This is a genomic window from Geodermatophilus sp. CPCC 205506, from assembly GCF_051383635.1.
Classification (GTDB): domain Bacteria; phylum Actinomycetota; class Actinomycetes; order Mycobacteriales; family Geodermatophilaceae; genus Geodermatophilus.
In genome coordinates, this window is the sequence record NZ_JALPKP010000006.1 from 1 (window position 1) to 57110 (window position 57110).

The following is a 57110-nucleotide window of genomic DNA, read 5'->3' on the forward strand; positions in this document are numbered from 1 at the left end:
CGCGCTCGGCGTCGGGGGCGTGCTGCGGCGGGCCGGCGCGGCGCTGGCGGCCCGCGGGCTGTCCGACGCGCCGCGGGAGACCGTCCGGCGCCGGACCGCGACCGAGCGCCGGGTGCTGCAGCTCTGCGAGGCGGGCCTCGGCGTCCACGAGGTCGCGCAGCGGCTGTTCCTCACGCCGGGGACGGTGCACGCGGTCCTCGATGCCGCCGGCGGCGGGGACGAGGTCCTCAGGTTCCTCTCAAGTCCGCCGGCGGACGCTGTCGGCCAGCGATGATGGGCAGAGGAGTGCCATGACCCAGCAGCCGGCACCGGTCGCCGTCCGCACCCGGGCGGAGAGCCTGCGCGGCCTTTGCGGCGGCGCGGTGCACCTGCCCGGCGACCCCGCGTACGACATGGCCCGCTCGCCGTGGAACCTGCAGGTCGACGACCACCCGGCGGCCGTGGTCTACCCCGCCTTCCCCGACGAGGTCGCCGACGTGCTGCGCGCGGCGTCCGCCGCCGGGCTGGCCGTCGCCCCGCAGGGCACCGGCCACGGCGCCCCGCCCCTGGAGGGCCGGCTCGCCGACGCCGTCCTGCTGCGCACCTCGGCGATGGCCGAGCTGTCGGTGGACGCGGGGCGCCGGACGGCGCGGGTGGGGGCGGGCGTGCTGTGGGGGGACCTCACCGAGGTGGCCGGCCGGTCCGGGCTGGCCGCGCGCCACCCGTCGTCCCCCGACGTCGGGGTCGTCGGCTACTCGCTCGGCGGCGGGATCGGCTGGTACGCCCGCGAGCTGGGGCTGCAGTGCAACGCGGTGACGGCGGTCGAGCTGGTGCTGGCCGACGGCGACGTCGTCCGCGCCACCGCCGACCGCGAGCCGGACCTGTTCTGGGCCCTCCGCGGGGGCGCGGCGCCGCTCGGCGTGGTCACCGCGCTGGAGTTCGACCTGTTCCCGCTGGCCACCGTCGTCGCCGGCTTCCTGGCCTGGGACTGGACCGCCGTCGAGGAGGTCCTGCCCGCCTGGGTCACCTGGTGCGCGTCCGCGCCCGAGCAGGCGACGACGTCCTTCCGGCTGGTCGAGGTGCCCACCACCGACGACGTCCCGGCCGAGCTGCGCGGCCGCCGGCTCGCGATGGTCGACGGCGCCGTGCTCGGGGACGACGGCACCGCCGCGGAGGTGCTCGCACCGCTGCGCGCGCTGCGACCGGAGATCGACACCGTCGCGCGCGTGCCGGCGTCCTCCCTGGTCCGGCTGCACCTCGACCCGGAGGGGCCGACCCCGGCCTACGCCAGCAGCACGCTGGTCGCCGACCTGCCCGACGCCGCGATCGCCGCCGTCGTCGACGCCGCGGGACCGCGGTCGGGCACCCGGCTGGCCGCCGCCGAGCTGCGCCAGCTCGGCGGCGCGCTGGGCCGCCCGGACCCGGCCGGCGGCGCGCTGTCGATGCTCGACGGCCGCTTCCTCGCCCTCGGACTGGGCCTCGGGCTGCCGGACGGCGGCGACGCGGCGCACTGGGACCGGCAGCGCGCCGACGCCGGCCGCTTCCTCGCCGCCCTCGAGCCGTGGACGACCGGCGGGCACTACCTGCCGATGCTCGACGAGCGGGTGGACACCCGGAAGGCGTTCCCGCCCGGAGTGCACGCGCGGCTGTCGGCGATCCGCCGGTCGGTCGACCCCGGCGGCCTCTTCCTCGCCGCCCACCCCGACGTGCCCGCCGGCGGCTGAGCTCCTCAAGCGCACCGCAGGTCGGCCCTCAAGGCGGCCACAGCTCGCCGTCAAGGGCCTGGGGCCACGGTTCCTCCCGTCAGACACACCGACCTGGAGGACACCGTGACCCTCACCCTCGACGCCCCCGTCGCCACCGACCTGGACGTCACCTACGACGCGCTCCGCGACCGCCTGACCGGCGCGGTGCACACGCCCGGCGAGGCCGGTTACGACGCCCTGGTCACCCCCTGGAACCTCGCGGTCCCGATGCGGCCGGCCGCCGTCGTCGACGCCCGCACCGCCGAGGACGTCGTGGCCGCGGTGCGCTTCGCCGGCGCGCACGGCCTGACCGCCGGCGTGCAGGCCACCGGGCACGGCGCGGAGAGCTCCCTGGCCGGTCACCTGCTGATCGCCACCAAGGGCCTCGACGAGTGCACCGTCCACGCCGAGGGCTGGGCACGGGTCGGTGCCGGCGTGAAGTGGCTGCGGCTCGTGCAGGCCGCCGCGCCCTACGGCCTGGCCGGCGTCAACGGCTCGACCACCGACGTCAGCATCGTCGGCTACACCACCGGCGGCGGCGTCGGCCCGATGGCCCGCACCTTCGGCATCAACGCCGACCGGGTGCGCGCCTTCGAGGTGGTCACCGGCGACGGCGAGTTCCGGCGGGTCACCCCGACCGAGCAGCCGGACCTCTTCTTCGCCCTGCGCGGCGGCAAGGGTGCGGCCGGCATCGTCACCGCCCTCGAGTTCGACCTCGTCCGGATGCCGACCTTCTACGGCGGCGCGATCTACTTCGACGGCGCCGACGCCGCCACCGTCGTCGACCGCTGGCGGGACTGGGCGGACGCACTGCCGGAGCAGGCGACGACGTCCTTCGTGGTGTTCCAGCTGCCGCCGCTGCCCGAGGTCCCGCCGCCGCTGGCCGGGCGCACGACGCTCGGTGTGCGGATGGTCTGGACCGGCGACCCGGCCGAGGGGGAGCGGCTGCTCGACCAGATCCGCGCCGTCGCGCCGGTGATCCTGGACGACGCGATGCTGCGGCCCTACACCGAGATCGACCACGTGCACGCCGACCCGGTCGACCCGATGCCGGTCACCGACCCGGCGATCCTGCTCCACGGCTTCCCGGCCGAGGCGGCCGAGCGGCTGTTCGCCGTCGCCGGCCCGGGCTCCGGCTCGCCGCAGCTGATGGTCGAGGTGCGGCACCTGGGCGGGGCGTACGCCCGCGAGGGCGCGCACCCGACGGCGTTCGACCACCGCGCCGCGCGGTTCAGCGTGCTGGCCGTGGGGATGGCCGCCGACCCCCGCGCCCTGCCGCACGCCGCGGAGCTGTTCGCGACCCTCGCCGACTGGGACACCGGCGGGGTGTGGCCGAACTTCGGCATCCCGCACGACGGGCCCTCGGCGCGGCGCTGCTACTCGGAGGCGACGCTGGCCCGGCTGGCCGAGATCGTGGCGACCTACGACCCGCTGGGCGTGCTGCAGGCCGGCCACTACACGCGGGCGCTGGACTGACCGGTCTGCTCCGCTCGCTCTCCCGTTGATCATGGGGTTGATGTCGGCGACACGGCCGGACCCGCCGGTGGCGTCGACGTCAACCCCATGATCAACGCGGGTGTGTGCGATCAGGCAGCCTGCGTCGCGACCAGTTCCCGCCGCAGCTCGACCGCGTCGATGCCGCGGTCGAGCACGACCTTCATCGCCAGCCCCTGGCCCTCGCGGAGCAGGCCCAGGGCGATGTGGACCTCGGTGATGCTCCTCGACTTCAGCGCGATCGCCTCGCGCAGCGCCAGCTCGAGCACCTTCTTGGCCCGCGGGGTGAACGGGATGTGGCCGGCCGAGGCGTTCCGCCGTCCGCCGGCGTCCAGCGCGCCCGGCCCGAACGCCGCCTCCACCTTGTCCCGGACGGCGTCGAGGTCGATGCCGAGCGTGGTGAGCGCCTCGGCGTCGAGGTCCTCGTTGCTGACCAGCGCGGTGACCGCCTCGACCACGACGGGGTGGGTGAGCCCGTGCCGGGCGAGCACCTGCGCGGCGGGGGTGCCGGACTGCGCGATCAGCGCCAGCAGCAGGTGCTCGGTGCCGATCGATCCGTGCCGCAGCAGCCGCGCCTCGTGCTGCGCGCCGACGACGACCTCGCGGGCGTTGCTCGTGAACCGTTCGAACACGTTCAGTCCTTCCGCCGGAGCGGCCCACGGCCGCGCGCGTACTTCTTGTGCACCGCCTGCCGGGTGACGCCGAGCAACTGGGCGATCTGCTCCCACGTCCAGCCCTGGTCACGGGCGTTGTCGACCTGGAGTGCCTCGAGCCGCTCGACCAGGGTGCGCAGTGCCCGGACGGCCTTGAGGCCGACCGACGGGTCCCGGCTGCTGGCGGCGGAGGCCACCTGTGCTGTGTCCGCCATGCCAGTCAACATAGGTTGACTCGCCCGGCGCTGTCAACTCATTTTGACGCCATCGTCCGCTCAGGCCCCGTCGTGGACCGCGTAGTGGGTGACCGTGACGTCGCGGTCGACCAGGTAGCGGTCGTCCTCGGGGTAGAAGCGGGCCACCTCGACGTCGTCGCCGGCGAACCCGCGGACGGCGTCCAGCGACGTCCAGAAGCTCAGCGTGACCACCTCGGTCCGCCCGTCGCCCAGGTCGCGGGTGAGCATGTGCGCGGCCACGTTCCCGGGCGTGGACCGGTAGTGCGCCATCCCGGTCTGCTCGATGTAGTCGACGTAGGCGTCGCGGTCCTCGGTGCGGACCACGCCCCGCCAGATCCGGGCGATCACCTCGGCTCCTCCCTCCGGCGCGGGTCAGGCGACGGCGGCCTCCTCGCCGCCGGTCAGCCGCACCAGGTCGGTGTAGGTCACGGAGAACATGGTGTGGTGGTCGCCGCCGCCGGCCCAGAGCAGCGGGTGCGCGGCCAGGTCGACGTCGACGACCGTGCGCAGCGGCGCCGGGTGGCCGGTGGGGGCGACCCCGCCGACCTCCTGGCCGGTGGCGGCGGTGACGAACTCCGGCGTCGCGCGGCGGACCCGGGCCGCGCCGACCAGCGCCGCGACCTTCGCGGTGTCCACCCGGTGCGCGCCGCTGGCCAGGACGAGCAGCGGAGCCCCGTCGGCGTCGAAGACCAGGCTGTTGGCGATCGCCCCGACGGCGCAGCCGAGCACCTCCGCGGCGACCGCCGCGGTGGGCACCGGCACGTCGAAGCGGCGCACGTCGGCCGCGATGCCCGCCGCGCGCAACGCGGCGACGACCCGGTCGGCAGGAGCGCTCATCGGGTCCTCCGGTCGGCTCGTCGCTGCCCGCTCACGTCGTGAAGACGATCTTCCCCGCGGTCCGGCCCTGCTCCATCCGCTCGAAGCCCTCCCGCGCCTGCGCCAGCGGCAGCTCGACGTCGATCACCGGGCGGACGCCGGTGACCCGGCACATCTGCACCAGCGACTCGAGCTCCCCGCGGGTGCCCATCGTCGAGCCGATGACCGACAGCTGGGTGAAGAAGACCCGGTTCAGCTCGGCGCCGGGGTTGTAGCCGGTCGTGGCGCCGGAGGTCACCAGCACACCGCCGGGGCGCAGCGACTTCACGCTGTGCGCCCAGGTGGCCTCGCCGACGGTCTCCATGACGCCGTCCACCCGCTCGGGCAGCCGCGCGCCGGTCTCGAACGCCTGCTCCGCGCCGAGGGCGAGCGCGGCCTGCCGTTTCTCCTCGCTGCGCCCGGTCACCCACATCCGGAACCCGGCGGCGCGGCCGAGCGACACCAGCGCGGTGGCGACGCCGCCGCTGGCGCCCTGCACGAGCACCGTCGCCCCCGGCCGCAGCCCCGACTTCACGAACAGCATCCGGTAGGCGGTGAGCCAGGCGGTCGGGAGGCAGGCGGCCTCGGCGAAGGACAGCTCGGCCGGCTTGGGCACCAGGTTGCGCCGGGGGACGGCGACCCGCTCGGCCAGCGTGCCCTGGTGCAGCTCGGAGAAGAGGCTCCGCTTGGGGTCGAGCGTCTCGTCGCCGGTCCAGCCGGGACTGGCGACGACGCCGTGCACGACCACCTCGTTGCCGTCCTCGTCGAGACCGGCGGCGTCGGTGCCGAGGATCATCGGCATCCGCTCCTGCGGCAGGCCCACCCCGCGCAGGCTGAACAGGTCGTGGTGGTTCAGCGAGGCGGCCTTGACCTGCACCGTCGTCCAGCCGTCGGGCGCCTCCGGCTCCGGGCGCTCGCCGATCTCCAGCACGGAGAGCGGGTCCTTCGGGGCGGGCGTCGAGACGAAGGCAGCCAGCATGCCCGGACCGTAACCGAGGTCACCCCGGCCCGGCGACGCGGCCTCCCACCTGCCGCTTTCCGCGGAAACCGCCGCTGGTCGCTTTCCGCGGAAACCGACGGGTGGGGTCAGCGGACCACGACGACGTACTCGCCGCGCGGCACGAACTCGCCGATCACCGGCGCGCCGGGGACTTCACCGGCCAGCAGCAGCCCGCCGGAGGTCTGCGCGTCGGCCAGCAGCAGCGCCTCGTCCTCCGGCACCGCCGACAGGTCGGTGTGCGGGCGCACCCAGTCGAGGTTGCGGCGGGTGCCGCCGGAGACGAAGCCGTCGCCCAGCGCTGCGCGGGCCCCGGCCAGATAGGGGACGGCGGCCGCGTCGACCACCGCCGTCACCCCGCTGGCCCGGGCCATCTTGTAGAGGTGCCCGAGCAGGCCGAAGCCGGTGACGTCGGTGCCGGCGCGGATCCCCGCCGTCACCGCGGCGCGGGCGGCGTCCCGGTTGAGCGCGGTCATCGAGGCGACCGCCTCCTCCGACACCTCGCCGGTGGCCTTCATCCGGCTGTTGAGCACCCCGACACCCAGTGGCTTGGTCAGCGACAGCGGTGTCCCCGCGACGGCGGCGGAGTTGGTGATGAGCCGGTCGAGGTCGACGACGCCGGTCACCGCCATCCCGTACTTGGGCTCGGGGTCGTCGATCGAGTGCCCGCCGCCGACGTGGCAGCCCGCCTCCTGGGCGACGTCGAGACCGCCGCGCAGCACCTCGGCGGCGAGTTCGGCCGGCAGCACGTCGCGCGGCCAGCCGAGCAGGTTCACCGCGACGACGGGGGTGCCGCCCATCGCGTAGACGTCGGAGAGCGCGTTGGCCGCGGCGATCCGGCCGAACGTGTACGCGTCGTCGACGACGGGGGTGAAGAAGTCGGTGGTGAGCACGAGACCCTGACCGCCCGCGATCCGGACGACGGCCGCGTCGTCGCCGTCGTCCAGCCCGACGACGAGCTCGACGGCCGGCTCCCGCGGGCCGGTGGCGGTCAGCCCGGCGACGACGGCCTCGAGCTCGCCCGGCGGGATCTTGCAGGCACAGCCGCCGCCGTGGGCGTACTGGGTGAGCCGGATGCGGGTGGGCGCGGTGGTCACGGACCGACCGTAGCCGCCGGCGGAGGGCGCATCCCTCGACGTCCCGCCCCGTGGGCGTGAGCACGGGCGGAGCCCGAGGGGAGGCGCCGGCTCAGGACCGGCCGCCCGGCAGCGCGACCAGCCGCGGGCGGTCCGACCCCTCGGGAACGGCTGACAGGACCGGGTCGGGAGCCGGGGGACGACGGTGCAGCGCCCGCCCGGCGGGGTGGGCGGACGACGGCGGGACACCCAGACCGGACAGGTCACGGCGCTGCGCGGTCTCGGCCGTGAGCTGGACCTGCTCGATGCGGTCCTCCCGGAACCAGCGGGGCGCCTGCCGCTCCCGGCACCAGGCCACCAGGAACCAGTGGTCGTTGCTCCGGACCAGCAGCTGGGGCTCCACCGTGCGGCGGGAGGCGTTCCCCTTGCCGTCCCGGTAGCGGAGGACCAGCACACGGCGCTGCGCCACGGCCTGCTCGACGAGCGCGCGGAGCTCGGTGGCGTGGCTCGCCTCGGCGCTGACCCACAGGCTGGTGGCCAGCAGCCGGGCGCGGCGGCCCGCGTCGGGCTCCAGGGCGCCCAGGACCTTCTCCAGCGCGCCCCGGCCCGCCTCGGCGTACGGGCCGTCGGGCTGGGCGGCGAGCGCGGCCGCGATGGCCGCGGCCTCCTCGGGGGTGAGGGTGACCGGCGGCAACGTCGCGGCGGGGCGGACCTCGGTGCGCTTCACGCGGCGGATGCTGGCAGGGGGTACCGACAGTTCCCGGCGAGGAGCCGGACGGCGCGCGCACGTACGCTGTCCCGCGGAGGCGTCAGGGCGCCTGGTGGCCCCCGCGGCCTCTAAAGCCGACGTGGCCGAGCAGCTCGGTCAGGCGGGTTCGATTCCCGTCCGCCTCCGCCATCCACCCGCGCGCGGGTCGGCGCATACGCTCCCGGGCGATGAGCGCCGACCCGCGGCGGCAGGTGCCCCGCACCGACACGCTGCTCGCCGACCCCGCACTCGCCGCCGCGGCCGAGCGGCTGGGGCGGCCGCTGGTCAAGGGCGCCGTCCAGGAGGTCCAGCAGCGGATCCGCGCGGGCGCCGTCGCCCCCGACGAGGCGGTCGCCGCCGTGCTCGCCGGACTGCCGTCGACCGCGGGCAGCCTGCGGCCGGTCCTCAACGCCACCGGGGTCCTGGTGCACACCAACCTCGGCCGGTCCCCGCTGTCGCCGGCGGCGGTCGAGGCGATCGCGGCCGCCAGCGGGACCACCGACGTGGAGCTCGACCTGCGCACCGGCCGCCGCGGACCGCGCGGGGAGGCGGCGATCGCCGCGCTGCTCGCGGCCGTGCCGGCGGCCGAGGCGGCGATCGTGGTCAACAACTGCGCCGCCGCGCTGGCGCTGGTCGCCACGGCGCTGCGCGGGGACCTGGTCATCGCCCGCGGTGAGCTGGTCGAGATCGGCGACGGCTTCCGCATCCCCGAGCTGCTGGCCGCCACCGGGGCACGGCTCCGCGAGGTCGGGACGACCAACCGGGTGACCCTCGACGACTACCGCGACGCGGTGGGCGAGGAGACCGGCGCGGTGCTCAAGGTGCACCCGTCCAACTTCGTCGTCCGCGGGTTCACCCGGGCGGTGCCGGTGGCCGAGCTCGCCGCGGCGCTGGCCGGCAGCGGCGTCCCGCTGGTGGCCGACGTCGGGTCCGGGCTGCTGCGACCGCACCCGGCGCTGCCCGACGAGCCGGACCTGCAGGGCACCCTCGCCGACGGCGCCGACCTGGTGCTCGCCAGCGGGGACAAGCTGCTCGGCGGGCCGCAGGCGGGGCTGGTCCTGGGCCGGGCGGACCTCGTGCAGCGGCTGCGCCGGCACCCGCTGTACCGGGCGCTGCGGGTGGACAAGACGACCCTGGCCGCGCTCGAGGCGACGCTGCGCGGCCCCCTGCCGCCGGTGCAGGAGATGCTCGCCGCCGACGTCGCGGGCCTGCGCCGCCGGGCCGAGGCCCTGGCGGCCCGGTTCGCCGCGGCCGGCCTGGACGCCGTCGCGGTGGACGCCGAGGCGCGGGTCGGCGGGGGAGGCGCGCCGGACCACCCGCTGCCGAGTGCGGCGGTCTCGCTGCCCCCCGGGTACGCCGAGGCACTGCGGGCGGGCTCCCCGCCGGTGGTCGGGTACGTCGCCGGCGACCGCACCCTGCTCGACCTGCGCAGCCTGCCGCCCGCGGCCGACGACGCGCTGGCCGGCGCGGTGCTGGCGGTCGGCAGATGACCGGCATGGACGTGACCGGCATGGACGTGATCGCCACCGCCGGGCACGTCGACCACGGCAAGTCGACGCTGGTCCGCGCGCTCACCGGCATGGAGCCCGACCGCTGGGAGGAGGAGCGCCGCCGCGGGCTCACCATCGACCTGGGCTTCGCCTGGACGACGCTGCCGTCGGGACGGCGGCTCGCGGTCGTGGACGTCCCCGGCCACGAGCGGTTCATCGGCAACATGCTGGCCGGCGTCGGCTCGGTGCCCGCCGCGCTGGTCGTCGTCGCGGCGGACGACGGCTGGTCGGCGCAGACCGCCGAGCACGTCGCCGTCCTCGACGCCCTCGGGGTGCGGCACGCGCTGCTGGCCGTGACCAAGGCCGACCTCGCCGACCCGGCGCCGGTGCTCGCCGACGTGCGGGAGCGCCTGGCCCGGACGTCGATGGGCGAGGTGCCCGCGGTGGCGGTCAGCGCGGCCACCGGCGCGGGGGTGCCGGAGGTGGCGGCGGTCCTGGAGACGGTGCTGGCCGGGCTGCCCGCCCCCGACCGGAGCGCGCCCGTGCGGCTCTGGATCGACCGCGCCTTCCCCATCAAGGGCGCCGGCACCGTGGTCACCGGCACGCTCGCCGCCGGCACCGTCGCCCCCGGCGACCGGCTGACGCTGGGCGACCGCGAAGTGGGGGTGCGCGGCGTGCAGTCCCTCGGCCGCCCGGTCGAGCGGGCCGAGGCGACCGCGCGGGTGGCGCTGAACCTGCGCGGGATCGCCGTCGAGGACCTCGACCGCGGCGATGCCCTGCTCACCCCGGGCGCCTTCCGCTCCACCGCCGACGTCGACGTCACCCTCGCTCCGGGGGCCTGGGACGAGGACCGGCTGCCGGCCGAGGCCGTGGTGCACATCGGCTCGGCGGCGGTCGGCGCGCGGCTGCGTCCGCTGGAGGGGACGGCGGTGCGGCTCCGGCTGGCCACCCCGCTGCCGCTGCGGGTGGGCGACCGGCTGCTGCTGCGCGACCCGGGGGCCCGCCGGGTGGTGGGCGCCGACGTGCGCGACGTCGACCCGCCGGAGCTGCGTCGCCGCGGCGCGGCCCGGGCGCGGGCCGCCGAGCTGGCCGCGCAGCCCCTCGGTGAGGCCGGGGCCGCCGCCGACCTGGCCCGGCGGCGCGTCGTCCGGACCGCGGACTTCACCGCGATGGGCTGGCCGGTGCCCGGGGAGGCAACCGCGGTGGGGCCGTGGCTGCTCGCGCCCGGGCTGGTCGACGAGCTGGCCGCGCGGCTGCCCGCGCTCGTCGGCCGGTACCGCCAGCAGCACCCGCTGGAGGCGGGGCCGCCGGTGGCCGTCGTCCGCCGGGAGCTCGGCCTGCCCGACGATGATCTCCTGCGGGCGGTGGTGCGGCCGCCGCTGACGCTCCGCGAGGGACGGGTGGCGGTCGCCGCCGCCGGGCTGCCGCCGCGCGTCCAGCAGGCGGTCGACGCCATCCGCGCCCGGCTGGCCGCCGATCCGTTCGCCGCTCCCGAGGCCCCCGACCTCGCCGCCGCCGGGCTCGGCCCGCGGGAGCTGGCGGCGGCGGTCCGCGACGGCCAGCTGGTGCGGGTCGCCGACGGCGTCTACCTCGCGCCCGGGGTGGAGGAGGTGGCGCGGGCCCGGCTGGCGGCCGTGCCGGCGCCCTTCACCCTCAGCCAGGCGCGGTCGGCCTGGGGCACCACCCGCAGGGTCGCCGTCCCGCTGATGGAGTGGCTCGACGCCCGCGGGGTCACCGAGCGGCTGCCCGACACCACCCGCCGGCTGCGGTAGGGCCGCCGCCGCAGGTCTCCCTGCGCACGCTCGTGCTCTGCGCACCACGGTGGGCAGAGCACGAGCGAGCCGGGACGTACCCGGTCGCCTCGGGGCGGTCGCAGATCACGCCCCGCGCCCCGCCGGGCACCGCCGCCGGCGCGGCACACTGGGAGCAGATGAACACCGTCCTGCCGCTCCTGGAGACGCCGCCGCGCCCCTGGCACCTGCCCGACAGCGCCCGCGAGGGTCTGGCGACCACGCCGTTCGGGCTCTACGTGCACGTCCCGTTCTGCGCCACCCGCTGCGGCTACTGCGACTTCAACACCTACACCGCCGAGGAGCTCGGTCCGGGCGCCAGCCGCAGCGAGTACGCCGGCACCGCGATCGCCGAGCTGCGCCGGGCCGCCGAGACGCTCGGCCCCGACCGGCCTCCGGTGTCCACGGTGTTCGTCGGCGGCGGCACCCCGACCCTGCTGCCCGCCGACGACCTCGCCGCCGTGCTCGCCGCGGTCCGCGAGCTGTTCCCGGTCGCGGACGACGTCGAGGTCACCACCGAGGCCAATCCGGAGACGGTGTCGCCGGCGAGCCTGGCCCGGTTGCGGGAGGCCGGCTTCACCCGGATCAGCCTCGGCATGCAGTCGGCCGCCGAGCACGTGCTCGCCGTCCTCGACCGCCGGCACACCCCCGGCCGCGCCGTCGAGGCCGCGCGGGAGGCCCGCGCGGCCGGCTTCGAGCACGTCAACCTCGACCTCATCTACGGCACGCCGGGCGAGACCGACGCCGACTGGGCCACCTCCCTCGACGCCGTCCTGGCCGCGCCGGTCGACCACGTCAGCGCCTACGCGCTCATCGTCGAGGAGGGCACCCGGCTGGCCCGCCGGATCAGCCGGGGCGAGCTGCCGATGCCCGACGACGACGTCCTCGCCGACCGCTACGAGCAGGCCGACGTCACCCTCCGCCGCGCCGGGTTCGACTGGTACGAGGTGTCCAACTGGGCCACCGACGACGCCGCCCGCTGCCGGCACAACGAGCTGTACTGGGCCAACGCCAACTGGTGGGGCGTCGGCCCCGGCGCGCACAGCCACGTGGGCGGGCTCCGGTGGTGGAACGTCAAGCACCCCGCCGCGTACGCCGGCCGGCTGCTGCGCGGGGAGAGCCCGGCGCAGGACTCCGAGCTGCTCGACGACGACGACCGGGCGCTGGAGACGGTGATGCTGGGCCTCCGGCTCCGGAGTGGGCTGCCGCTCACCGCCCTCTCGCCGGTCGGGCGGCTCCGTGCCACGGACGCCGTCGCCCGCGGGCTGCTCGACGACGCCGCCCACGCCGGCGGCCGGGCCGTCCTCACCGACCGCGGGCGGCTGCTGGCCGACGCGCTGGTCAGGGAGCTGAGCGACTAGGCCGGGAGACGACGAACCCGTTCCGTTTGTCCCGCCCGGGGGCTATGGTGCCCGTTCCGGCAGCGGCGCCGGAGCAGGTCGAGGGGGTGGTCAGCATGGGCGTGCACGTGTCCCGGCAGGCTGTCGGATCCCCGCCCGGCCACCACGCCGCCGTCGCGCCGGCCCCGCTGTCGGGGGGCATGCTCCTCGCCCTCGCGATGAACCGCCGGGCCCGCGGGCTGCGCGGCCTCGACGTCCTCCGCCGCAGCCAGGACCGGGCTCCGCCTCAGGTCTCCTGACTCCCGCCCGGAGTCGCAACCGCCCGATCTGACGCGCACCGCCCGGTGCCCGCGTTCTCTCTGCGTTGCCTCGAGGAGCACTGCCATGACCAGCACCGTCGACACCCCCGTCCCGGCCACCGGCGACTCGCAGTGGGAGCACTTCCGGGCCCGGCTGGCGGCCCAGCGCACCGAGTGCGTGAGGGAGCGCGAACTCGCACTCGCCGACACCGTGCAGTCGCTGCCCGACGACGTCGCCGTCACGCGTGCGGCCTCGCTGCAGCGCACGATCGAGGACATCGACGCGGCGCTGGAGCGCATGGCGGCGGGCACCTACGGGCGTTGCGTCCACTGCGGCACCGACATCCCCGAGGAGCGGCTGGAGCTGCGTCCCTTCGCCACCGGCTGCGTGGCCTGCTCGCAGCGCCGCTGACCGTCCCGACCCCGGGCTGACAGATGTCAGGCCGGGGTCGCGACGTCCCGCACTACTCGCCGGACGCCGCGCTGAGCAGGCTGGTCGCGTGCCCGGAGAGACCGCCCTCGACATCCGCGACCTCACCGTCCGCTACGGCGACGCGGTCGCGGTCGCCGGCCTGGACCTGCAGCTGCGCGCGGGGGAGACCGTCGCGCTGCTGGGGCCCAACGGCGCCGGCAAGTCCACCATCGTCAACGCCGTCCTCGGCCTGGTGTCCTCGACCGGGACCGTCCGGGTGCTCGGCCGCCCACCCGCGGCGGCCATCCGGGCCGGCTGCGTCGGCGCGATGCTGCAGCACGGCGGGCTCCCGGGGGAGACCCGCGTCGGCGAGGTGCTCGACCTGGTCCGGCGCAGCTACCCGCGCGCCTGGCCGCTGGCCGACCTGGTCGTCACCGCCGGCATCGACGGCCTGCTCGACCGGCCGACCGACGCCCTCTCCGGCGGGCAGCGCCAGCGGGTCCTGCTCGCCCTGGCCCTGGCCGGGCAGCCGCCGCTGCTGCTGCTCGACGAGCCGACCTCCGCCATGGACGTCGAGGGCCGCCGCGCCTTCTGGACGACGATGCGCGGGCTGGCCGACCGCGGCACGACCGTCGTCTTCGCCACCCACCACCTCGAGGAGGCCGACGCCGTCGCCGACCGCGTGGTCGTGGTCGCCGGCGGGCGGGTGGTCGCCGACGGGACCGCCGCGGAGGTCAAGGCCGGCACCTCCGGCCGCACGGTCGCGTTCACCGCCACCCCGGGCACCCCGATCGACGGGCTGCCCGGCGTCACCGCCGTCGCCCGGCAGGGCGACCGGATCACCCTCAGCACCGACGACGTCGAGGCGACCCTGCGCACGCTGCTCGCCGGCGGGCGGCTGCCCGACCTGCAGGTGCGCGGGGCGAGCCTCGAGGAGGCCGTCCTGTCCCTCACCGCCGTCCGACCCATCCCGATCGGAGCCGACCGATGAACACCCTGCTCCGCTTCCAGCTGCGGCGCGTGGGCCGCAACCGGCAGTTCCTCTTCTTCACCGTGCTGCTGCCGGCGCTGTTCACCGTGTTCTTCACCGAGATCCTCGGCGGGCAGGCCGGCAGCACGGCGGAGTACCAGGTCTACGCGACCACCTACATGGTCTCGATGATGGCCTACGGCGCCCTCGGTGCCGCCCTGGGCGCGACCATCCGGGTCTCCTTCGACCGGGCCTCGGGCTGGCTGCGCCAGCTGCGGATCACGCCCGTGCCGACATCGTCGGTGGTCACCGTCGACGTGGCCGTCGGGATGCTGCTGACCCTGCCCAGCCTGGTCGTCGTCGCGCTGGTCGGCGGGCTGGTCAACGGCGTCGAGCTGGCGCCGCTGACCTGGGTCGGCCTGGTCGCCGTGCTGTGGCTGGGGTCCGGGGCGTTCGTCGCGCTCGGCCTGCTGGTCGGTCACACCCTGGACGAGAAGGCCGCGGGCGGCGCCGTCGGCATCCTCGGCGTGGTCCTGGCCGCGCTGGGCGGGCTGTGGGTGCCGGTGCAGGTCTTCCCCGCGTTCCTCGGCGCGCTGGCGCACACCCTGCCCTCCTACTGGTACGCCCAGCTGGGCCGCGACGTCGTCGCCCTGGGCGGGCCGGCGCCCCTGACGGTGCTGGCGGTGGCCGGGTTCACCGCCGCCTTCGCGGTCCTGGCGACGGCGGTGGCGCGGCGCCGTCCGCTGCACGCCGTCGCCGGCTGAGCCGGGCTAGCGTCGCCGCCGTGGACCCGCGCACCCGCTGGCAGCGCCTGGTGTGGACGCTGCCCTGGCTGCTGTTCCAGGTGTTCCCGCTCGCCGAGCTGGTGAGCACGCCGCGGCCGGCGGCGGTCCGGGTGGTCGCCGTCCTGGGACTGGTCGCCTTCACCGTCGTCTACCTGGCCGTGTTCAACCGGATGTCCGTGCGCGGCTGCGGGGTGCCGTGGCGGCAGCTGGCCGTCGTCGCGGTCCTGGGTGTCGGGCTGGCGGTCTGGCTGGGGCCGGCGTGGGCCGGGCTGATGATCTACGTGGCGGCGGCGGCAGCCGTCGGGCTGCCCGAGCGCTGGGTGTGGCCGGCGGTCGGCGGTGCCGCCGCGGTCTGCGCGTCCGTCCTGGCCGCCCACGACATGCTCGGCGAACTGTTCATCCTGCCGCTGATGTGCGTGCTGACCGGGTTCGCGCTGCGCGGCATCCGCTTCCTCGTCTCGGTCAACGCCGAGCTGACCGAGGCGCGGGAGGAGCTGGCCCGGGCCGCCGTCGCCGAGGAGCGGCTGCGCTTCGCCCGCGACCTGCACGACCTGCTCGGCCACAGCCTGTCGCTCATCGCGCTCAAGAGCGAACTGGCCGGGCGGCTGGCCGAACGCGACCCGGCGCGGGCCCGGGCGGAGATGGCCGACGTCGAGAGCACCGCCCGCCGCGCGCTGGCCGAGGTGCGCGAGGCGGTCAGCGGCTACCGCCAGATCGGCGTCGCGCTGGCGCTGGCCGAGGCCCGCGCCGCGCTGTCGGCCGCGGACATCACCCTGCGGGCGCCGTCGCGCGTGCCCGAGCTCCCGGGGCCGGTGGACGCGGTGCTCGGCTGGGTGGTGCGGGAGGCGACGACCAACGTGCTCCGGCACAGCGGCGCGCGCACCGTCGTCGTGACGCTCGCGGTCGCCGACGAGGACGCCGCGCTCACCGTCACCGACGACGGTCGCGGCCCGGCCGGTGGTGCGCCCGGGGCCGGGCTGTCCGGACTCGAGGAGCGGCTGGCCGCGCGCGGGGGCCGGCTGGACACGGGCGAGGCGCCCGGCGGCGGCTTCCGGCTCGCCGCGCGGGTCCCCGCCCACGCCCGGGTGAGCGCGCCGTGATCCGGGTGCTCATCGCCGAGGACCAGACGATGGTCCGCGGCGCGCTGCGCGCGCTGCTGGAGCTGGAGGAGGACCTCGAGGTGGTCGCCGAGGTCGGCCGGGGGGACCTGGTCGTCGGCGCGGCCCGCGAGCACCGGCCGGACGTCGCGCTGCTCGACATCGAGATGCCCGGCTGCGACGGGCTGGAGGCCGCGCGGGCGCTGGCCGACGCGGTGCCGGGCTGCCGGGCCGTCGTCCTCACCACCTTCGGCCGGCCGGGCTTCCTGCGCCGGGCCATGGAGGTCGGCGCATCGGGGTTCCTGGTGAAGGACGCCCCCGTCGCCGAGTTGGCGCGGGCCATCCGGGCGGTGGTGGCGGGGGAGCGGGTCATCGACCGGGACCTCGCGGCGGCGGCGCTGGCGCTGGGGGCCACCCCGCTGTCGGCGCGGGAGGCCGACGTGCTGCGCGAGGCCGCCGACGGGGCGACGGTCGCCGACATCTCCCGGCGGCTGTTCCTCTCCGAGGGGACGGTCCGCAACTACCTGTCCTCGGCGATCGGCAAGACCGGCGCCCGCACCCGCGTCGAGGCGGCGCGGGTGGCGGAGGAGAAGGGCTGGCTCTGACGGATTCCTGTTGGGGCGGCCCCGTCCCGGGTCCCGCCGCGAGCCTGCGAGGGGCGGGGAGGACGGGGTCCTTCTTCAGTCTCGCTGGCCGGGCACCGGCGGCTGGATCTGCATGGCGGCGGTCGTCGGGCCGGAGGGCTCGGGTGACATGAGCGTGTCCAGGTCCAGCACCCGGACGTGGATGACGTTGCGCTGCTGCAGCGCGGCCCGCAGCGCGCGGTGCAGGCCGTCCTCGAGGTAGAGCTCGCCCTGCCACTGGACGGCGTGCGGGAAGAGGTCCCCGTAGAAGGTCGAGTCGTCGGCGAGCAGGGTGTCCAGCGCCAGCTCACGCTTGGTGGCGACCAGCGTGTCCAGCCGGATCTGCCGGGGCGGGATCATCGCCCAGTCCCGGGTCGAGAGGCCGTGATCGGGGTAGGGCCTGCCGTCACGGACCGCTTTGAAGATCAGGGCACCGACCTCTTCCCTGCGAGCCCCCGCGCGGGCACCGGAACCGACGTCCGAGCCTATCCACCGCCGTCCCGGCCCCGCCGCCGCCGGGTCCCCCGTCCGCGCGAGCCGCGCGACGCCGGGAGCCGATCGACGTATGCTGGTCTGGCACTCTGAACGTGCGAGTGCCAGTCGTACGAGTGTCCGGCGCCGAGGAGCGCCCGGGGCGTCTCCGCGAGGGTGCCGCACGACGCGTCGACCGGTACGGGGAGGTGTCACCGTGGCGCACGACGAGCGCCGCCTGCAGGTCCTGCGGGCCATCGTCCAGGACTACGTCTCGACCAACGACCCGGTGGGCAGCAAGGCCCTCGCCGAGCGGCACGACCTGGGGGTCTCCCCGGCGACCATCCGCAACGACATGGCCGTCCTCGAGGAGCAGGGCTACATCACCCAGCCGCACACCAGCGCCGGCCGGGTGCCCACGGACAAGGGCTACCGGCTCTTCGTCGACCGGCTCTCGGCGGTGAAGCCGCTGTCGACGGCCGAGCGCCGGGCGATCGAGCGGTTCCTCGACGGCGCCCTCGACCTGCACGACGTGCTCAACCGGACGGTGCGGCTGCTGGCGCAGCTCACCCACCAGGTCGCCGTCGTCCAGTACCCGACGCTGTCCCGCAGCGCGGTGCGCCACCTCGAGGTGGTGCCGGTGACCAGCTCCCGGCTGCTGCTGGTGCTGATCACCGACACCGGCCGGGTCGAGCAGCGGCTGATCGAGTGCGCGGTCGACGTCGAACCCGACGACGTCGCCGACCTGCGGGCGCTGCTGAACGCCGCGTTCAGCGGGGCCCGGCTGGCCGAGGCCGGCGGCAAGGTGCCCGAGCTGCTGGAGACCGCACCGCTGCACGTGCGGCCGCTGGTCGCCTCGGTGAGCGCGGCGCTGATCGAGACCCTCGTCGAGCCGGGGGAGGACCGCCTGGTCATCGGCGGGACGGCGAACCTCGCCCGCGAGGCCCGCAACCCCGGCAGCCTGCGCCCGTTGTTGGAGGCGCTGGAAGAACAGGTCGTGGTCCTGCGGTTGATCAGTGAGGTGGACACCGGCGGCGCGGTGCTCGTGCGCATCGGCGAGGAGAACGCGCACGAGGCGCTCACCGGTGCGTCGGTCGTCTCCGTGGGCTACGGCTCCGGCGAGCGCGCACTGGGTGGCCTGGGCATCGTCGGTCCCACCCGCATGGACTACCCAACGAACATGGCCGCGGTGCGAGCCGTGGCCCGCTACGTCGGCCTGATCCTGGCCGAGAGCTGAGGCTGAGACTTCTCGATGGCAACCGACTACTACGGCGTCCTGGGGCTGTCCCGCGGGGCCAGCGACAGCGACATCAAGAAGGCCTACCGGCGGCTGGCCCGGGACCTCCACCCCGACGTCAACCCCGACCCGGGCGCCAAGGAGCGATTCCAGGAGATCAGCCGGGCCTACCAGGCGCTGACCGATCCGGAGAAGCGCCGGATCGTCGACCTCGGCGGCGACCCGTTCGACAACGGCGCCGGCGCGGCGGGCAGCCCGTTCGGCGGCGCGGGCTTCGGCGGCCTCGGCGACATCATGGACGCCTTCTTCGGCGGCGGGGGCACCACGCGCGGGCCGCGCAGCCGGGTCCGTGCCGGTGGGGACGCGCTCATCCAGCTGGAGCTGGACCTCGACGAGACGGTCTTCGGCACCACCGAGGACATCACCGTCGACACCGCCGTCCTCTGCGACCTCTGCACCGGTGCCGGCACCGCCCCCGGCACCCACGCCACCACCTGCACCACCTGCGCCGGCCGCGGCGAGGTGCAGAGCGTGCAGCGGTCCTTCCTGGGCCAGGTCGTCTCCTCCCGCACCTGCCCGACCTGCGCCGGCACCGGCCAGGTCATCCCCGAGCCGTGCACCAGGTGCGGTGGCGACGGGCGGGTGCGGGCCCGGCGGACCATCCAGGTCAAGGTGCCCGCCGGCGTCGAGGACGGCATGCGGATCCGGCTGACCGGGCACGGCGAGGTCGGTCCCGGCGGCGGCCCGGCCGGCGACCTGTACGTGGAGATCGTCGAGCGGGCGCACCCGGTGTTCACCCGCAACGGGGAGGACCTGCACTGCCGGGTCACCCTGCCGATGACCGCCGCGGCACTGGGCACCACGCTCACGCTGGAGACCCTGGACGGCGACGAGGAGATCGACATCCGCCCGGGCACCCAGTCCGGCAGCGTGCTCACGCTGCGGGCCAAGGGCGCCCCGCGGCTGCGGGCCACCGGGCGGGGCAACCTGCACGTCCACGTCGAGGTCGAGACGCCCACCCGGCTGGACGCCGAGCAGGAGAAGCTGCTCCGCGAGCTGGCCGTGCTGCGCGGTGAGGACCGCCCGGCGTCGTCCTCGGAGGGGCAGGGCGGGCTGTTCTCCAAGCTGCGGGACGCGCTGAAGTGAGCGTGGCGGCCGACGACCGGGTACCCGAGCTCGACGGGGCGCCGCTGTTCCTGCTCGACGAGCTGCCCGACGCCGCGGAGCTCCTGGTGCCCGGCCCCGAGGGCCGGCACGCGGTCGACGTCCTGCGGATGACCCCGGGGGAGCGGGTGCGCGTGGGCGACGGCCGCGGCACCGTCGCCGACGGCGAGGTGGTCGCCGCCGGTCCCGAGGGGCTGCGGGTGCGGGTCTCGGTGCGGCACGAGGTGCCCCCGCCCGCGCTGGAGCTGGTCCTCGTGCAGGCTCTCCCCAAGGGCGAGCGCGGGCCGCTGGCCGTGGAGCTGGCGACCGAGCTCGGCGTGGACCGGATCGTGCCCTGGGCCGCCGCGCGCTGCGTCACCCGCTGGCGGGAGGACCGCGCGGCCAAGGGCGTGGCCAAGTGGCGGGCCGCGGCCCGCGCGGCGAGCAAGCAGTCCCGCCGTCCGCGGGTCCCCGAGGTCACCGACGTCATGACCACCCGCCAGGTGTGCGGGGCGCTGGCCGACGTCGACCTGGCGCTGGTGCTGCACGAGCAGGCGCGGCACCCGCTGGCGCGGGTGGACCTGCCGTCGTCCGGTGCCATCGCGGTCGTCGTCGGCCCCGAGGGCGGGCTGACCGACGGCGAGGTCGTGGCGCTCAGCGCGGCCGGCGCCCGGCCGGTCCGGCTGGGCCCGGAGGTGCTGCGGACGTCGACCGCGGGTGCGGCCACTCTCGCCGCCCTCTCCGTCCGCACCCGCTGGGCCTGAGCAGCCGCCGGACCCGCGTCGTCGTCGCCGACCTCGCGCTGCACGGCGAGGTCGGCGGCCGCGGGGTGAGGACGGCGATCAGCGCAGGGCGCGGCGGGCCCGGTCGCTGACCAGGTCGACCAGCCAGGTCAGGACGACGATCGCGGCGAGGACCGTGGTCACCGCCGCCCAGTCGAACGCGGCCATCTCCGACGCCAGCAGCGCACCCAGCCCGCCGGCGCCCAGCAGCCCGACAAGGACCGTGTCGCGGATCGTCACCTCCCACCGGTACAGGGCGTAGGCCAGCACCGGCCCGGCCGCCCGCGGCAACACCCCGTACAGCCAGCCCCCGGCCGGGCGGGCGCCGAGCGCCGTCACCGCCGCCCGTGGCCGCGGGTCGAGCTCCTCGGTCGCCTCCGCGGCCAGCCGGCCGAGCACGCCGAGGGTGTAGACGCCCAGCGCCAGCGCGCCGGGGAGCACGCCGGGGAGCAGCAGGAACAGCAGCACGAGCGCCCACACCGGCGGCGGCACCGCGCGCAGGAGCAGCAGCGCGATCCGCGCCAGGGTGCCGGCGACCCGCCGTCCGGGCCGCAGCCGGCCGGCCGGCCGCGCGGCCACCCCGGCGACCAGCACGGCACCCGCCGTGGCCACGGCGATCGCGACCACCGACATCTGCACGGTCTCCACCGCGAGGGCGCCGATCGAGCGCAGCAGTTCGCCGTCGGTCGCCGGCGGCCAGGCCGCGCCCAGCACGTAGGCCAGCTGCTCCCGGGTCCGGTCGGAGGCCAGGGTCGCCGGGGTGAGCGCCAGGTACCACCACGACCACGCGACCAGCGCGACCGTGCCCAGGACCGCGGCGGTGAGCACCGGGTCGCGGCGCGGGCCCGCGGCCGGGGCGGCCAGCCGCCGGCGCACCGCCCGCCCGGCGACCTCGGCGAGCGCGCACAGCAGCGCGAGCGCGTAGACCGCACTCCACACCTGGTCCCACCGCAGCGAGGCGAACGACAGCGACAGCTGGTACCCCAGTCCGCCGGCGCCGATCAGCCCCAGGACGACGGCGGAGCGGACCGCGCACTCCAGCCGGTAGAAGGAGTAGGAGAGCAGCCCGCCCGCCGCCGGGGGCAGCAGCCCGTAGAGCGCAGCGGGGACCCGCCCCGACCCGGCGGCGAGCAGCGCGGAGTAGCTGCCGGGCGGCACCTCGTCGACCAGGTCGGCGAAGACCTTGGCGGTGACCGCGCCGTAGGGCACCCCGATGGCGAGCACCCCGACCCAGGGGTCCAGTCCCAGCATGTTGACCAGGAGCAGGCCCCACACCGCCTCGTGCAGTCCGCGGGGGACGGCGAGAGACGCCCGCGCGGAGTGCCAGCCGAGCCGGCGCCGTCCCCACGTGGTGCGCGAGACGAGCACCGCACCGGCGGCGCCGAGCACCAGCGCGAGCGCCGTCCCCAGCGCGGCGTAGGCGACGGTGACCAGCGCCGACCCGGCGAGGACGCCGAGGAACTCGCCGTCCAGCGCGGGGGAGAGCGCGCCCGCGGCGAACCGGCCGAACTGCGCCGTCCCGCCGGCGTTGACCACCTCGCCCGCGAACAGGCCGGACCCGGCCAGCGACCACCCCAGCAGCGCCACCGCGCCCAGCCCCCACGCCCACCGCCGCCGGTCGCGGCGCAGCGGCGGCGCGGCCGGCGCCACCGGCCGGGTCAGCACGGCGGTCATGCCGGCGCCCCGTAGAACCCGGCCAGGTCGGCGGGCGACAGCGCCGCGACCGGGCGGTCCAGCACCACCCGCCCGCCGGCCAGGCCGACCACCCGATCGCAGTGCCGCCATACCAGGCCGGGGTCGTGCAGCGCGGCGACCAGCGCACCGCCGCGCTCCCGGGCGAGCTCAGCGAGCAGCGCGAGCGCGCGGTCGGCGAGGACCGGGTCCAGCGCGGACGCCGGCTCGTCGGCGAGCACCAGGTCGGGTCGCTGCACGAGCAGCCGGGCGATGGCCACCCGCTGGCGCTGACCACCGGAGAGCCGCTCGGTGCGGTCGAACACCCGGTCGGCGAGGTCCACGCGGTCCAGCGCGGCGAGCGCCTCGGGCACCCCCTGCGGCCGCAGCAGCGACCACGCCGCCCAGCCCGCCGACCACTCCGCCAGCCGGCCGGCGTTGACGTTGTGCACCACGCGCAGCTGGCCGACCAGCTCCAGGTGCTGGTGCACCGTGCCCACGCGGGAGCGCAGCCGGCGCAGCGCGCGCCCGGACAGGGCGGCCGGGTCGGCACCCAGCACCCGCACCGTTCCCGCGGTCGGCGTCACCGAGCCGTTGGCCAGGCCGATCAGCGTCGACTTGCCCGCGCCCGAGGCGCCGACGAGGGCGACGCGCTCGCCGGGGCCGACGGTGAGGTCGACCCCGGCCAGCGCCGTCGTCCTGTCGAACCGGACCGCGACGCCGTCCAGCCGCAGGACGGCGGTCAGCTGACCAGCCCCAGGTCGCGGCCGATCTCCTCGATCTGGTCGTAGTTGGACGCCTCGGTGGGCACGAACGCCCCCGCCCCGAACAGCTCGAGCACCTCGGCGTCGGCCGGGTCGTCGGCCGCCAGGCCGGTGAAGTGGTCGAGCAGCCGGTCGCCGAGGTCGTCGACGCCGAGCCGCTCGGCGGAGCGCGGGCCGAGCAGCCAGTGGTAGTCGTGGTAGGGCGCTGTCTCGGTGTAGAGGACGACGGCCGGGTCGACCGCGCCCTCCTCCGACCGCGAGGTCCAGACCTGCCTGTTCAGCACGCCGGCCTGGTAGCTGCCCGACGCCACCAGGGCCAGCGTGGCGTCGTGCGAGCCGGAGAAGCCGGGCCCGCCCGGGAACCCCTGCGGGTCGACGCCGGCCTCGCGCAGGAAGTAGGCGGGCATCAGCCGGCCGGAGGTGGAGGTCTCGCTGCCGTAGGTGAAGCGCAGCGGCGCCAGCGCGGTGAGGTCGTCCGACGGCGCCAGACCGGTGCCGGCGTTGACCACGAACACCGAGGTGAACCGCTCGTCGATGTCGCGCTGGGCGATCGGCTCGGCGCCGGGGGTCTGCAGCCGTGCCTGGACGCCGGTGAGCCCGCCGAACCAGACGAGGTCGAGGTCGCCGGTGCGGAACAGCGAGACGGCGGCGCCGTAGTCGGTGACCGGGCGGTACTCGACGTCGAGGCCCAGCGCGGCCGCCATCGAGTCGGCGACGGTGCCGTACAGGCGCTGGAGGACCTCGGGGTCCTGGTCGGGGATGGCGCCGATGCTCAGCGGGGCCAACGAGCCGGTCGGGCCGGAGGCGGCCTGCGAGAGCGGGGAGGAGCGGCCGCAGCCGGTGACCGCCGCGGCGAGGGCGGCGCCCGCACCGGCGAGCAGGGTGCGGCGGGACAGCGGGGGGAGGAGGGACTGGGACTCGAGGACACCCGACCGGGCGACGCGACGGGTGCTCACTACGTCCTCGAGCGGGGGCGGGGAACGGGCACGTGACACCTCCGGGGGAGACGGGGACGGTCGTCCTCATCCTGACCCACGCCGCAGGTCACGGCCGGGCCGAGGCCACAGCATCTCGGTCCGCCCGTTCGGTAACGGTCTGGGAAACGGCTCTGCGGCCCTGCCCGGGACGGCCGCACATGTGCTCAACTGACGCCTGCGACCGGCCGGGGAGCCCTGGTCCGGCCGCAGGGCGACCGCCGTGGGGCGGACGGCGGCCCGCTGCTCCAGCCGCGTCCGCCAGGTGGCCCGTCGTCTCCGGCGCCGCCGCCGCGACGACAGGAGAGACATGCGCGTTCAGCTCAGCACCGTGGCCGCGGCCACCGCCGCGGTCGTCGTCCTCGCCTCCTGCGCCTCGGACGACGCGGACGGCGGCGGCTCGGCCGCCTCGGGGAACCTGACCGGTGAGGGCACCGGCGACTCCTGCACCATCGACGGCGAGGTGCCGATCGGGGCGGTGCTGAGCCTCACCGGCGCCGCCGCCAGCTACGGCGAGTCCCAGCAGCGCGGGCTGGAGCTGGCCGCCGCGCAGCTGGCCGAGAAGGGCGGCGTCACCTACGACCTCGTGATCGAGGACGACCAGACCGACCCACGGCAGGGCATCACGCTCTTCGACCAGTTCGTCTCGCAGGACGTCAGCCTGATCATCGGTCCCACCCTGTCCAACGCGGCCCTGCAGGCCGACCCCATCGCGCAGGAGGCCGGCGTGCCGGTGCTCGGCATCTCCAACACCGCCGCCGGCGTCACCGACATCGGGGACTACATCTTCCGGAACTCGCTGACCGAGCAGGCGGTCATCCCGCAGACCATCGCCGAGGCGACCGAGCGGTTCGGCCTCTCCCAGGTGGTCGTCCTGTACAGCAACGACGACGCGTTCACCGAGTCCGGCTACGACGCCTTCGCGGCCGCGCTGGAGGAGGAGGGCGTCGAGGTGAGCGAGACCCTGACCTTCTCCAAGGCCGACACCGACTTCCGCGCGCTGCTGACCCAGGCGCAGCAGAGCACCCCGGACGCGCTGGTCGTCTCGGCGCTGATCGAGGCGGCGATCCCGTTGGTGACCCAGGCCCGCGAGCTCGGCATCGACGTCCCGATCATCGGTGGCAACGGGTTCAACAACCCCCAGCTGATGGCCGACGCCGGTGCCGCTGCCGAGGGCGTCGTCGTGGGCGCCGCGTGGAACTCGTCCTCCGACAACCCGGAGAACACCGCCTTCCTCCAGGACTTCGAGGCGGAGTTCGGTACCCAGCCCGACCAGTTCGCCGCCCAGGCCTACGCCGGGTTGATGCTCGTCGACACCGCGGTCCGCGCCACCTGCGCCGCCGACCGGGAGAGCCTCAAGGAGGCGCTCGGCCAGCTGGAGAACGTCCCGACCGTCCTCGGGGACTTCTCCATCGACGAGAACCGTGACGCCGTCCACCCGGCCGTCGTGCAGGTCGTCCAGAACGGCCAGTTCGCCGTCCTGGAGTGATCCGGTCGCCCGGCGACGAGTGGGGGACCCCTGTGCAACAGCTGGTCAACGGCATCTTCATCGGCTCGATCTACGCGCTGTTCGCCATCGGGTTCACCCTGGTCTTCGGCATCCTGGACCGGCTGAACCTGGCGCACCCCGCGGTGTTCGCCGCCTCGGCGTTCGTGGGGATCGAGCTCGTCGAGCGGGCCGGGCTGTCCCTGTGGGCGGCCCTGCCGATCGTGTTCGTCTTCGGCGCGGTCCTCGGTCTGGTCATCGAGCGGCTGGCGTTCCGGCCGCTCAAGGGCCGGGCCGACGCCCACTTCGCCGGGCTGATCTCCTCCATCGCCCTGGCCGGGATGCTCATCGCCCTCCTGCAGTGGCGGTACGGGCCCGACACCCGGCGCTTCCCGGCGGGGTCGTTCCCCGACACCCGACTCGAGGTGGCCGGGGCCCAGGTCACGCTGGTGCAGGTCGTGATCCTGGGCGTCTCCCTGGCCCTGATGGTCGGCCTGACCTTCCTGGTCACCCGGTCCCGGCTCGGACGCGGCATGCGAGCCGTCGCGGAGAACCCGACGGCGGCCCGCGTGCTGGGTGTGAACGTCGACCGGATCACCGCCGTCACCTTCGCGATCTCCTCCGCCCTCGGCGCGGTCGCCGGCGTCCTGTTCGCCATCAACGTGAACACCGCCCAGCTCGGCATGGGCTCGGCGATCGAGCTCAAGGGCCTGGCGGTGATCATCGTCGGCGGGATGGGGTCCCTGCCCGGGGCGATGATCGGCGGGCTGGTGCTCGGGCTGGCCGAGGTCTTCGCCGTGCAGTACATCGGGTCGTCCTGGCGCGACGTGATCGCCTTCGGGCTGTTGTTCGTCATCCTGCTCGTGCGCCCGCAGGGCCTGCTCGGTGCCCGGAAGGTCCGGGAGGTCTGATGCTGCTCGAGTACGCCACGACGCTGACGTTCATCGCCCTGGGCGCGATCTTCGCCTACTCGTTCTACGCCGTCCTCATCGCCGGTCAGCTGAGCCTGGGCCAGGCCGGGTTCGCCTCCCTGGCCGCGTTCACCGCGGCCGGCCTCGCTCCGGACAGGGAGCGGGTGGGCGAGTTGCCGGCCCTGCTGGTCGCCGTCCTGATCGGCATGGCCGTCGGCGCAATCGCTGCGGTCGTCCTGGGCCTGCCGACGATGCACCTGCGGGGGGTCTTCCTCGCCATCGCCACCCTCGGGTTCGCCGAGGCGGTGCGCGTCGTGCTCCTCAACCAGGAGTGGACCGGGGGTGCCCAGGGGCTGGCCGTGCCCCGGATCCTCACCGTGGGGACGGCGTGGGCGGCGCTCGCCCTCGTCGCCTACTGGTTCTGGCGGATGGGGCGCTCCCGCTACGGCCGGGCCCTCGAGGCGATCCGGGAGGACGAGCTGGCCGCCCGGTCCATGGGCATCGACGTGGGACGCCACCGGCTCACCGCGTTCGTCACCGCCGGTGCGGTCGCCGGCCTGTACGGCGTCCTGTTCGCGTATTACGTGCGGCTCATCGCGCCGGGTGACTTCGACTTCACCGCCGCCGTCGACGGCCTGGTCACCGCGGTGGTCGGCGGCTCGACGATGTTCCTCGGCCCGCTGCTGGGCAGCGGCTTCCAGACCGTGGTCCCGGAGGTCCAGCGCGCCGTCGGCGTGGAGGCCGGCTGGATCCGGCCGTTCCTGGCCGGGCTCCTGCTGCTCGTGGTGATCCTCTTCCTGCCGGGTGGCCTGGCCAGCCTCATCCCCCGGCGCACCCGCATGCCGGCGTCGCGGGGCCAGGGAGCCGACGGCGGGCCGCACCTCACCGCGCGACGCCACCCGGCCGCGGGCGACACGGTGGTCAGCGTCACCGGCCTGGGCAAGGAGTACGGCGGGGTCCATGCCGTCAGGGACGTCGACCTCGAGGTGCGCGGCGGCGAGGTCCTCGGCCTGATCGGTCCCAACGGGGCCGGGAAGACGACCCTGGTGAACATGATCAGCGGGGTGGTACCGCCGAGTTCGGGCCGCGGCGCGGTGCTGGGCGCACCACTGGGGCGCACGCCCGTGCACAAGCTGGCGGGGGCCGGGGTGAGTCGCACCTTCCAGCACTCCAAGCTGTTCAACCGCCTCTCGGCGCTGGAGAACGTCCTGGTGGGGGCCCACCTCGTCAGCCGCCCGACCTTCCTGCGCCGGTTGCTGTGGCTGCCCTCGGCCCGCCGCGACGAGCGGGCCGCGCTCCAGCACGCGGCCCGGTGCCTGCAGCGGGTCGGGCTGGCCGACCTGGCGGGGTCCCGGGCGTCGGCCCTGTCCTACGGTGACCAGCGCCGGCTGGAGATCGCCCGGGCCCTCGCCTCGGACCCGTCGCTGCTGATCCTCGACGAGCCGGCCGCCGGCATGAACCACGTCGAGGCGGCGAGGCTGTCGGCGCTGATCCGGTCGCTGGCCGAGGAGGGACTGACCATCCTCTTCATCGAGCACAACGTCGGCATGGTCCTGGAGACCTGCACCCGGGTGGTGGTGCTCGACTTCGGCGAGGTCATCGCCAGCGGCTCACCGCAGCAGATCGCCGCGGACCCGGCCGTCATCGAGGCCTACCTCGGGACCGAGCACGACGAGCCGGTCACCGGGTCGATCGCCGAGGGGACCCTGCCCGACCCGACCGGGGGCGGCACCGACGGGACGGCGGCCGGGGCGGTCACCAACGTGCGACCGGGCGCGGCCGGCACGCTCGACCCGCCGGACACCACCCCGAGGAACGCGCCGTGAGCGATCCCATCCTCTCGGTGGACGACCTCCGGGTGAGCTACGGACGGGTCGAGGCCGTCCGCGGCGTGTCCTTCCGGGCCGACCCGGGATCCCTCGTGACGCTGGTCGGGGCGAACGGTGCCGGCAAGTCCTCGGTGATCAACGCCGTCTCCGGGATGCTGCGCCCGGCGGGCGGCCGGATCACCTTCGAGGGTCGGGACATCACCCGCACCCCCGCGCACAAGCTGGTGGGCCGCGGCGTCGTCCAGGTGCCCGAGGGGCGGCAGATCCTGGCCACCCTCACCATCGAGGAGAACCTCCAGATGGGTGCGTGGCACACCGGCGGCGCGTCCCAGCGCGCCATCGACGCCGTCTACGACCGGTTCCCGGTGCTGGCCGAGCGCCGGGCGCTGCCGGCCGGGGCGCTCTCCGGCGGTGAGCAGCAGATGCTCGCCATCGCCCGCGCACTCGTGGCCGCCCCGACCGTCATGCTGATGGACGAGCCGTCGATGGGCCTCGCTCCGCGGATCGTCGACGAGGTGTTCCGCGTCATCGGGGAGATCCGCGCGTCGGGCACCACGGTCGTGCTGGTCGAACAGAACGCCCGCCGGGCCCTGCGGGTGGCCGACCACGGTTACGTGTTGCAGAGCGGTGAGATCGTCCACTCCGGCCCGGCCGCGGAGCTGCTCGCCGACGAGCGGATCGTGGAGGCCTATCTCGGGGTCGACGGCACCTCGGGGCGGCGGAGCGGTCCGGCCGATCAGGGTCGGCGGGCCGATTAGGGTCGGTGCCGTGTCCGACTGCCTGTTCTGCCGCATGGTCGCCGGTGAGATCCCCGCCGACGTCGTCCACGAGACCGACCGCGTGTTCGCGTTCCGGGACATCAACCCCCAGGCCCCGACGCACGTCCTGGTGATCCCGAAGGAGCACCACCCGACCGTGGCCGCGCTGGCCGCCGCCGACCCAGGGCTCCTCGGCGCGGTGGTCGGGGCGGCGCAGGCGGTCGCCGTCCAGGAGGGCCTGGTCGGCGAGGACGGCGTCGAGCCCGGTTACCGGGTGGTGACCAACACCGGCCCGCAGGCCGGGCAGACGGTGCACCACGTGCACCTGCACCTCCTGGGCGGCCGGCACCTGAACTGGCCCCCCGGCTGACGTGCCCGGAGGGGGCAGAAATGGCCATTTCTGCCCCTCCGGGCCCGGCCCGGGCGGGTGACCTGCGCCTCGGACGGCGGTTCGCGGGGTGCGGCGCGGGTAGACTCGACGGGGTCCGCCAAATCCCCAGCAGGAAGGCAGGGTCGAGGGTTCTTGCCCGACTCCTCCCCGAACGTCCCTGTGCCGGGCGCCCCCACGTCGCGTGAGGCCTCCGCACAGGCCGCCGCGGCGGACGGCCACCTCGGCTCGCCCGCCCCGTCCACCGCCGGCATGGGGCGTCCCGTCCCCGCCCCGGTCCGGACCACCATCACCGTCCCCGACGACGTCTCCATGGTCGCCCTCCTCGGCTCGGGCGACGAGCTGCTCCGCCTGGTGGAGAACGAGGTCGACACCGACGTCCACGTGCGCGGCAACGAGATCGCCGTGACCGGGCAGCCGGCCGACAACGCCTTCGCCGTCGCGGTGTTCGACGAGCTCATCGCGCTGCTCGGCACCGGCCAGGCGCTGCGGCCGGACTCGGTGCGCCGGGTCATCGGCATGCTCCGCGCCGGCGGCTCCGAGCGGCCGGCCGAGGTGCTCAGCCTCGACATCCTCAGCCGTCGCGGGCGCACGATCCGGCCCAAGACGCTGAACCAGAAGCGGTACGTCGACGCGATCGACGAGCACACGATCGTCTTCGGCATCGGGCCGGCCGGCACCGGCAAGACCTACCTGGCGATGGCGAAGGCCGTGCAGGCGCTGCAGACCAAGCAGGTCAACCGGATCATCCTCACCCGCCCCGCGGTGGAGGCCGGCGAGCGGCTGGGCTACCTGCCCGGCACACTGTCGGAGAAGATCGACCCCTACCTGCGGCCGCTGTACGACGCGCTGCACGACATGGTCGACCCGGAGTCCATCCCGCGGTTGATGCAGTCCGGGACAATTGAAGTCGCGCCATTGGCGTATATGCGTGGTCGCACGCTCAATGATGCATTCGTCATTCTCGACGAGGCGCAGAACACCACTGCCGAGCAGATGAAGATGTTCCTCACCCGGCTCGGCTTCGGCTCCAAGATCGTCGTCACCGGTGACATCACCCAGGTGGACCTCCCCGGCGGCGCGCAGAGCGGGCTGAGGATCGTCCGCGAGATCCTCGACGGCATCGAGGACGTCCACTTCGCCAACCTGACCAGCGCCGATGTCGTCCGGCACCGGCTGGTCGGCGACATCGTCGACGCCTACGAACGCTGGGACGCCACCCAGCAGCAGAGCCGGCCGGCCGCGCCGCCGCCGGTGCGCGGGCAGCGGCCGCGGCGCCAGGGGGGCTGAACGGCATGCCGGTCGAGGTGGCCAACGAGTCCGAGATCGCCGTCGACGAGTCCTCGCTCGCCGCGATCTGCACCTACGTGCTCGCCGAGCTGGGCGTCAACCCGATGGCCGAGCTGTCGGTGCTGTGCGTCGACCCGGACTACATGAGCACGCTGCACGAGCGCTGGATGGGGGAGAAGGGGCCGACCGACGTCCTCGCCTTCCCCATGGACGAGCTGGACACCGGCCGTCCCGACGAGCCGGACCCGGGGCCGGCCCTGCTCGGCGACGTCGTCCTCTGCCCGTCGGTCGCCATCCGCCAGGCCCGCGCCGCCGGCCACACGATGGACGACGAGCTGATCCTGCTGGCCACGCACGGCGTGCTGCACATCCTGGGCTACGACCACATGGAGCCCGAGGAGGAGAAGGAGATGTTCGGCCTGCAGTCCAAGCTGCTGGACGGCTGGCGCTCCGCACCGCGGGCACCGATGACCGGTGAGGCCGTCGAGCGGGGGCCGGGGCAGCGATGACCTCCGGCGAGATCACCCTCCTGGTGATCGCCGTCTGCCTCATCCCCCTCGCCGGCGTCTTCGGCGCGATGGACGCCGCCCTCCAGCGCGTCTCCATGGCCCGGGTGGAGGAGATGCGGCGCGACGGCGTCAAGCGGTCCGCCGTCCTCGTCGACGTCGTGGCCGAGCGGGCGCGGCACGTGTCGCTGCTCCTCCTGCTGCGGATCGCCTGCGAGATGGTCGCCGCGGTCATGGGCGCCGTCGTCGTGTACCGGCTGTGGGGCGGTGGCTGGCAGACCGTGCTCGCCACGGCCGGCGTCATGACCGTCGTCAGCTATGTGCTCGTCGGCGTCGGCCCGCGCACGCTCGGCCGCCAGCACGCCTACGGGTTCGCGCTGGCCACGGCCGGCCTGGTGCGGCTGCTCGGCCGGGTGCTCGGGCCGGTGGCGACGCTGCTGATCCTGGTCGGCAACGCGCTGACCCCCGGCCGTGGCTACCGCGACGGGCCGTTCTCCTCCGAGGTGGAGCTGCGCGAGCTGGTCGACATGGCCGAGGAGCGCGGCGTCGTCGAGTCCGGCGAGCGCAACATGATCCACTCGGTGTTCGAGCTGGGCGACACGATCGCCCGCGAGGTGATGGTGCCGCGCACCGACGTCGTGTGGATCGAGCGCACCAAGACCGTGCGGCAGGCCCTCGCGCTGGCGATGCGCAGCGGGTTCAGCCGGCTGCCGGTCATCGGGGAGAACGTCGACGACGTCGTCGGCGTCGTCTACCTCAAGGACCTCATCCGCCGGACCCAGGGCGTGCACGACCCGAAGAACGGGCTGCGGGTCGAGGAGCTCATGCGGCCGCCGACGTTCGTGCCGGAGTCCAAGCCGGTCGACGAGCTGCTGCGCGACATGCAGGCGCAGCGCATCCACATCGCGATCGTCGTCGACGAGTACGGCGGCTTCGCGGGGCTGGTGACCATCGAGGACATCCTCGAGGAGATCGTCGGCGAGATCGCCGACGAGCACGACGCGTTCCAGCGGCCCCCGGTCGAGCGGCTGGCCGACGGCTCGGTGCGGATCACCGCCCGGTTGCCGGTGGAGGACCTCGCCGAGCTGTTCGACGTCGAGCTGCCGGAGGACGACGACGTGGAGACCGTCGGCGGCCTGCTGGCCCGCGAGCTCGGCCTGGTCCCGATCGAGGGCTCGGTCGCCGAGGTCGCCGGTCTGCGGCTGGTCGCGGAGAGCACCGGCGGGCGGCGCAACCGGATCGACACCATCCTGGTCTGCCGGGTGCCGGAGCCGGTGGCCGAGGACGACGAGGAGCCGGGGGCCACCCGAGCGGACGTGCCCGCGGCCGTGGAAAGCTGACCGGCCGTGTCTGAACTCCAGCCCGAGGACGCCAAGCTCGTCACCCTCGCCCGCTCCGCCCGCGGCCGCACCGGCGCACCGGAGGGCGCCGCCGTGCGCGACACCGACGGGCGCACCTACGTCGCCGCGTCGGTCGCCCTGCCGTCGCTGACGCTGTCGGCGCTGCAGGCCGCGGTCGCCGCCGCCGTCTCCAGCGGCGTCGAGGGGCTGGAGGCCGCCGCGATCGTCTCCGCCGCCGACGCGGTCGAGGAGGCCGGGCTGGCCGCGGTCCGCGACCTCACGCCGTCCGCCCCGGTGTTCCTCGCCGGCCCGGACGGCGCGGTGCGCACCAGCGCCTGAGTCAACGGCCGCGGGCCCGGGCTCTCGCCTGCTCGCTGATCTCCTCGGCGTGGGCGAGGAAGTGCTCGCGGGTGGCCAGCGCGTTCCGCACGTAGTCGCCCACGGCCGCCGCGTCGACGGCGGCCCCGCGCGGGAAGTCCCAGGTGGTGAGCGTGGACGACCCGGGCCGCAGCACGCCCAGCGGGTCGTCGAGGAGCACCCCCCACAGGAAGCGCAGGTTGACGGCGTCCTTGGTGACGCTCAGGGCGACCACCCACTGCCGCCAGCGGGCGTCCAGCGCGTAGACCGGCATCCGGTACTTGATGGCGAGCTCCAGCTCGGGAGCCGCGGCCCGGACGGCGGCGTCGAGCTCGCGGAGCGTCTCCGCCGCGGCGGCGTCCACGCCCGCCAGGTACTGATCGAGGGGCTCCACGGCGGAGGAGGCTAGTGCCGGTCCCCGGCGGTCGGCCGTCCGAGGGCCTCGGCGAACGCCTCCGGGTCGCGCACCCAGACGGTGAAGGCCCGCTCGCCGTCGCCGTCGGCGGCCAGGTGCCGGACGGCGACCCGCGTGCGTCCCGGCCACCAGCCACCGCGCGACCTCGCCCGGGGCCACCCGTCCGGCGGGTTCCCCCGGCGCACCTCGCGGACCAGGCTGCGGGCGACCACGTGCAGCGTCGACGTCCGCCGCAGCCCGGCGATGTCGAAGGAGAGCCCGGCGTCGGACACGGTCGTGCGCGCGGTCGACAGCACCAGCACGGCCACGCCGAGCAGCACCGCCAGCGGCAGCTCGTCCACCAGTCCGGCGGTGCCGCGCTGCCAGGCGAACAGGCCCAGCCAGGCCGCGACGCAGAGCAGCGCGGTGAGCACGAGCCACGGGCGCGCGGGGTTGAACTGCCAGTAGCGCAGCGGTGCCGGCGTCACCGTCGCCGAGCGCCGCGGGCCGCGGCGGGGGAAGAAGCCGTAGGCCCCGACCTGCGTGGTGTGCCGCTCCTGCTCCCGCAGTGCCCGTACCGCCAGGGGCTCGTCCTGCTCCCGCCGTCTCCGCCCAGCCACGTCCCGATCCTCCCAGGCGGCCTCCTCCGGACTCCCCGCGCCGGGAGTCCGGGACCCGCCCCGGACTCCCGGCGCGGAATGTCCGGGAGCTCACCCGGTGGCGCACCGGGGGTGTCGGACGGCGGTGGGAGACTGGTGCGGTGACCTCGCCGGACCAGCCGTACCGCAGCGGCTTCGCCTGTCTGGTGGGCCGCCCCAACGCCGGCAAGACCACGCTCACCAACGCGCTGGTCGGCGAGAAGGTCGGCATCGTCAGCAACCGCCCGCAGACCACGCGGCACGCCATCCGCGGCGTCGTCCACCGGCCCGGCGGTCAGCTGGTGCTCGTCGACACCCCCGGCCTGCACAAGCCCAAGAGCCTGCTCGGCCGCCGGCTCAACGACGTCGTCCGCGACACGCTGTCCGAGGTCGACGTCGTCGTCTTCTGCGTGCCCGCCGACCAGCCCGTCGGCACCGGCGACCGGTTCATCGCCCGGCAGCTGCGCGAGGTGCGGGTGCCGGTCGTCGTGGTCGTGACCAAGACCGACGCCGCGTCGAAGAAGCAGGTCGCCGAGCAACTCGTGGCCGCCAGCCAGCTGGTGGAGGCGGCCGAGGTCGTCCCGGTCAGCGCCGTGGCCGGCGACCAGGTCGAGCTGCTGGAGGACCTCCTGGTCGGCCTGCTGCCCGAGGGGCCGCCGCTGTACCCGGAGGAGCAGACCACCGACGAGGACGTCGAGCGGCAGATCGCCGAGCTGGTGCGCGAGGCCGCCCTGGAGAAGGTGCGCCAGGAGGTGCCGCACTCCCTCGCCGTCACCATCGAGGAGATGACCCGCCGCCCCGACCCCAAGCGGGCCGGCGGCGAGCTGGTCGCGGTGCACGCGCTGCTGCACTGCGAGCGCCCGAGCCAGAAGCCGATGCTGCTGGGCCGCGGCGGGGAGATCATCAAGGCCATCGGCACCGAGGCGCGCCAGGGGATGGAGACGCTGCTCGGCGCCCGGGTGCACCTCGACCTGCACGTCACGGTGCTGGGCGAGTGGCAGGACGACCCCAAGAAGCTGAACCGGCTGGGCTACTGATGAGCACCACACCGAAGTCGCTCTACCGCGACGAGGGGGTCGTGCTGCGGACCCAGAAGCTGGGCGAGGCCGACCGGATCGTCACGGTGCTGACCCGGCGGCACGGCAAGGTGCGCGCCGTCGCGAAGGGCGTCCGCCGCACCAAGAGCAAGTTCGGCGCCCGGCTGGAACCCTTCAGCCACGTCGACCTGCAGTTCTACACGGGCCGCAACCTCGACATCGTCAACCAGGCGGAGTCCATCCGCGCCTACGGCCAGCCGATCGCCGGCGACTACCCGGCCTACACCGCCGGCACCGCCGTGCTCGAGACCGCCGACCGGCTCACCGCCGAGGAGAAGGAGCCCTCGCTGCGGCTGTTCCTCCTCGTCATCGGGGCGCTGCGCTCACTGGCCGAGCGGACCCACCCGGCCGGCCTGGTGCTCGACGCCTTCCTGCTGCGGGCCATGTCGGTGGCCGGCTGGGAACCGGCGCTGGCCGGGTGCGCCCGCTGCGGCGAGGAGGGCCCGCACCGGCACTTCTCCGTGCCGGCCGGCGGCACGGTGTGCCCGCCCTGCCGCCCGGCCGGGTCGGCGATGCCCAATCCGGTCACCATCGAGCTGCTCGACGCGCTGCTGACCGGCGACTGGGCGACCGCCGAGGCCAGCCAGGGGGTCAACCGCCGGGAGGGCAGCGGCCTGGTCGCCGCGTTGCTGCAGTGGCACCTCGAGCGCGGGCTGCGCTCGCTGCCGCTGGTCGACCGTTCCGATCCGTCGGCCCCGCGCCGGGAAGCGGGCCTGCTGAGTGAGGCGTGAGGTGAAGGCGCCCGACCCGCACCCCTCCGGTGCGCGGCCGCCGGCGATCCCGGCCGACAAGGTCCCCGGCCACGTGGCGATCGTGATGGACGGTAACGGGCGGTGGGCCAAGCAGCGCGGACTGCCCCGCACCGCCGGGCACGAGGCGGGGGAGTCCTCGCTGTTCGACTGCGTCGAGGGCGCCATCGAGCTGGGCATCTCGGCGATCAGCGCCTACGCCTTCTCCACGGAGAACTGGCGGCGCAGCCCGGAGGAGGTCCGCTTCCTCATGGGCTTCAACCGCGACGTCATCCGCCGGCGCCGGGACGAGATGCACGAGCTGGGCGTGCGGGTGCGCTGGGCCGGCCGCCGTCCGCGGCTGTGGCGCAGCGTCATCAAGGAGCTCGAGGTCGCCGAGGAGCTCACCCGCGACAACGACGTCCTGACGCTCACCATGTGCGTCAACTACGGGGGGCGGGCCGAGATCGCCGACGCCGCCGCCGCGATCGCCCGCGAGGTGGCCGCCGGCCGGCTCAAGCCGGACAAGGTCACCGAGGAGACCGTCGCCCGGTTCCTCGACGAGCCGGACATGCCCGACGTCGACCTGTTCGTCCGCAGCTCCGGGGAGAACCGCACCAGCAACTTCCTGCTGTGGCAGTCGGCGTACGCCGAGTTCGTCTTCCTCGACACGCTCTGGCCGGACTTCGACCGGCGGCACCTGTGGGCCGCGTGTGAGGAGTATGCGTCGCGGCAGCGCCGCTTCGGCACAGCCTGACCACAGCCCCGGGAGCATCGCAGCGAGGAACGAGCGAGGCGCGGACCGGGGCGCGGAGTCAGGCCGGGGGGCACAGCCTGACGACAGCCCCGGGAGCATCGCAGCGAGGCGCGGACCGGGGCGCGGAGTCAGGCCGGGGGGCACAGCCTGACGCGCGGCCGGCCGGCGGTCGTCGGGTCCGTTGACACGGGCGGTCCCTCGCTCGACAGTGGCGGCTCCCGGACTAGGACGGACCATCCCCGTGAGCGACTGCACCATCGCGTCTCCGCACGCCCAGGACCCGCGACCCGCTCCACCCGCGGACCTCCCTGAGCAGTCGCCCGCGACCGACCCGTGGACCGACGGCGCATCGACGGCGGGGTGGCTGGTCTGGTGAGCGTCTCGAGCGGAGCCACCGTGCCGCCGTTCGACCAGGTCGGGGTCGCGATCGCCCCGGGGACGGACCTCGTCGTCCGGGTGCCGGGCATCGTGCTCGTGGTCGCCGTCGAGGCGACGGCGACACCGGCACCCGCCGTCCGCCTGGGCGGCTGGGCTGCCGCGCCGGTGGCTTCTCCACCTGCGGTTCCGGTCGGTGACCGGCGGGTCGGCGAGCTGGTCGACCTGTGCCGGCGCGTCTCGGCCGCCGGCAGCCGCGCGCCAGGACGGCGGCTGCACGAGGAGCTGCGCGGCTGGCTGGCGTCCCACAGCGAGCCGCCCTCCTTCGCGGTGGCCGGGGCCACCGAGGACGGTCTCGCCATCGGGCTGGCCGGCCGGGGCGTGGCCGAGGTGCCCGACCTCGGCCTTCGGCTGACCCCGCAGGACGGCGAACGGCTGCCCGACGGCACCGCGTTCCTCGACCGCCTGGTGGACTGGCCTCCCGCTCCGCTGCGGCTCACCGCCGGGGCACCGCTGGAGATGGCCCCCCACCCGCTGGCCGACCTGATGGCGGGCACGGTCCCCGGGGCCGCGGCGGTGCTTACCCCGGCACCCTCGCCCGCGCCGGACGCGCCGTCGCACCCGGCCTCCGTCCGGCTCCCGTCCCCGGCGGCGGTGCCCGCCGGTCCGGACCCCGCGGCTGCCGGGACGGCGATGCCGCCGGTGGCGGGCACGGGCGTCCCGCCGGTGCCGCCGGCGTCCCTCGCCGCGTCCGCGCCGCACGAGCAGGGCCCCGCCGCACAGGCCCGCGGGCCGCACGCCGCGTCCGGACCGGACGTCGTCGTCCCGCCGCCGGTGGCGCTGCCGCCGCCGCTGCGCGCGGTCTCCCTGTCGGCTCCCTCCGAGGCCGAGCCGCCGCGGCCGCCGCTGCCCATCGTCTCGACCGAGCAGCCACCGGCCGCCCTGGTACGGGAACCCGAGGACACCCGGCCCCGGGCGAAGGGCTTCCTCTGCGAGAACGGGCACCTCAACGACCCGCGCCTGCCCTTCTGTGCCCTGTGCGGCGTCCGGGTGGTGCAGCAGAGCGGGGTTCTCGTCGAGGGCGTCCGCCCGCCGCTGGGCCTGCTCCTGTTCGACAACGGCGCCACGGTCAGCCTGGATGCCGACTACCTGCTCGGCCGCGAGCCGGAGATCGACGACCGGGTGCGCTCCGGCCAGTTGCGGCCGCTGCTGGTGGTCGACCAGACCGGCGGGGTGAGCCGGCGGCACGCCGAGATCCGGCTCGAGGGCTGGGACGTCGTCCTGGTCGACACCGGCTCGGCCAACGGCACGCTGGTCGCGCCGCGCGGGGCCCCCGCGTGGTCGTCGCTGGTCCCGGGGCAGCCGATCCACCTGCTGCCCGGCATGGCCGTGCGGATGGGCAGCCGACAGTTCGTCTTCGAGTTCCCGCACGGCGGTCACTGACCCGCCGAGGGGCCATCGTGGCCTCGACGGCCCCCGGGGGGTGCGACGACGCGGCCGTGGACGCCCTTCCGGGTCCGGCCACGCCCCGGCAGACTGGGCCGCTGCCGCCGCCGTCCGGTCGCCGCGGCTGCCACGGGGTAGACACGTTCCGGGAGGACTTCGGATGGATGCCGTCGGCCTGGTGGGCGCGGCGCCCGCAACCATCGCGGACTACCAGGTGATCCGGGTGCTCGGCGAGGGCAACAACGGCCGGTTCTACCTGGCCCGCCCGCCGGCGCGGCTCGGGCTGCCCGACGAGTACGTCGCGGTCAAGGTGTTCACCGGTACCCACAGCGAGCAGGCCTACGAGCGCGGCGTCCGTGAGCTGCGGGCCTTCGCGCAGGTCAGCTCGCCGTACCTGGTGCGGGTCTACGACGCCGTCCTGCAGGACAGCTTCCTGTACGCGATGGAGTACTGCCCGCTGGGCTCGCTGGCCGCGCCGGCCCGCCCGCTGCGGCGCGGAGAGGTGCTGCGGGCCGTCGCGCACGCCGCGTCGGCGCTGCACGCCCTGCACGAGGCGGGGCTGACCCACGGCGACGTCAAGCCCGGCAACATCCTGCTCACCGAGGACGGCGGCAAGCTCTCCGACCTCGGCCTGGCCCGGTTCCTCACCCCGGGCGTGACGCTGACCGGCATGGCCAGCGCCGCGTCGGTGGAGTTCCTCGACCCCGCGCTGCTGCGGGGGGAGCGGCCGTCCCGCGCCACCGAGGTGTTCGCCCTCGGTGCGACCCTGCACCGCGCGCTGACCGGGAACGGCCTCTACGGCGAGCTGCCCGACAGCGAGCCGCTGCAGGCCATCCGCACGGTGATGAGCGCCGAGCCGCGGATCCAGCCGGGCATGACGGCGGAGGAGGAGGCGCTCGTGCGCCAGTGCCTCGCGCCGGTCGGCACCCGCCCGGCGACGGCGCTGCAGGTGGCCGAGCGGATCGACGCGCTGGCCCGCGCCGCCCTGGCCGCTCCTGCCTGACCGGCGGGCTCGTGAGGGGCGCCCGCCGCCGTGCGGGCTGACGAGGCATAGGAAGCAATACCCACGTCCTCGCCCCCGTGACGTGGGTATTGGTTCCTATGCCTGAGGAGAACCCGGTCAGCCGAAGTCGCTGTTGGCGTTCTCCAGCCACCAGGTGACCAGCGTGCGCAGCCCCTCGGGACCGCCGTTCGCGATCACCACGATGCCCTCGGCGCCGTACTCGTCCTGGGTCCAGATCAGGAACGAGTTGTTGTCCGCGTCGACGTAGCAGGCGACCTGGCCCGCGTCCTGCTGGTTGATCGTGTACGGCTGGTAGCCCTGGGTGTCCGGGCAGTTCTGGTCCTGCCCGAGCCGGGTCACCCCGTTGCGCTCCATGTCGGCCAGGAAGACCTCGTCGAGCTTCGCGGCGTCCTCGTACAGGTAGAAGGCCGAGTCGGTCGGGCCGGGCTGCGCGGTGGCCGGGCCGCAGCCGAGACCCGCCAGCTCGCCGTCCCCCGCGGTGTCGGGCCGGCAGGCGGCCGGGTCGAAGCCGCCGGGCAGGATCGCCAGCAGCTCGTCCTGCGGATCGGTCGCCGGCGTCGTCGACGCCGAGGTCGAGGTCGAGGAGGCCGCGGAGGACGACGTGGAGGTGTCGCTGCTCGCCGGGGTGGTCGGCTCGTCGCCACCGCGGGTCAGCGCGATGATCCCGACGACCACGGCGACGACGGCCACGGCGACCGCGCCCAGGATCAGCGGCAGCCGGTTGGGCGTGCGGCCGCCCGGGGCGGGCGAGCCGGGGACCGGGTAGCCGCCGGGACCGGCGGGCGGCGGGTAGCCGGGCGCTGGGAAGCCGGTGCGTGGACCGGGGTCGGACGGCGGCCCGTACCCGCCGGGGTCCGACGGCGGCCCGTAGCCACCGGGATGGGACGGCGGCCCGTAGCCGCCGGGGTCGGACGGCGGGCCGTAGCCACCGGGGTGGGAGAAGCCGATCGTCTGCGGGGTGAACGGCATCGGGGTGATCGAGGTCGGGGGAGCGGAGGGCACGTGCTGCGGCGTCACCCCGGACTCCTTGAGGGCGGCGCGGGCGGCGGCGGCGAGCTCGCCACAGCTGCCGTACCGCTGGTCGCGGTCCTTCGCCAGGCCCTTCCGCACCACGGCGTCCAGCGCCGGAGGGAGGCCGGGGCGGACGGCGGACGGCGCCTCGGGCTCGTTGTTGAGGTGCGCGAACATGAGCGTGGCCAGGCCGTCGCCGGTGAACGGCCGGCGGCCGGTGAGGCACTCGAACAGCACGCAGGCCAGCGCGTAGACGTCGACCCGCTGGTCGATCGGCTGCTCCAGGAAGCGCTCGGGCGCCATGTAGTCGAACGAGCCGAGCGCCGCGCCGGTCCGGGTCAGGGAGGGGCCGGAGGAGTCGTTCGTGGAGCGGGCGATGCCGAAGTCGACGAGGTGGACGAACTCGTCCTCGCCCTGCCCGCTGAGCAGGATGTTCGACGGCTTGACGTCGCGGTGCACGAGGCCGTCGGCGTGCGCGGCGTCCAGCGCCCGGGCGGTCTGGCTGATCACCGACACGGCGCGGGCGGGGTCCATCGGCCCCTCCTCGGCCAGCACGGCGGCGACGTCGCGGCCCGGCACCAGGCGCATGTCGAGGAACAGCCGGCCGTCGATCTCGCCGAAGCGGTGGATGGGGACGATGTGCGGCTCGTTCAGCCGGGCGGCCAGGTGCGCCTCGCGGCGGAACCGCTCGCGGTAGCCCGCGTCGGCGGCGAGGTGCTCGGAGAGGACCTTGAGCGCCACCACGCGGTCGTGCTCGGTGTCGAACGCGCGGTAGACCTCGCCCATGCCGCCGCGACCCAGCAGGGCCTCGATCCGATAGGCGCCGAACTGTTGCAGATCCACCGTCTCCGAGCCCCTCCGTGTGCCGCCGCGGAGGCGCTCGTCGCTGCCGGTGCCCGCGCGGACGTCGGCGGAGTCTAGGGACGTATCGGTCCGGCGACCAGCGGCCCGGCCGCAGCCGGGTGCCGGCCTGCCGGACGGCGTCCGGGGCGTGCCGGCCGCCGCGCTTCGTGACGCAGCTGTGACCGCGCGCGGCGGCCGAACCGGTAGGCGTCCGGCCCGCCCGTCACTACCTTGCACGTGCTCCGGACCCGGCCAGGGTCCTTCCGGGCGCCTCGCGCCTCCGCAGACGATCGGACGAGACGCACCATGAGCCAGCCTCCAGGTTCCTACGGCCGGCCGGGGCCGCCCGCTCCCTACGGGCAGCCGGGCACGTACGGCCAGCCGGGCCCGTACGGGCAACCCGGCCCCGGAGGCCCCTCCGGCCCCTTCGGCCCGGGCCCCTTCGGCCCGGGCCCCGGCGGGTCCGGGCAGCCGCCGGAGAAGCGGGGCGCGCTGCCGTGGCTGGTGGCCGCGCTCGTGGTCGTGCTCGCGGGGATCGGCGTGCTGCTGTTCGTCCGGCTCGGCGGCGGCGACGAGGGGGCCGGCACCGCCGGCGGCTCCACGTCGGCGTCCACGTCGTCGCCCGCGATCGAGACGGGGATGGACACCGAGGGTGCCGCGCCCCCGTCGATCCCCGGCGGGGCGAGCGTGCCGCCGGCCGGGAACCCCGGCGGCGGCACCGGCGGGGCCGTCGAGCCCCGGTCGCAGGCCGGTGCCGACGAGGGGCGGTACCCCGGCTCGGGCGACGTCGCCGTGACGTTCATGAACGGCATCCTGGAGTTCGACGTCGGCACCGTCTTCGCACTCTCCTGCGCCACGCTCCAGGACGAGGCGGTCTCGGCCTCGGCCGGCACCGGGCAGACGCCGGAGGAGTACCTGACCGCGTTCTTCTACGACCGCGTCCTCGCCGGCGAGACGATCTCCGGCGGGCAGAGCACCGGCATCGTCCACGACCCCGGCAGCGGTCTGGACGTCGTCAGCTTCGACGTCACGACGACCGGCGGGACCCCCGCCGAGGTGCTCGTCGGCGTCGACCAGGCACTGACCGTCTGCGGTTTCGCGTGAGCGCGAGGACGGGGAGGCCCCCGTGTTCGCGGTGACCCGCCTGCGCGTGCCGGAGCAGGACGCCGGCACCCTGGCCACCGACGTCGCGGCGCTGCTGGCCGCCCTCGCCGCGCGGCCGGGCTTCCGCGACGGCGAGCTGGGCCGGTCCGCGGACGACCCGGCGCTGTGGGCGCTGGTCACCCGCTGGGACGGCGTCGGCGCCTACCGCCGCGCGCTCTCGGCCGCCGAGGTGAAGATCGCCGGAGCGCCGGTCTGGGTGCACGCGCTCGACGAGCCGGGCGCCTACCTCACCGACTGAACGGGACGACGCGGGTGTCACGCCGGCCGGACGGCCGGCCGGCCATACGCTGCCCGCGTGGTCGGACAGACACGCAGGGCGAGGAGCGCGCGCAAGCGGAAGCGCCGGATGGCGCGCGTCGAGCACGACCTCAGCCCCGCGCAGTGGACGGCGCTCCAGGCGGCCTGGGGTGGCTGCGCGTACTGCGGTGCGACCGGCACGCCGCTGCAGCGCGACTGCGTCCTGCCGATCTCCCGCGGCGGTCGCTACACCCTCGACAACATCGCGCCGGCGTGCAGTTCCTGCAACGCCAGCAAGTGCAACGACGAGGTGACCGGCTGGCTGCGGCGCAAGCGGCTCGACGAACGCGCCTTCCTGGTCCGCCACGCGGAGGTCGGGGCGGCGCTGGCCCTGCTGTTCGCCCCCGGGCCGGAGGACGAACCCGGCGGCTGACCGAAGGGCTCCGCGGGGGCGCAACTACCGTGGACGGGTCAACCGCCGACCGCCAGCCGGATGGAGCCCCCCGCCGTGAGCGAGAGCACCGCCAAGCACGACCCCGCCCGCCTCGACAAGGTGGTCAACCTCTGCAAGCGACGGGGCTTCGTGTTCCCGTCGGGGGAGATCTACGGCGGCACCCGCTCCGCCTGGGACTACGGCCCCCTGGGCGTCGAGCTCAAGGAGAACATCAAGCGGCAGTGGTGGCGGACCGTCGTCCAGAGCCGGGACGACATCGTCGGCCTGGACTCCTCGGTCATCCTGCCCCGCCAGACCTGGGTCGCCTCCGGTCACGTCGGCGTCTTCACCGACCCGCTGACGGAGTGCCAGAGCTGCCACAAGCGGTTCCGCGCCGACCACCTCGAGGAGGACTTCGAGGCCCGCAAGGGCCGGCTGCCCGAGAACGGCCTGGCCGACATCAGCTGCCCGAACTGCGGCACGAAGGGCGCGTGGACCGAGCCGCGCGACTTCAACATGATGCTCAAGACGTACCTGGGCCCGGTCGAGGACGAGTCCGGGCTGCACTACCTGCGCCCGGAGACCGCGCAGGGCATCTTCGTGAACTTCGCCCAGGTCATGGGCGCGGCGCGGAAGAAGCCGCCGTTCGGCATCGGCCAGATCGGCAAGTCGTTCCGCAACGAGATCACCCCCGGCAACTTCATCTTCCGGACCCGCGAGTTCGAGCAGATGGAGATGGAGTTCTTCGTCGAGCCCGGCACCGACGAGGAGTGGCACCAGTACTGGATCGACGAGCGCACCCGCTGGTACACCGACCTCGGCATCTCCCGGGACAACCTGCGGCACTTCGAGCACCCGAAGGAGAAGCTGTCGCACTACTCGACGCGCACCGTCGACATCGAGTACCGCTTCGGCTTCCAGGGCTCGGAGTGGGGTGAGCTCGAGGGCATCGCCAACCGCACCGACTTCGACCTCAAGACGCACTCGGAGCACTCCGGCGCCGACCTCACCTACTTCGACCAGGGCAGCAACACCCGCTGGACGCCGTACGTCATCGAGCCGGCCGCCGGGCTGACCCGCTCGCTGATGGCGTTCCTGGTCGAGGCCTACACCGAGGACGAGGCGCCCAACGCCAAGGGCGGCGTCGACACCCGCACGGTGCTGCGGCTGGACCCGCGGCTGGCGCCGGTGAAGGCCGCCGTCCTGCCACTGTCGCGCAACGCCGACCTCTCGCCCAAGGCGCGGGACCTGGCGGCCACGCTGCGGCAGAGCTGGAACGTCGACTTCGACGACGCCGGCGCCATCGGCCGCCGCTACCGGCGGCAGGACGAGATCGGGACGCCGTTCTGCCTCACCGTCGACTTCGACACGCTCACCGATGACGCGGTCACCGTGCGGGAGCGCGACTCGATGAGCCAGGAGCGGATCGGCCTGGACCAGGTCGAGACCTACTTGAAGACCCGCCTCCCCGTCTGCTGAGCAGTCCGTCGTCATCCGCGGAGACTGACGGCGCTCCTCCCGGACTCCCGGCGCGGGAAGTCCGGTTCGCGGGGTGATCCACGTCGCCGCCTACCCTGGGCAGAGTGAGCAGCAGCGTGCTGGAGCGGGGTCCGTCCACCGGGACGGGCCCCGCTCCGCTGCGGCTCGGAGAGCTGACCGTCGACCCCGCCGTCGTCCTCGCCCCGATGGCCGGCATCACCAACCCCGCGTTTCGCACGCTGTGCCGGGAGTTCGGGGCCGGGCTCTACGTCTGCGAGATGATCACCACGCGGGCGCTGGTGGAGCGCAGCGAGAAGACGCTGCAGATGGTGCGGGCCACCCCCGACGAGAAGGACGCGTTCTCCGTCCAGCTCTACGGCGTCGACCCGGCCACCGTCGGGCGGGCCGTGGAGATGCTGGTCGACGAGGGCGTCGCCGGCACCCGGCCGGCGCACGTCGACCTGAACTTCGGGTGCCCGGTGCCCAAGGTGACCCGCAAGGGCGGGGGATCGGCGCTGCCGTGGCGGCGGGTCCTCTTCCGCGACATCGTGCGGGCCGCCGTCGCCGCCGCCCGCGACGTGCCGATCACCGTCAAGACGCGGATCGGCATCGACGCCGACCACGTCACCTACCTCGACGCCGGGCGGATCGCCCAGGACGAGGGCGCCGCGGCCATCACCCTGCACGGGCGCACCGCCGACCAGCTGTACAGCGGCACCGCGGACTGGGCGCCGATCGCCCGGCTGGTGGAGGCCGTGGACATCCCGGTGCTGGGCAACGGCGACGTCTGGGAGGCCGACGACGCCCTGCGCATGGTCGCCGAGACCGGGTGCGCCGGCGTCGTCATCGGCCGCGGCTGCCTGGGCCGGCCGTGGCTGTTCGGCGACCTCGCCGCCGCCTTCGCCGGGGAGCCGCGGCGCGCGCTGCCGACCCTCCGCGAGGTCGCCGCGGTGATGCACCGGCACGCCGCGCTGCTGTCGGAGGAGCAGGGCGAGCGGCACGGCTGCACCGACTTTCGCAAGCACGTCGCCTGGTACCTCAAGGGCTTCTCGGTCGGCTCCGACGTCCGCCGCGCGCTGGCGATGGTCAGCTCGCTCGACGAGCTCGCCGGCCTGCTGGCCGGCATCCCCGAGCAGTCGTACCCGACGGCGGTGCTCGGCGGCCCGCGCGGCCGCACCTCGCCGCCGCGGCCGGTTGCGCTGCCCGAGGGCTGGCTGGCCGACCGCGACGACCCCCGGCCGCCGGCCGGGGCCGAGCTGAGTGTGAGCGGCGGGTGAGCGCCATGACGCAAGGGCCCTACCTCTACGACGACGACCCGGCGCCGCTGCACACCGGCACCCCGCGGGCAGCCCGCGGGCTCATCCTCGCGATCCTCGGCGGCACGGTCGCGGTCGCCGTGGGGATGGCCGTGGGGCTGCCGCTGGTGAAGGGCACCCCCGAGGAGCAGGCCCGCCAGGTCACCGGCGTGTTCCTCCAGGCGCTGGCGCAGGACGACGTCGACACCGCCCACCAGCTGCTCTGCGAGGAGGAGCGGGGACGCATCGAGGCCCAGCAGGTGCCCGGCGAGTACGCCGCCGGCGGGGACGGCGAGGTCGCCGGTACCGCCGCCGCCGAGGCCGGCGGCGAGCCGGTGCAGCGGGTGGAGGTCGCCTGGTCCGACGGCAGCACCTCGGTCCTGACCGTGGTCAGCGAGGACGGCCCGCGGGTCTGCGGCACCACGGCGGGCTGAGCGGGCGGGCCATCAGAGCCCCCCGCGTTCGCCGGACCCGGTGTCCGGTGCCGTCAACCGGGCCGGCGGGCTGGCGCGTCCCCGCCCGGCTGAGCCAGGATCGCGCTCAACAGGACGTATGAGACGTCTGCTCCCGGCGCGTGGACGACGGCCGGCTGACGAGCGCGGAGGTGCACGGTGGGCGGAACCGGTGGACAGACGTGGGTCTACGACTTCAGCCAGGGCAACAAGGAGCAGAAGGACCTGCTCGGCGGCAAGGGCGCCAACCTGGCGGAGATGACCAACCTCGGGCTGCCGGTGCCGCCCGGCTTCACGATCACGACCGACGCCTGCCGCCACTACCTCGAGCACGGCAGCACCCCGCCGGAGCTGGCCGACCAGGTGACCGAGCACCTGACCGCGCTGGAGAAGGCGATGGGCAAGACGCTCGGCGACCCGTCGGACCCCCTGCTGGTGTCGGTGCGGTCGGGAGCCGCGGCGTCCATGCCCGGGATGATGGAGACCGTCCTCAACGTCGGCCTCAACGACGAGTCGGTGCAGGGGCTGGCCGCGCAGTCGGGCAGCGAGCGCTTCGCGTGGGACTCCTACCGGCGGCTCATCCAGATGTTCGGCAAGACCGTGCTCGGCATCGACGGGGAGCTGTTCGAGCACGCCCTCGACGAGGTCAAGCGCGAACAGGGCACCGACCTCGACCTGGACCTCGACGCCGAGCACCTGGAGGACGTCGTCGGCCGGTTCAAGGCGATCGTCCAGGAGGCGTGCGGCCGCGGCTTCCCGATGGACCCGCGCGAGCAGCTGGACATGGCGATCAACGCCGTCTTCGACTCCTGGAACGCCGACCGCGCGATCATCTACCGCCGCCGCGAGCGGATCCCCGGCGACGCCGGCACCGCGGTGAACGTCGTCGCGATGGTGTTCGGCAACCTGGGTGCCGACTCCGGCACCGGGGTGGCGTTCACGCGGGACCCCGGCAGCGGCGCGCAGGGCGTGTACGGCGACTACCTGCAGAACGCGCAGGGGGAGGACGTCGTCGCCGGCATCCGCAACACCGTGCCGCTCACCGACCTGGAGCGGATCGACGAGGGCGCCTACCGCGAGCTGCTCGACACGATGGCGACGCTTGAGTCGCACTACCGCGACCTGTGCGACATCGAGTTCACCGTCGAGCGCAACAAGCTCTGGATGCTGCAGACCCGCGTCGGGAAGCGGACGGCGGCGGCGGCGTTCGTGATCGCCACCCAGCTGGTCGACGAGGGACTCATCGACATGGACGAGGCGGTCCGGCGGGTGACCGGCGACCAGCTGGCCCAGCTGATGTTCCCGCGGTTCGTCTCCGGCGGGAACGCCACCCAGCTGACCCAGGGCATGAACGCCTCCCCGGGCGCCGCCGTCGGCCGGGCGGTCTTCGCGTCCGAGACCGCCGTCGAGTGGGCGCAGCGCGGCGAGAAGGTGGTGCTGGTCCGGCGGGAGACCAACCCCGACGACCTGGCCGGCATGATCGCCGCCGAGGGTGTGCTGACCAGCCGCGGCGGCAAGACCTCGCACGCCGCCGTCGTCGCCCGCGGCATGGGCAAGACGTGCGTGTGCGGCGCCGAGGAGCTGCAGGTCGACACCAAGGCCCGGCAGTTCACCGCGCCGGGCGGGACGGTGGTCGGCGAGGGCGACGTCATCTCCATCGACGGCTCCACCGGACGGGTCTGGCTGGGCGAGGTGCCGGTCGAGCCGTCGTCGGTCGTCCGCTACTTCGAGGGCGAGATCGACCCCGGCTCCGACGAGGCCGACGACCTGGTGCGCAGCGTGCACCGGATCCTCGCGCACGCCGACTCCCGGCGGCGGATGGACGTGCGCACCAACGCCGACACCCCGGAGGACTCCGCCCGGGCGCGCCGCTTCGGCGCCCACGGCACCGGCCTGTGCCGGACCGAGCACATGTTCCTCGGCGACCGGCGGCAGCTGGTGGAGAAGCTGATCCTGGCGGAGGGGGACGACGAGCGGCAGGCCGCCCTCGACGCGCTGGAGCCGCTGCAGAAGCAGGACTTCCTGGAGATCTTCGAGGAGATGGACGGGCTGCCGGTGACCGTCCGGCTGCTCGACCCGCCGCTGCACGAGTTCCTCCCCGACCTCACCGAGCTCTCGGTGCGGGTCGCGGTGGCCGAGGCGGAGGGTCACCACGACGAGGGGCAGCTGCGGCTGCTGGCCGCCGTCCGCCGGCTGCACGAGCAGAACCCGATGCTGGGGCTGCGCGGCGTCCGGCTGGGGCTGGTCGTGCCCGGGCTGTTCGCCATGCAGGTGAAGGCGATCGCCGAGGCGGCCTGCGAGCGGAAGAAGGCCGGCGGCGATCCGCGGCCGGAGGTGATGATCCCGCTGGTCGGCGCCGTGCAGGAGCTGGAGGCGATCCGCGAGGAGGCCGACCGGGTGCTCGCCGACGTCTGCGACCGGCACGGGGTCGACCTGCACGCGCTGGTCGGCACGATGATCGAGGTGCCGCGGGCCGCGCTGACCGCGGAGGAGATCGCCCAGTCGGCGGACTTCTTCTCCTTCGGCACCAACGACCTCACCCAGATGACGTGGGGCTTCTCCCGGGACGACGTCGAGGCGGCGTTCTTCCACGCCTACCTGGACAAGGGGATCTTCGGCGTCTCGCCGTTCGAGTCGCTGGACCGCGAGGGGGTCGGCCGGCTGGTCGAGATCGGCGTCGAGGGCGGGCGGCGCGTCCGTCCCGACCTCAAGCTGGGCGTCTGCGGCGAGCACGGCGGCGACCCGGACTCGGTGCACTTCTTCCACGAGGTCGGGCTGGACTACGTCTCCTGCTCGCCGTTCCGGGTGCCGGTGGCCCGGCTGGAGGCCGGCCGCGCCGCGCTGGGAGCCGATCGCGCCGGGTCCTGAGCACGGCCGCCCCGGCCGCGTGATCATCGGCGGGTGGCGGTGCCCGTCCGCGTGTCGGGCAGCCACTCGCCGATGATCGGCGGGGGCCAGCGGGCACCGGGAGGACGTGGTCCGGCACACCGTCCCCAGGGCCCCCGTTCCGACAGGGCGGCGTGGTACCCATGACGCGTGGGGGTGCGCGCAGGGAGCCTGGTCGGCCGGGTCGTCGGAGCTCTCGTGCTCGCGTTCTTCCTGCTGGTGGTCTCGACCGCGACGGCGATCTGGTGGACGGCGCGGCATGACTCCCGACCGGCGTCGGACGCGATCGTGGTGCTCGGGTCGGCGCAGTACAACGGCGTCCCCTCGTCGATCTTCGAGGCCCGGTTGGAGCACGCGCTGCGGCTGTACGAGAACGGCGTCGCGCCGGTGATCGTGACCGTCGGTGGCAAGGCCGCCGGCGACCAGTTCACCGAGGCCGAGGCGGGGCGGGACTACCTGCAGGAGTCCGGCGTCCCGGCCGAGTCGCTGCTGGCCGTCGAGCAGGGCGTGGACACGCTGGAGAGCATGCGCGCCGTGGCCACGGCGTTCGACGAGCGCGGCTGGGCCTCCGCGGTGCTGGTGACCGACCCGTGGCACGCCATGCGCGCGGAGCGGATGGCCGAGGACGCCGGCATCGCCGCCGACAGCTCGCCGACCCGGCAGGGCCCGGCGGTGCAGACCCGCACCACGCAGTTCCGGTACATCCTCCGCGAGACGGCGGCCTACCTGCTCTACCGGGTGACCGGGGAGAGCGTCGCCGGCGCACCCGGGATCGGCTGAGCGAGGAGGACCTGTGCTGGAACTGGGCAAGGCCGGCTCGTCCGGCACCGGGAAGGGCGTGCTGCCCGTGCTGCGCGACGGCGCCGTCGTCGCCACGCTGCGGGCCTCGAACTGGAAGGAGGCGGCCACGGCCGTCGTCGGCGACCGCGAGTGGGTGCTCACCAAGCGCAAGCGCGAGCTCGTCGGCCGCTGGTCGGTCGACCCGGAGGACGCCGCCCGGCTGCGGGCCTGGCAGGCGTCGTTCTGGAAGGGCACCTGGGAGGCCGACCTGGCGGGGACGCCGGTGCGGTCGGAGGTGGTGTCGCGCTGGAAGGGCGGGCACCGCTACCTCGTCGACGGCCGGGTGATCGCCGAGACCGGGACGACGGGCGGGTGGTCGCCCCGTCAGACCCTGACCGCCGACGAGTCGCTGCCGCTCGACCAGCAGGTGTTCCTGCTGTGGCTGGGGCTGGTGATGACCCGCCGCGACCAGGCGGCGGCGACGGTCGCGATCGCCGGCGGGGTCGCCGCGGCAGGAGGCAGCTGATGGCCGGGCGGGGACGCATCCGGGCCGCGGACATCGCGCTGGTCCGCGAGCGGAGCAAGATCGACGAGATCGTGGGCGAGCACCTGCAGCTCAAGCGCGCGGGTGGCGGGAGCCTGAAGGGACTCTGCCCTTTCCACGACGAGAAATCGCCTTCCTTCCACGTCACACCGGCACGAAATCTCTACCACTGCCTCGCCGGCGAGACAGGGGTGCTCACCGAGGACGGCACAGTCCCGATCCGGGAGCTCGCCGGGAAGACCGTCCGCGTTCTCAACGGAGATGGGGGCTGGGTCGAAGCGCCGTTCAGGTCGTACGGCGTGCACCGGCTCATGAAGCTCACGCTGACCCGCAACGGACGGACCAAGGTCGTCCACGCCACCGACGAGCACCGCTGGTTCGTGCCCTCCGGCCGACTCCGGCAGGACCGCCGAGAGAAACTCACCAAGGACCTGCGGCCCGGCGACCAACTGTCGCCGTCCTTCCCGATGAGCCGGGTCCTCAACCCGGCGACGCGCCCTTCGCCCTTCGGGATCGCCCGCGGACTGGTCTACGGCGACGGCACACGAAACGGTGCCGGGTCCATTGCGAACCTCTTCGGTGACAAGGACGCAGAGCTCGCGCAGTACTTCGCCGGTTGCAGGAGCTGGGTAGGAGAGGGTGTCACCAAGTACTACGGGCTTCCTGCTCACTTCAAGGACGAGCGTCCGGCACTCGATGAGGACGCCGCGTATCTCCTCGGTTGGCTCGCCGGCTACTTCGCAGCCGACGGCTGCGTGGCTGAAGACGGGGACGCGATCCTCAACTCGGCGCGGGTCGACGACCTGGAGTACGTCCGCACCCTGTGCACCCGGCTCGGCATCGGCACCTACGGGGTGGCCAAACAGACCCGGCTGGGCATCGACGGCGTCATGAGCGACATCCACAACGTGCGCTTCATGACCAAGGGGCTGCCCGACTCGTTCTTCCTGTTGACCCACCATCGCGAGCGCCTCCTCGCCAACCGAAAGGCGTACGAGCGAAAGCGGTGGGTCGTCCGATCGGTCGAGTGGTCCGATCGCGTCGAGGAGGTCTACTGCGCGGAGGTGCCCGGCACGCACGCCTTCACCCTCGAGGACAACATCCTCACCGGGAACTGTTTCGGTTGCGGAGTCGGTGGCGACGTCATTTCCTTCATCCAGCAGATCGACCACTTGTCCTTCTCTGAAGCGGTCGAACTGCTGGCCGGGCGGGCCAATCTCGAACTGCACTACGAGGACGACGGCGGCCGTCCGACGGGTGGCCCCGACCGGACGCAGGTCGGCCAGCGCGCCCGGCTGGTCGCGGCCAACACCGCGGCCGCGGCCTTCTACGCCGAGCAGCTCGGTTCGCCGGAGGCGGCACCGGCCCGGCAGTTCCTCGCCGACCGTGGTTTCGACCGGCAGGTGGCGCTCGACTTCGGCTGCGGCTTCGCGCCCGGCGGCTGGGACGCGCTGACCCGCCACCTGCGCGCCAAGGGCTTCACCCAGCCGGAGCTGGTCACGGCCGGGCTGGCCAAGGAGTCCTCCCGCGGCTCGCTCATCGACCGGTTCCACCGCCGGCTGGTGTGGCCGATCCGCGACATCACCGGCGACGTCATCGGCTTCGGCGCCCGCAAGCTGATGGACGACGACCAGGGCCCGAAGTACCTCAACACCCCCGAGACGCCGCTCTACAAGAAGAGCACCGTGCTGTACGGCGTCGACCGCGCCAAGCGGGACATCGCCCGCCGGCACCAGGCCGTGGTGGTCGAGGGCTACACCGACGTCATGGCCTGCCACCTGGCCGGGGTGACGACGGCGGTCGCGTCCTGCGGCACCGCATTCGGCGCCGAGCACATCGGCGTGCTGCGCCGGCTGCTCATGGACCAGGACGAGTTCCGCGGCGAGGTCATCTACACCTTCGACGGCGACGCCGCGGGACAGGCCGCGGCGATGAAGACCTTCGCCGAGGACCAGCGCTTCGTCGGCCAGACCTTCGTCGCCGTCGAGCAGGACGGCCGCGACCCCTGCGAGCTGCGCCAGGCGCACGGCGACGCCGCGGTCCGCGACCTCGTGGCCCGGCGGACGCCGCTGATCGCCTTCGTGCTGAAGACGACGCTCGCCGGCTACGACCTGGACACCGTCGAGGGCCGGGTCGCCGCGCTGGAGAAGACCGTTCCGCTGGTCGCCCAGATCAAGGACCACGCGCTGCGGCCGGCCTACGCCCGCCAGCTGGCCGGGATGATCGGGAACATCGACGAGGCCGAGGTGCTCGAGCGGATGCGCCGGCTGACGGGGGAGGGGGCCGCGCCGCAACGGTCCCGCGCCCGCACGCCCCGGCGGTCGCCGGACGACATCGCGGTGGCGGTGGAGCGGGAGGCGGTGAAGACGGCGTTGCAGGTGCCCGAGCTGGCCGGTCCGTCGTTCGACGCGATCCCGGTCGAGGCCTACACCGACCCGGACTACGCGGCGGTGGCGGCGGCGGTCGCCGGCACCGGGGGAGCGGCGGCGGCCCGGGTCACCGGTCCGGCGTGGCTGGACGAGATCGCCGCGCACTGCCCGAGCGACACCGCCCGCGCCCAGCTCACCGCGCTCGCCGTGGAACCGCTGCGTTCGGCGCACGAGGCGGACGCGGCGTACGTCAGCGCGGTGCTGGCGCGGCTGGAGGAGATGCACACCGTCCGCCGGGTGGCCGCGCTCAAGGGCCGGCTGCAGCGGATGAACCCGGTCGAGGCCGCTGACGAGTACATGAAGGCGTTCGGGCAGCTCATGGCGCTCGAGCAGCAGGCCATCTCGCTGCGGCAGCGGGCGATGGGCGGGCTGGCCCAGTGAACCTCCTCGACGCGGTGCGACGGCGGTTCGCCCGGCCGCCCGAGCTGGTGCGCGCGGTCGTCGTCGCGTCGGCCGACCCCGACGAGCGGGTCCTCGCCTGGGGGACGCTCGTCCGCGACCAGGGCTGGCTGGCCGCGACCTCGCGCGGCCTGCGCCGGGTGCGGGCCGACCTGCCGCTGACCGAGGCGGGCGACGTCGGCGTCCTGCCGTGGCACGAGGTCGCCTCGGCCCGGTGGACGGCGACCGGCGACGGCGGCGGCCGCTTCGAGGTGACCCCGCTGACCGAGGTGGAGCCCGGCGTGCAGGCCCGGCTGCCCGTGGAGCGGCACGCGCTCAGCGACGCGGGCGACCTGCCGGCCGTCGTCCGCCGGCGGGTGGACCAGACGGTGGTCGCCAGCCGGCGGACGCCGCTGCCCGGCCGCGGCGAGGTCGTGCTCGTCGCCCGGCGGGTGCCCGGTCAGGCGGAGCGGGAGTGGACCGTCGTGTTCGACGACGACGCCGACCGCAGCGACCCGGTCGCGCGGGACGCCGCCCGGCAGAAGCTCGCCGAGGCGGTCGCCGCCGACCAGGTGATCTGACCCCGGGGAGGGTCAGGGCATCGGCGGGGTCCCCGCGGGGCCGGTCGTCGATGGTCCGGTCGCCGAGGCGCCGGTCGTGGGGGACGGGCTCGGCGTGGGTCGGGTGTCGGAGGTGTCGCGGCCCATGCGCGCCTTGACCGAGTTCACCACCGCGTCCGCCCGGGCCTGGGCCATGCCGGCCACACCCTGCAGCTGCGGGTTGTCCTTGGCGTTCTCCCACGACCTGCGGATCTGCTCGTAACGCTCACGCCCGGCCTTCGCACCGAGCACGTACCCGGCACCGAAGCCGGCGAGGAAGGACAGCTTCGCCACGGGAGACCTCCTGGACTCGAAGATTGAGTGATCACGGTAGCCGTGACCGGGTGTGACGCGCGACGCGAGGGACCCTGCGCAGGGCCCTCGGGCGTGTGAGGTACCCTCGACGAGGCGTGCGGGTCCGTCCCGCCGGTCCCCCGTAGCTCAATTGGCAGAGCATGCGACTGTTAATCGCAGGGTTATTGGTTCGAGTCCAATCGGGGGAGCAATACCACAGGTCAGCGGCCGGTCCTGGCGTTAGCGCGGCTGACTCACCCCGTTTTCCCCACTTCTCGTCATCTGGTCAGCCCCCGGTCGTGGTGGTGGGTGAGGGCCCGTAGCCGTGGGCGAGGGTGCCGCGACCTCGAGCCCCCGCGTGTGGGCGTCGCCCGGCCCGCCGGCACGAAGGTCTGATGCCTCGGGATCTTGATCGGCGACTGAGCGGATCAGGGGAACCTCATGGATGTTCTGTACGAGCGGGTCGCCTGACTCGACATCGGCAAGGCGACGCTGACCGTCTGCGAGCGCACACCCGGCCCCCGGAGTGGCCGGCGCGCGGAGACGCGGACGTTCTCGACCCTGGAGTGGGGGCTGCTGCGTTCGTCGCTGGTTCCGCCGCCGGATATCGGCCGGTCGCGGATGCTGACCCGCTACCGGGTGCAGCTGATGGCCGACCGAACGCGCGAGGTCACGCGGCCGGAGCTGATGCTCGGAGATGCCTCGATCAAGCTGCCGTCGGTCGCGGTCAACCTGACCAGCGTCTCGGCCGGGGCGATGCTCACCGCGCTGATCCAGGGCGAACGACCTGCCCGCCCCAACTCATGTCTCGACGCTTGCCAGCCGGAGGTCGCCGACGGTCAGCTCTGCGATCAGCGGCCGGGCGGCGTCCGGATCCACATCCGTTGCGACGGCGCAGAGTTCGGGGGTGACGCGCGCCCGCAGCAGGTGCGCCACGAATCGGCCCTCGGCGCCGGGCCGGCGCACTCGCAGGTCGCCGACGACGCCGGCGATCCCGCCTGCGCCCGCCGTCGCGGTACCGATCACGAGCAGTTCGGCCGCCCGTCGCGCCGTCTCGGCGGCCAGCCAGTCGTCGCGCTTCTCCATCGTGTCGGCCAGCAGGGTGCCGAGAAGGTCGACGTGGTCCGACGCCTCGGTCGGGCTGCCCACGCAGCGCAGCGCCAGGCCGTAGTCGCCGAGCGCCGTGGCCGCGCGAGCGACCACGTCGAGGGAGCGCCGGCGCACGCTCCGGACGGAGATGGTGCGCGCCACTTCGGCCGCCTCCGCGAAGAGCCCCGCCTGCGCGGCCTGCTCCGCCACCGAGGCCAGGGTGTCGGCCTGCACCTGCACGTGCTCGATCCGCCGCGCCGTCCGCGCCGCCTCCGAGTAGTCGTGGTGGGCGCACAGCCAGGCCACGATCACCCGGTACAGCGCGCTTCGCTCCTGGAGGTCCCGGGGCGCCTGGGCCGCGGCCCGCGCCAGCCCCACCCGGTCGTCGGATAGGGCCTGGTCGACCACCGCGGCGTAGAAGTCAGCCTCGGTCGACAGCCGTGTGCTGCCGCGAGAAGGCGCCGGCACGGTGGCGCTCGTCTCGCTCCGCGCCCCCAGGACGGCCGGTAGCGCGCCGCCCGTCTCCTCCGCCTCCGGCTCCGGCGCTGCGGCCGGCAGGCCGGCGCGCGGCTCCGGCGTGGCCGGTGAGACGGCGCGCGGCGCCGACGTCGTCTCGTTCGCGAAGTTCGCCTCGAACAACACGCGCACCAGCACCGTCTCGAGGCGTTCGACGTCCCGCTCCTCGGCGGGTTCAGCAAGGGCGGCCTCGACGATCTCGCGCGCGGCGACGTCGTGCCCGCGATCCAGCGCCGCCTCCGCGGCCGCCTCGCTGATCGCGGCGCGCGTCGCCGGCGACGCCGTGGTCCGCCGGAGGTCCGCCACCAGCGGCGCCGATCCGCGATCCCCGACCCGCCGGGCGCACTCGACCAGGACCTCCGGCCGGCTCGTGGCGATCCCCGTGGCGGCGAGCAGGGCCAGGGCGTCGTCCACCCTGCCCACTCCGCAGGCCTCGACGGCAACGGCGGCCAGGGCTCGCTGCCGCCATCCGGACTCCTCGATGGCCCGGGCGATGCGCTCGGCCAGGTCGAAGCGGTCCAGGTCCCGCTGCACGATGCGGGCGGCCTCCGTGACCGCCTCCGGCCCCTCGTGCTCTTCGATCGATCTCGCGACCCGCAGCGCGGCTGCGTCGTCACCGGCATGGACGGCGGCCTGGAGGACGTCGAGGAAGTTCCGGCGGCGCACGGTCGGCAGCGAGCGCGCGGTCAGCGTCGCGGCCTGGACGTAGTCGCCCAGCTGAAGCGCGAGCCGCGCCGTGCGGGCCAGGTGGCGCTGCTGCTCGTCGCGGTCCAGGCGGGGGATGATCGCGACGCAGTCGCCGAGGGCCGACCGGTCCACCGCGGCGCCGGCGAGGGCGGTGACGAGAATGCCCCGGACCGGCTGGCCGAAGCTGTCGGCGATCGGCAGCGCCCGCTCGAGGCCGGCGGCGGCGTAGAACCGGAGCAGGGCGGCCGTCTCCTGCGCAACGGCGTCCGGTGTGCCCTTGAGGGTCTCCATGGCGCGGCGGAGGATCTCGGTCGCCTCCTCTGCCCGGCCCAGTTCGACGCTGCGGCATGCGAGCTCGGTCAGGGCCCGGGCTGACGTCGACCGGGTCTGCAACCCGGCCGCCGTCCGCAGGGCTCGCTCCAGGTCCCCGCGCCCGGCGTAGGCCGCGACCACGGTGGCCAGCACGTCATCGCGGGTCTCGAGGTCGTCGATCTGGCCAACCAGCGCGACGGCCTCGTCCTCGTGGCCGGTCGAGGCGGCGTGCATGGCGACGACCCGGCGCAGGTGGTCGCCCGACGCCCGATCCTCCTCCGCCGCCACGGTCCCGATCGCGCCGTCCCACTCCCCGGCCTCGAGCATGGCGCGCACCACCGCCTCCAGCAAGCGCCGGCGCTCGTCGCGGTCCGGCAGCCGGCGGGCCAGCTCGGCAGCCGGAGCGCGGCGGCCGGACGCCAGCGCGGCGCGCGCCACCGCGGCCAGCGCCGCCGGCGATGAGTTCTCGGACCTGACGACCGCCAGGGACCACTCGACGTCCGCTTCGGCTGCGGACGTCAGGAGGACGGCGGACAGCGCGTTCCGGCGGTGTTCTTCGAGGGGAACGGCGGCGATGGCCAGCCCGGCCGAACCGAGGTCGCCTGCCGCGGCACGGTGCTGGGCGACGGCCGCCAAGGCGGCCGACCGCCACACCCCGTCGTCCTCGGGCGAGACGCTCTCCTCCGCGGCGGCGAGCAGCTCCTGCCGGTGGGCCGGCACGTCCACG

General features: G+C 74.9%; 56 protein-coding genes and 2 tRNA genes (1 of these 58 running past the window's edge). 42 read left to right on the forward strand and 16 right to left on the reverse strand.

The genetic code is table 11. The features are described from left to right. The 3 genes from MY520_RS04805 to MY520_RS04815 form a co-directional block, all read left to right on the forward strand. Window positions 1-274 (forward strand): LuxR C-terminal-related transcriptional regulator (locus MY520_RS04805; protein ID WP_436690624.1); only part of this gene is annotated, 274 nt, incomplete at its 5' end. Between the two features lie 16 nt (window positions 275-290). After that, window positions 291-1703 carry an FAD-binding oxidoreductase gene (locus MY520_RS04810; protein ID WP_436690626.1) on the forward strand — a complete coding sequence of 471 codons (1413 nt, stop codon included), beginning with the start codon at window positions 291-293 and terminating at the stop codon, window positions 1701-1703. A 105-nt stretch (window positions 1704-1808) separates the two neighbouring features. Continuing rightward, entirely contained in the window at window positions 1809-3200 is a 1392-nt protein-coding gene (locus tag MY520_RS04815) for an FAD-binding oxidoreductase (protein ID WP_436690628.1), read from the forward strand. A gap of 110 nt (window positions 3201-3310) precedes the next feature. Here MY520_RS04815 and MY520_RS04820 read toward each other — a convergent pair whose 3' ends face one another. The 7 genes from MY520_RS04820 to MY520_RS04850 form a co-directional block, all read right to left on the reverse strand. Further along, window positions 3311-3850, reverse strand: coding sequence for a Clp protease N-terminal domain-containing protein (locus tag MY520_RS04820; RefSeq protein WP_436690630.1), 540 nt, complete (start codon window positions 3848-3850; stop codon window positions 3311-3313). 2 nt (window positions 3851-3852) lie between these two features. Beyond that, window positions 3853-4086, reverse strand: coding sequence for a helix-turn-helix domain-containing protein (locus MY520_RS04825; RefSeq protein ID WP_436690632.1), 234 nt, complete (start codon window positions 4084-4086; stop codon window positions 3853-3855). Window positions 4087-4146: 60 nt separating this feature from the next. Beyond that, entirely contained in the window at window positions 4147-4455 is a 309-nt protein-coding gene (locus MY520_RS04830; RefSeq protein ID WP_436690634.1) for a hypothetical protein, read from the reverse strand. A gap of 24 nt (window positions 4456-4479) precedes the next feature. Continuing rightward, on the reverse strand, window positions 4480-4944 hold the full coding sequence (locus MY520_RS04835) for a YbaK/EbsC family protein (RefSeq protein ID WP_436690636.1): 465 nt from the start codon (window positions 4942-4944) through the stop codon (window positions 4480-4482). 31 nt (window positions 4945-4975) lie between these two features. Next, window positions 4976-5941 carry a zinc-binding dehydrogenase gene (locus MY520_RS04840; protein WP_436690638.1) on the reverse strand — a complete coding sequence of 322 codons (966 nt, stop codon included), beginning with the start codon at window positions 5939-5941 and terminating at the stop codon, window positions 4976-4978. Between the two features lie 107 nt (window positions 5942-6048). Further along, complete coding sequence (gene selD / locus MY520_RS04845; protein ID WP_436690640.1) at window positions 6049-7056, reverse strand: selenide, water dikinase SelD; 1008 nt, start codon at window positions 7054-7056, stop codon at window positions 6049-6051. A 91-nt stretch (window positions 7057-7147) separates the two neighbouring features. After that, window positions 7148-7762 (reverse strand): helix-turn-helix transcriptional regulator, encoded by a 615-nt coding sequence (locus MY520_RS04850; RefSeq protein ID WP_436690642.1) that lies wholly within the window; start codon window positions 7760-7762, stop codon window positions 7148-7150. 75 nt (window positions 7763-7837) lie between these two features. On the opposite strand from MY520_RS04850, the gene MY520_RS04855 reads away from it, so the two are divergent. From MY520_RS04855 to MY520_RS04900, 10 genes are all read left to right on the forward strand, one after another. Then, window positions 7838-7933: transfer RNA gene (locus MY520_RS04855), tRNA-OTHER, on the forward strand. Window positions 7934-7971: 38 nt separating this feature from the next. Next, a complete protein-coding gene (selA, locus tag MY520_RS04860) occupies window positions 7972-9273 on the forward strand; it encodes an L-seryl-tRNA(Sec) selenium transferase (protein ID WP_436690644.1) in 1302 nt (433 codons plus the stop codon). Continuing rightward, window positions 9270-11045 (forward strand): selenocysteine-specific translation elongation factor, encoded by a 1776-nt coding sequence (selB, locus tag MY520_RS04865; RefSeq protein WP_436690646.1) that lies wholly within the window; start codon window positions 9270-9272, stop codon window positions 11043-11045. Before selA ends, selB begins: the two co-directional genes overlap by 4 nt. Before the next feature lie 158 nt (window positions 11046-11203). Next, on the forward strand, window positions 11204-12424 hold the full coding sequence (hemW, locus tag MY520_RS04870; RefSeq protein WP_436690648.1) for a radical SAM family heme chaperone HemW: 1221 nt from the start codon (window positions 11204-11206) through the stop codon (window positions 12422-12424). 47 nt (window positions 12425-12471) lie between these two features. Next, entirely contained in the window at window positions 12472-12702 is a 231-nt protein-coding gene (locus MY520_RS04875) for a hypothetical protein (protein ID WP_436690650.1), read from the forward strand. A gap of 85 nt (window positions 12703-12787) precedes the next feature. After that, on the forward strand, window positions 12788-13114 hold the full coding sequence (locus tag MY520_RS04880; RefSeq protein ID WP_436690652.1) for a TraR/DksA family transcriptional regulator: 327 nt from the start codon (window positions 12788-12790) through the stop codon (window positions 13112-13114). An 88-nt stretch (window positions 13115-13202) separates the two neighbouring features. Continuing rightward, a complete protein-coding gene (locus tag MY520_RS04885) occupies window positions 13203-14105 on the forward strand; it encodes an ATP-binding cassette domain-containing protein (protein ID WP_436690654.1) in 903 nt (300 codons plus the stop codon). Next, complete coding sequence (locus MY520_RS04890; protein WP_436690656.1) at window positions 14102-14848, forward strand: ABC transporter permease; 747 nt, start codon at window positions 14102-14104, stop codon at window positions 14846-14848. Before MY520_RS04885 ends, MY520_RS04890 begins: the two co-directional genes overlap by 4 nt. A 20-nt stretch (window positions 14849-14868) precedes the next feature. Next, on the forward strand, window positions 14869-15969 hold the full coding sequence (locus MY520_RS04895; protein WP_436690658.1) for a sensor histidine kinase: 1101 nt from the start codon (window positions 14869-14871) through the stop codon (window positions 15967-15969). Continuing rightward, a complete protein-coding gene (locus tag MY520_RS04900; protein WP_436690660.1) occupies window positions 15966-16571 on the forward strand; it encodes a response regulator transcription factor in 606 nt (201 codons plus the stop codon). The genes MY520_RS04895 and MY520_RS04900 overlap by 4 nt, the downstream gene beginning before the upstream one ends. Before the next feature lie 75 nt (window positions 16572-16646). Here MY520_RS04900 and MY520_RS04905 read toward each other — a convergent pair whose 3' ends face one another. Further along, the gene (locus MY520_RS04905; protein ID WP_436690662.1) at window positions 16647-17318 is read right to left on the reverse strand and encodes a type II toxin-antitoxin system VapB family antitoxin; all 672 of its coding nucleotides are present in this window, start codon (window positions 17316-17318) and stop codon (window positions 16647-16649) included. Here MY520_RS04905 and hrcA point away from each other — a divergent pair. The 3 genes from hrcA to MY520_RS04920 are packed head-to-tail and all read left to right on the forward strand — an operon-like array spanning window position 17278 to window position 20204. Then, on the forward strand, window positions 17278-18297 hold the full coding sequence (gene hrcA, locus MY520_RS04910; protein WP_436690664.1) for a heat-inducible transcriptional repressor HrcA: 1020 nt from the start codon (window positions 17278-17280) through the stop codon (window positions 18295-18297). The two genes, MY520_RS04905 and hrcA, sit on opposite strands and share 41 nt — an antisense overlap. A gap of 15 nt (window positions 18298-18312) precedes the next feature. Beyond that, window positions 18313-19443: a molecular chaperone DnaJ gene (gene dnaJ, locus MY520_RS04915; protein ID WP_436690666.1), complete on the forward strand. Its 1131-nt coding sequence runs from the start codon at window positions 18313-18315 to the stop codon at window positions 19441-19443. Further along, window positions 19440-20204: a 16S rRNA (uracil(1498)-N(3))-methyltransferase gene (locus tag MY520_RS04920; protein ID WP_436690668.1), complete on the forward strand. Its 765-nt coding sequence runs from the start codon at window positions 19440-19442 to the stop codon at window positions 20202-20204. Before dnaJ ends, MY520_RS04920 begins: the two co-directional genes overlap by 4 nt. A gap of 78 nt (window positions 20205-20282) precedes the next feature. Here the strand turns inward: MY520_RS04920 and MY520_RS04925 are convergent, their stop codons facing one another. From MY520_RS04925 to MY520_RS04935, 3 genes are read right to left on the reverse strand one after another with little or no spacing between them, the layout of a single operon-like run. Further along, window positions 20283-21896, reverse strand: coding sequence for a PhnE/PtxC family ABC transporter permease (locus MY520_RS04925; protein WP_436690670.1), 1614 nt, complete (start codon window positions 21894-21896; stop codon window positions 20283-20285). Further along, on the reverse strand, window positions 21893-22639 hold the full coding sequence (locus MY520_RS04930) for a phosphonate ABC transporter ATP-binding protein (protein WP_436690908.1): 747 nt from the start codon (window positions 22637-22639) through the stop codon (window positions 21893-21895). The genes MY520_RS04925 and MY520_RS04930 overlap by 4 nt, the downstream gene beginning before the upstream one ends. Beyond that, on the reverse strand, window positions 22636-23613 hold the full coding sequence (locus MY520_RS04935; RefSeq protein ID WP_436690671.1) for a putative selenate ABC transporter substrate-binding protein: 978 nt from the start codon (window positions 23611-23613) through the stop codon (window positions 22636-22638). The genes MY520_RS04930 and MY520_RS04935 overlap by 4 nt, the downstream gene beginning before the upstream one ends. 328 nt (window positions 23614-23941) lie before the next feature. Between MY520_RS04935 and MY520_RS04940 the strand changes: the two genes are divergently transcribed. The 9 genes from MY520_RS04940 to MY520_RS04980 all read left to right on the forward strand — a co-directional run bounded on the left by MY520_RS04940 (window position 23942) and on the right by MY520_RS04980 (window position 32478). Beyond that, window positions 23942-25120: an ABC transporter substrate-binding protein gene (locus MY520_RS04940; RefSeq protein WP_436690673.1), complete on the forward strand. Its 1179-nt coding sequence runs from the start codon at window positions 23942-23944 to the stop codon at window positions 25118-25120. 32 nt (window positions 25121-25152) lie between these two features. Then, window positions 25153-26028, forward strand: a complete 876-nt coding sequence (locus MY520_RS04945; protein ID WP_436690674.1) for a branched-chain amino acid ABC transporter permease — start codon at window positions 25153-25155, stop codon at window positions 26026-26028. After that, on the forward strand, window positions 26028-27854 hold the full coding sequence (locus MY520_RS04950; RefSeq protein ID WP_436690676.1) for a branched-chain amino acid ABC transporter ATP-binding protein/permease: 1827 nt from the start codon (window positions 26028-26030) through the stop codon (window positions 27852-27854). The genes MY520_RS04945 and MY520_RS04950 overlap by 1 nt, the downstream gene beginning before the upstream one ends. Beyond that, entirely contained in the window at window positions 27851-28615 is a 765-nt protein-coding gene (locus MY520_RS04955) for an ABC transporter ATP-binding protein (protein ID WP_436690678.1), read from the forward strand. Before MY520_RS04950 ends, MY520_RS04955 begins: the two co-directional genes overlap by 4 nt. A 10-nt stretch (window positions 28616-28625) precedes the next feature. Further along, on the forward strand, window positions 28626-28985 hold the full coding sequence (locus MY520_RS04960) for a histidine triad nucleotide-binding protein (protein WP_436690680.1): 360 nt from the start codon (window positions 28626-28628) through the stop codon (window positions 28983-28985). A gap of 270 nt (window positions 28986-29255) precedes the next feature. Continuing rightward, a complete protein-coding gene (locus MY520_RS04965; RefSeq protein WP_436690682.1) occupies window positions 29256-30293 on the forward strand; it encodes a PhoH family protein in 1038 nt (345 codons plus the stop codon). 5 nt (window positions 30294-30298) lie between these two features. Further along, window positions 30299-30802, forward strand: coding sequence for an rRNA maturation RNase YbeY (gene ybeY / locus MY520_RS04970; RefSeq protein ID WP_436690684.1), 504 nt, complete (start codon window positions 30299-30301; stop codon window positions 30800-30802). Beyond that, entirely contained in the window at window positions 30799-32139 is a 1341-nt protein-coding gene (locus MY520_RS04975) for a hemolysin family protein (protein ID WP_436690685.1), read from the forward strand. Before ybeY ends, MY520_RS04975 begins: the two co-directional genes overlap by 4 nt. A 6-nt stretch (window positions 32140-32145) precedes the next feature. Beyond that, window positions 32146-32478: a cytidine deaminase gene (locus MY520_RS04980; protein WP_436690687.1), complete on the forward strand. Its 333-nt coding sequence runs from the start codon at window positions 32146-32148 to the stop codon at window positions 32476-32478. A gap of 1 nt (window position 32479) precedes the next feature. Here the strand turns inward: MY520_RS04980 and MY520_RS04985 are convergent, their stop codons facing one another. Both MY520_RS04985 and MY520_RS04990 read right to left on the reverse strand, forming a co-directional pair. Beyond that, window positions 32480-32890: a DUF1801 domain-containing protein gene (locus tag MY520_RS04985; RefSeq protein ID WP_436690689.1), complete on the reverse strand. Its 411-nt coding sequence runs from the start codon at window positions 32888-32890 to the stop codon at window positions 32480-32482. An 11-nt stretch (window positions 32891-32901) separates the two neighbouring features. Continuing rightward, a complete protein-coding gene (locus MY520_RS04990) occupies window positions 32902-33510 on the reverse strand; it encodes a hypothetical protein (protein WP_436690691.1) in 609 nt (202 codons plus the stop codon). Between the two features lie 140 nt (window positions 33511-33650). Between MY520_RS04990 and era the strand changes: the two genes are divergently transcribed. The 5 genes from era (at window position 33651) to MY520_RS05015 (ending at window position 38934) form a co-directional block, all read left to right on the forward strand. After that, complete coding sequence (era, locus tag MY520_RS04995; RefSeq protein ID WP_436690693.1) at window positions 33651-34565, forward strand: GTPase Era; 915 nt, start codon at window positions 33651-33653, stop codon at window positions 34563-34565. Beyond that, a complete protein-coding gene (gene recO, locus MY520_RS05000; RefSeq protein ID WP_436690694.1) occupies window positions 34565-35356 on the forward strand; it encodes a DNA repair protein RecO in 792 nt (263 codons plus the stop codon). Before era ends, recO begins: the two co-directional genes overlap by 1 nt. Window position 35357: 1 nt before the next feature. Then, window positions 35358-36110: an isoprenyl transferase gene (locus MY520_RS05005; RefSeq protein ID WP_436690696.1), complete on the forward strand. Its 753-nt coding sequence runs from the start codon at window positions 35358-35360 to the stop codon at window positions 36108-36110. 372 nt (window positions 36111-36482) lie between these two features. Further along, window positions 36483-37928, forward strand: coding sequence for an FHA domain-containing protein (locus MY520_RS05010; protein ID WP_436690698.1), 1446 nt, complete (start codon window positions 36483-36485; stop codon window positions 37926-37928). A gap of 163 nt (window positions 37929-38091) precedes the next feature. Then, complete coding sequence (locus MY520_RS05015; protein ID WP_436690700.1) at window positions 38092-38934, forward strand: serine/threonine-protein kinase; 843 nt, start codon at window positions 38092-38094, stop codon at window positions 38932-38934. Between the two features lie 117 nt (window positions 38935-39051). Here the strand turns inward: MY520_RS05015 and MY520_RS05020 are convergent, their stop codons facing one another. Continuing rightward, complete coding sequence (locus MY520_RS05020) at window positions 39052-40809, reverse strand: serine/threonine-protein kinase (protein WP_436690702.1); 1758 nt, start codon at window positions 40807-40809, stop codon at window positions 39052-39054. A gap of 306 nt (window positions 40810-41115) precedes the next feature. On the opposite strand from MY520_RS05020, the gene MY520_RS05025 reads away from it, so the two are divergent. The 11 genes from MY520_RS05025 to MY520_RS05075 all read left to right on the forward strand — a co-directional run bounded on the left by MY520_RS05025 (window position 41116) and on the right by MY520_RS05075 (window position 53467). After that, on the forward strand, window positions 41116-41913 hold the full coding sequence (locus MY520_RS05025; protein ID WP_436690704.1) for a hypothetical protein: 798 nt from the start codon (window positions 41116-41118) through the stop codon (window positions 41911-41913). A gap of 22 nt (window positions 41914-41935) precedes the next feature. After that, window positions 41936-42211, forward strand: coding sequence for an antibiotic biosynthesis monooxygenase family protein (locus tag MY520_RS05030; RefSeq protein WP_436690706.1), 276 nt, complete (start codon window positions 41936-41938; stop codon window positions 42209-42211). Window positions 42212-42268: 57 nt separating this feature from the next. Further along, window positions 42269-42643 carry an HNH endonuclease gene (locus MY520_RS05035; RefSeq protein ID WP_436690708.1) on the forward strand — a complete coding sequence of 125 codons (375 nt, stop codon included), beginning with the start codon at window positions 42269-42271 and terminating at the stop codon, window positions 42641-42643. Window positions 42644-42718: 75 nt separating this feature from the next. Then, the gene (locus MY520_RS05040; protein ID WP_436690710.1) at window positions 42719-44122 is read left to right on the forward strand and encodes a glycine--tRNA ligase; all 1404 of its coding nucleotides are present in this window, start codon (window positions 42719-42721) and stop codon (window positions 44120-44122) included. Window positions 44123-44226: 104 nt separating this feature from the next. Next, on the forward strand, window positions 44227-45399 hold the full coding sequence (gene dusB, locus MY520_RS05045; RefSeq protein WP_436690712.1) for a tRNA dihydrouridine synthase DusB: 1173 nt from the start codon (window positions 44227-44229) through the stop codon (window positions 45397-45399). A 5-nt stretch (window positions 45400-45404) separates the two neighbouring features. Next, window positions 45405-45851 (forward strand): hypothetical protein, encoded by a 447-nt coding sequence (locus MY520_RS05050; RefSeq protein WP_436690714.1) that lies wholly within the window; start codon window positions 45405-45407, stop codon window positions 45849-45851. Between the two features lie 177 nt (window positions 45852-46028). Further along, window positions 46029-48737 carry a pyruvate, phosphate dikinase gene (gene ppdK, locus MY520_RS05055; RefSeq protein WP_436690716.1) on the forward strand — a complete coding sequence of 903 codons (2709 nt, stop codon included), beginning with the start codon at window positions 46029-46031 and terminating at the stop codon, window positions 48735-48737. Between the two features lie 168 nt (window positions 48738-48905). Continuing rightward, the gene (locus tag MY520_RS05060; RefSeq protein WP_436690718.1) at window positions 48906-49535 is read left to right on the forward strand and encodes a YdcF family protein; all 630 of its coding nucleotides are present in this window, start codon (window positions 48906-48908) and stop codon (window positions 49533-49535) included. A gap of 13 nt (window positions 49536-49548) precedes the next feature. After that, window positions 49549-50061, forward strand: coding sequence for a hypothetical protein (locus tag MY520_RS05065; RefSeq protein WP_436690720.1), 513 nt, complete (start codon window positions 49549-49551; stop codon window positions 50059-50061). Then, window positions 50061-52889 carry a DNA primase gene (gene dnaG / locus MY520_RS05070; protein WP_436690722.1) on the forward strand — a complete coding sequence of 943 codons (2829 nt, stop codon included), beginning with the start codon at window positions 50061-50063 and terminating at the stop codon, window positions 52887-52889. Before MY520_RS05065 ends, dnaG begins: the two co-directional genes overlap by 1 nt. After that, complete coding sequence (locus MY520_RS05075; protein ID WP_436690724.1) at window positions 52886-53467, forward strand: hypothetical protein; 582 nt, start codon at window positions 52886-52888, stop codon at window positions 53465-53467. The genes dnaG and MY520_RS05075 overlap by 4 nt, the downstream gene beginning before the upstream one ends. A 12-nt stretch (window positions 53468-53479) precedes the next feature. On the opposite strand, the gene MY520_RS05080 is transcribed toward MY520_RS05075, so the two are convergent. Continuing rightward, a complete protein-coding gene (locus MY520_RS05080) occupies window positions 53480-53779 on the reverse strand; it encodes a hypothetical protein (RefSeq protein WP_436690726.1) in 300 nt (99 codons plus the stop codon). A 136-nt stretch (window positions 53780-53915) separates the two neighbouring features. Between MY520_RS05080 and MY520_RS05085 the strand changes: the two genes are divergently transcribed. Continuing rightward, window positions 53916-53988, forward strand: a tRNA-Asn gene (locus MY520_RS05085). Window positions 53989-54580: 592 nt separating this feature from the next. Here the strand turns inward: MY520_RS05085 and MY520_RS05090 are convergent. After that, window positions 54581-57110, reverse strand: partial view of a trypsin-like peptidase domain-containing protein gene (locus MY520_RS05090; RefSeq protein WP_436690728.1) — the 3' portion only. 3065 nt of this gene lie beyond the right edge of the window; the window shows 2530 of its 5595 coding nt (coding positions 3066-5595); the start codon falls outside the window, past its right edge; it ends in the stop codon at window positions 54581-54583.

Bases quoted from the DNA above. Each gene is read 5' to 3' on its own strand.
- MY520_RS04925 (WP_436690670.1), bottom strand. From the start codon at position 21,896: ATGACCGCCGTGCTGACCCGGCCGGTGGCGCCGGCCGCGCCGCCGCTG.
- MY520_RS05015 (WP_436690700.1), top strand. From the start codon at position 38,092: ATGGATGCCGTCGGCCTGGTGGGCGCGGCGCCCGCAACCATCGCGGAC.
- MY520_RS04880 (WP_436690652.1), top strand. From the start codon at position 12,788: ATGACCAGCACCGTCGACACCCCCGTCCCGGCCACCGGCGACTCGCAG.
- MY520_RS04840 (WP_436690638.1), bottom strand. From the start codon at position 5,941: ATGCTGGCTGCCTTCGTCTCGACGCCCGCCCCGAAGGACCCGCTCTCC.
- MY520_RS04950 (WP_436690676.1), top strand. From the start codon at position 26,028: ATGCTGCTCGAGTACGCCACGACGCTGACGTTCATCGCCCTGGGCGCG.
- MY520_RS04825 (WP_436690632.1), bottom strand. From the start codon at position 4,086: ATGGCGGACACAGCACAGGTGGCCTCCGCCGCCAGCAGCCGGGACCCG.
- MY520_RS04965 (WP_436690682.1), top strand. From the start codon at position 29,256: ATGGGGCGTCCCGTCCCCGCCCCGGTCCGGACCACCATCACCGTCCCC.
- dnaJ (WP_436690666.1), top strand. From the start codon at position 18,313: ATGGCAACCGACTACTACGGCGTCCTGGGGCTGTCCCGCGGGGCCAGC.
- selB (WP_436690646.1), top strand. From the start codon at position 9,270: ATGACCGGCATGGACGTGACCGGCATGGACGTGATCGCCACCGCCGGG.
- selA (WP_436690644.1), top strand. From the start codon at position 7,972: ATGAGCGCCGACCCGCGGCGGCAGGTGCCCCGCACCGACACGCTGCTC.
- MY520_RS04835 (WP_436690636.1), bottom strand. From the start codon at position 4,944: ATGAGCGCTCCTGCCGACCGGGTCGTCGCCGCGTTGCGCGCGGCGGGC.
- MY520_RS04975 (WP_436690685.1), top strand. From the start codon at position 30,799: ATGACCTCCGGCGAGATCACCCTCCTGGTGATCGCCGTCTGCCTCATC.
- MY520_RS05025 (WP_436690704.1), top strand. From the start codon at position 41,116: ATGAGCCAGCCTCCAGGTTCCTACGGCCGGCCGGGGCCGCCCGCTCCC.
- MY520_RS04940 (WP_436690673.1), top strand. From the start codon at position 23,942: ATGCGCGTTCAGCTCAGCACCGTGGCCGCGGCCACCGCCGCGGTCGTC.
- MY520_RS04905 (WP_436690662.1), bottom strand. From the start codon at position 17,318: ATGGCCCGCAGGACCTGCAGGCGGCGCTCGTCGTGCGCCACGGTGACA.
- MY520_RS05050 (WP_436690714.1), top strand. From the start codon at position 45,405: ATGACGCAAGGGCCCTACCTCTACGACGACGACCCGGCGCCGCTGCAC.
- MY520_RS04890 (WP_436690656.1), top strand. From the start codon at position 14,102: ATGAACACCCTGCTCCGCTTCCAGCTGCGGCGCGTGGGCCGCAACCGG.
- recO (WP_436690694.1), top strand. From the start codon at position 34,565: ATGAGCACCACACCGAAGTCGCTCTACCGCGACGAGGGGGTCGTGCTG.
- ybeY (WP_436690684.1), top strand. From the start codon at position 30,299: ATGCCGGTCGAGGTGGCCAACGAGTCCGAGATCGCCGTCGACGAGTCC.
- MY520_RS04810 (WP_436690626.1), top strand. From the start codon at position 291: ATGACCCAGCAGCCGGCACCGGTCGCCGTCCGCACCCGGGCGGAGAGC.
- hemW (WP_436690648.1), top strand. From the start codon at position 11,204: ATGAACACCGTCCTGCCGCTCCTGGAGACGCCGCCGCGCCCCTGGCAC.
- dnaG (WP_436690722.1), top strand. From the start codon at position 50,061: ATGGCCGGGCGGGGACGCATCCGGGCCGCGGACATCGCGCTGGTCCGC.